The organism is Bradyrhizobium sp. USDA 4538 (assembly GCF_024171045.1).
In the GTDB taxonomy this organism is placed as follows: domain Bacteria; phylum Pseudomonadota; class Alphaproteobacteria; order Rhizobiales; family Xanthobacteraceae; genus Bradyrhizobium; species Bradyrhizobium australafricanum.
In genome coordinates this window covers 7395162-7450930 of record NZ_JALJZE010000001.1, presented here as the reverse complement: position 1 = coordinate 7450930, position 55769 = coordinate 7395162, and the positions used below count along the sequence as shown (strand labels likewise).

At 65.0% G+C, this 55769-nt stretch carries 55 protein-coding genes (2 of these 55 cut by a window edge); 26 read left to right on the top strand and 29 right to left on the bottom strand.

Features of this window, described 5'->3' with window-relative positions; all coding sequences use genetic code 11:
* From J2R78_RS34090 to J2R78_RS34055, 8 genes are all read left to right on the top strand, one after another.
* Positions 1–814 carry the 3' portion of an IS4 family transposase gene (locus J2R78_RS34090; RefSeq protein WP_253604643.1) on the top strand. It extends 272 nt beyond the left edge of the window, so 814 of the gene's 1086 nt are visible here — the last part of the coding sequence; its start codon lies beyond the left edge, outside the window; the stop codon is at positions 812–814.
* Between the two features lie 802 nt (positions 815–1616).
* Complete coding sequence (gene topA / locus J2R78_RS34085; protein ID WP_253608357.1) at positions 1617–4391, top strand: type I DNA topoisomerase; 2775 nt, start codon at positions 1617–1619, stop codon at positions 4389–4391.
* Positions 4392–6749: a ribonuclease R gene (gene rnr / locus J2R78_RS34080; protein ID WP_253608356.1), complete on the top strand. Its 2358-nt coding sequence runs from the start codon at positions 4392–4394 to the stop codon at positions 6747–6749.
* Positions 6740–7177, top strand: coding sequence for a DUF983 domain-containing protein (locus J2R78_RS34075; protein WP_253608355.1), 438 nt, complete (start codon positions 6740–6742; stop codon positions 7175–7177). Before rnr ends, J2R78_RS34075 begins: the two co-directional genes overlap by 10 nt.
* Positions 7178–7213: 36 nt before the next feature.
* Complete coding sequence (locus J2R78_RS34070) at positions 7214–7963, top strand: NUDIX domain-containing protein (protein ID WP_253608354.1); 750 nt, start codon at positions 7214–7216, stop codon at positions 7961–7963.
* Positions 7964–8168: 205 nt separating this feature from the next.
* Positions 8169–9494, top strand: a complete 1326-nt coding sequence (locus J2R78_RS34065) for an LLM class flavin-dependent oxidoreductase (RefSeq protein ID WP_076834480.1) — start codon at positions 8169–8171, stop codon at positions 9492–9494.
* Between the two features lie 128 nt (positions 9495–9622).
* Complete coding sequence (gene rpmG, locus J2R78_RS34060; protein ID WP_018271988.1) at positions 9623–9790, top strand: 50S ribosomal protein L33; 168 nt, start codon at positions 9623–9625, stop codon at positions 9788–9790.
* 109 nt (positions 9791–9899) lie between these two features.
* Positions 9900–10430: a hypothetical protein gene (locus tag J2R78_RS34055; protein WP_076834482.1), complete on the top strand. Its 531-nt coding sequence runs from the start codon at positions 9900–9902 to the stop codon at positions 10428–10430.
* Here the strand turns inward: J2R78_RS34055 and J2R78_RS44850 are convergent.
* The 3 genes from J2R78_RS44850 to J2R78_RS34045 all read right to left on the bottom strand — a co-directional run bounded on the left by J2R78_RS44850 (position 10427) and on the right by J2R78_RS34045 (position 13758).
* Positions 10427–10555, bottom strand: a complete 129-nt coding sequence (locus tag J2R78_RS44850) for a hypothetical protein (protein WP_256527872.1) — start codon at positions 10553–10555, stop codon at positions 10427–10429. The two genes, J2R78_RS34055 and J2R78_RS44850, sit on opposite strands and share 4 nt — an antisense overlap.
* Positions 10556–10627: 72 nt before the next feature.
* Complete coding sequence (locus tag J2R78_RS34050) at positions 10628–12022, bottom strand: ammonium transporter (protein WP_253608353.1); 1395 nt, start codon at positions 12020–12022, stop codon at positions 10628–10630.
* A 503-nt stretch (positions 12023–12525) separates the two neighbouring features.
* A complete protein-coding gene (locus J2R78_RS34045) occupies positions 12526–13758 on the bottom strand; it encodes an MFS transporter (RefSeq protein ID WP_253608352.1) in 1233 nt (410 codons plus the stop codon).
* A 133-nt stretch (positions 13759–13891) separates the two neighbouring features.
* On the opposite strand from J2R78_RS34045, the gene J2R78_RS34040 reads away from it, so the two are divergent.
* Both J2R78_RS34040 and J2R78_RS34035 read left to right on the top strand, forming a co-directional pair.
* Positions 13892–14494, top strand: a complete 603-nt coding sequence (locus tag J2R78_RS34040) for a TetR/AcrR family transcriptional regulator (RefSeq protein WP_057020800.1) — start codon at positions 13892–13894, stop codon at positions 14492–14494.
* A gap of 149 nt (positions 14495–14643) precedes the next feature.
* A complete protein-coding gene (locus tag J2R78_RS34035; protein WP_253608351.1) occupies positions 14644–15849 on the top strand; it encodes a serine hydrolase in 1206 nt (401 codons plus the stop codon).
* A gap of 104 nt (positions 15850–15953) precedes the next feature.
* On the opposite strand, the gene J2R78_RS34030 is transcribed toward J2R78_RS34035, so the two are convergent.
* Positions 15954–17327, bottom strand: a complete 1374-nt coding sequence (locus J2R78_RS34030; RefSeq protein ID WP_028336389.1) for a PleD family two-component system response regulator — start codon at positions 17325–17327, stop codon at positions 15954–15956.
* A 15-nt stretch (positions 17328–17342) separates the two neighbouring features.
* Positions 17343–17708 (bottom strand): response regulator, encoded by a 366-nt coding sequence (locus J2R78_RS34025; RefSeq protein ID WP_028336390.1) that lies wholly within the window; start codon positions 17706–17708, stop codon positions 17343–17345.
* 228 nt (positions 17709–17936) lie between these two features.
* Between J2R78_RS34025 and J2R78_RS34020 the strand changes: the two genes are divergently transcribed.
* Positions 17937–18236, top strand: a complete 300-nt coding sequence (locus tag J2R78_RS34020; protein WP_253608350.1) for a DUF3572 domain-containing protein — start codon at positions 17937–17939, stop codon at positions 18234–18236.
* Entirely contained in the window at positions 18215–19531 is a 1317-nt protein-coding gene (locus tag J2R78_RS34015) for a DNA polymerase IV (RefSeq protein WP_253608349.1), read from the top strand. The genes J2R78_RS34020 and J2R78_RS34015 overlap by 22 nt, the downstream gene beginning before the upstream one ends.
* Before the next feature lie 103 nt (positions 19532–19634).
* On the opposite strand, the gene J2R78_RS34010 is transcribed toward J2R78_RS34015, so the two are convergent.
* Positions 19635–20036, bottom strand: coding sequence for a RidA family protein (locus tag J2R78_RS34010; RefSeq protein ID WP_253608348.1), 402 nt, complete (start codon positions 20034–20036; stop codon positions 19635–19637).
* A 249-nt stretch (positions 20037–20285) separates the two neighbouring features.
* Positions 20286–21152: a cell envelope integrity EipB family protein gene (locus J2R78_RS34005; RefSeq protein ID WP_253608347.1), complete on the bottom strand. Its 867-nt coding sequence runs from the start codon at positions 21150–21152 to the stop codon at positions 20286–20288.
* Positions 21153–21416: 264 nt separating this feature from the next.
* Here J2R78_RS34005 and J2R78_RS34000 point away from each other — a divergent pair, with 264 nt between their 5' ends.
* The 4 genes from J2R78_RS34000 to J2R78_RS33985 all read left to right on the top strand — a co-directional run bounded on the left by J2R78_RS34000 (position 21417) and on the right by J2R78_RS33985 (position 24535).
* Positions 21417–21884, top strand: a complete 468-nt coding sequence (locus tag J2R78_RS34000; RefSeq protein ID WP_016845428.1) for a RidA family protein — start codon at positions 21417–21419, stop codon at positions 21882–21884.
* Positions 21885–21887: 3 nt separating this feature from the next.
* A complete protein-coding gene (locus tag J2R78_RS33995) occupies positions 21888–22640 on the top strand; it encodes a glycerophosphodiester phosphodiesterase (protein ID WP_253608346.1) in 753 nt (250 codons plus the stop codon).
* A gap of 165 nt (positions 22641–22805) precedes the next feature.
* Positions 22806–24056, top strand: coding sequence for a GNAT family N-acetyltransferase (locus J2R78_RS33990; RefSeq protein WP_253608345.1), 1251 nt, complete (start codon positions 22806–22808; stop codon positions 24054–24056).
* Positions 24057–24109: 53 nt separating this feature from the next.
* Positions 24110–24535: an HIT family protein gene (locus J2R78_RS33985; RefSeq protein WP_168857445.1), complete on the top strand. Its 426-nt coding sequence runs from the start codon at positions 24110–24112 to the stop codon at positions 24533–24535.
* Between the two features lie 100 nt (positions 24536–24635).
* On the opposite strand, the gene tsaA is transcribed toward J2R78_RS33985, so the two are convergent.
* From tsaA to J2R78_RS33960, 5 genes are all read right to left on the bottom strand, one after another.
* Positions 24636–25127, bottom strand: a complete 492-nt coding sequence (tsaA, locus tag J2R78_RS33980; protein ID WP_253608344.1) for a tRNA (N6-threonylcarbamoyladenosine(37)-N6)-methyltransferase TrmO — start codon at positions 25125–25127, stop codon at positions 24636–24638.
* A gap of 3 nt (positions 25128–25130) precedes the next feature.
* Positions 25131–26111, bottom strand: a complete 981-nt coding sequence (locus tag J2R78_RS33975; protein WP_253608343.1) for a tripartite tricarboxylate transporter substrate binding protein — start codon at positions 26109–26111, stop codon at positions 25131–25133.
* A 61-nt stretch (positions 26112–26172) separates the two neighbouring features.
* The gene (locus J2R78_RS33970) at positions 26173–26517 is read right to left on the bottom strand and encodes an AzlD domain-containing protein (protein WP_092078229.1); all 345 of its coding nucleotides are present in this window, start codon (positions 26515–26517) and stop codon (positions 26173–26175) included.
* Positions 26514–27266, bottom strand: coding sequence for an AzlC family ABC transporter permease (locus J2R78_RS33965; RefSeq protein ID WP_253608342.1), 753 nt, complete (start codon positions 27264–27266; stop codon positions 26514–26516). Before J2R78_RS33965 ends, J2R78_RS33970 begins: the two co-directional genes overlap by 4 nt.
* A 193-nt stretch (positions 27267–27459) precedes the next feature.
* On the bottom strand, positions 27460–28548 hold the full coding sequence (locus J2R78_RS33960; RefSeq protein WP_253608341.1) for a lytic transglycosylase domain-containing protein: 1089 nt from the start codon (positions 28546–28548) through the stop codon (positions 27460–27462).
* 92 nt (positions 28549–28640) lie between these two features.
* On the opposite strand from J2R78_RS33960, the gene J2R78_RS33955 reads away from it, so the two are divergent.
* Positions 28641–29576, top strand: a complete 936-nt coding sequence (locus J2R78_RS33955; RefSeq protein ID WP_253608340.1) for a glycine/sarcosine/betaine reductase selenoprotein B family protein — start codon at positions 28641–28643, stop codon at positions 29574–29576.
* Positions 29577–29608: 32 nt separating this feature from the next.
* Here J2R78_RS33955 and J2R78_RS33950 read toward each other — a convergent pair whose 3' ends face one another.
* The gene (locus tag J2R78_RS33950; RefSeq protein ID WP_253608339.1) at positions 29609–30661 is read right to left on the bottom strand and encodes a phenylacetaldoxime dehydratase family protein; all 1053 of its coding nucleotides are present in this window, start codon (positions 30659–30661) and stop codon (positions 29609–29611) included.
* Positions 30662–30748: 87 nt separating this feature from the next.
* The gene (locus J2R78_RS33945; RefSeq protein ID WP_253608338.1) at positions 30749–31759 is read right to left on the bottom strand and encodes a carbon-nitrogen hydrolase family protein; all 1011 of its coding nucleotides are present in this window, start codon (positions 31757–31759) and stop codon (positions 30749–30751) included.
* A gap of 207 nt (positions 31760–31966) precedes the next feature.
* Here J2R78_RS33945 and J2R78_RS33940 point away from each other — a divergent pair, with 207 nt between their 5' ends.
* From J2R78_RS33940 to J2R78_RS33930, 3 genes are all read left to right on the top strand, one after another.
* On the top strand, positions 31967–32923 hold the full coding sequence (locus tag J2R78_RS33940) for a helix-turn-helix domain-containing protein (RefSeq protein WP_253608337.1): 957 nt from the start codon (positions 31967–31969) through the stop codon (positions 32921–32923).
* A gap of 161 nt (positions 32924–33084) precedes the next feature.
* Positions 33085–33438, top strand: coding sequence for a PilZ domain-containing protein (locus J2R78_RS33935; protein ID WP_229160680.1), 354 nt, complete (start codon positions 33085–33087; stop codon positions 33436–33438).
* A 124-nt stretch (positions 33439–33562) separates the two neighbouring features.
* Positions 33563–34984, top strand: coding sequence for an MFS transporter (locus tag J2R78_RS33930; RefSeq protein ID WP_253608336.1), 1422 nt, complete (start codon positions 33563–33565; stop codon positions 34982–34984).
* Positions 34985–35068: 84 nt separating this feature from the next.
* Here J2R78_RS33930 and clpA read toward each other — a convergent pair whose 3' ends face one another.
* Together clpA and clpS are read right to left on the bottom strand one after the other, a co-directional pair.
* Positions 35069–37474, bottom strand: coding sequence for an ATP-dependent Clp protease ATP-binding subunit ClpA (gene clpA, locus J2R78_RS33925; RefSeq protein ID WP_253608335.1), 2406 nt, complete (start codon positions 37472–37474; stop codon positions 35069–35071).
* A gap of 259 nt (positions 37475–37733) precedes the next feature.
* Positions 37734–38066 carry an ATP-dependent Clp protease adapter ClpS gene (clpS, locus tag J2R78_RS33920; protein WP_028336409.1) on the bottom strand — a complete coding sequence of 111 codons (333 nt, stop codon included), beginning with the start codon at positions 38064–38066 and terminating at the stop codon, positions 37734–37736.
* Between clpS and J2R78_RS33915 the strand changes: the two genes are divergently transcribed.
* Entirely contained in the window at positions 38059–38235 is a 177-nt protein-coding gene (locus J2R78_RS33915; RefSeq protein WP_176936713.1) for a hypothetical protein, read from the top strand. The genes clpS and J2R78_RS33915 overlap by 8 nt on opposite strands.
* A gap of 344 nt (positions 38236–38579) precedes the next feature.
* A complete protein-coding gene (locus J2R78_RS33910) occupies positions 38580–40274 on the top strand; it encodes a TadE/TadG family type IV pilus assembly protein (RefSeq protein ID WP_253608334.1) in 1695 nt (564 codons plus the stop codon).
* Positions 40275–40346: 72 nt separating this feature from the next.
* Here J2R78_RS33910 and J2R78_RS33905 read toward each other — a convergent pair whose 3' ends face one another.
* The gene (locus J2R78_RS33905; protein WP_016844841.1) at positions 40347–40685 is read right to left on the bottom strand and encodes a phasin family protein; all 339 of its coding nucleotides are present in this window, start codon (positions 40683–40685) and stop codon (positions 40347–40349) included.
* A gap of 423 nt (positions 40686–41108) precedes the next feature.
* Here J2R78_RS33905 and J2R78_RS33900 point away from each other — a divergent pair, with 423 nt between their 5' ends.
* Positions 41109–42902, top strand: a complete 1794-nt coding sequence (locus J2R78_RS33900; RefSeq protein ID WP_253608333.1) for a serine hydrolase — start codon at positions 41109–41111, stop codon at positions 42900–42902.
* 238 nt (positions 42903–43140) lie between these two features.
* Here J2R78_RS33900 and J2R78_RS33895 read toward each other — a convergent pair whose 3' ends face one another.
* From J2R78_RS33895 to J2R78_RS33880, 4 genes are all read right to left on the bottom strand, one after another.
* Positions 43141–43860 carry a DnaJ domain-containing protein gene (locus J2R78_RS33895; protein WP_076834525.1) on the bottom strand — a complete coding sequence of 240 codons (720 nt, stop codon included), beginning with the start codon at positions 43858–43860 and terminating at the stop codon, positions 43141–43143.
* A gap of 84 nt (positions 43861–43944) precedes the next feature.
* Entirely contained in the window at positions 43945–44685 is a 741-nt protein-coding gene (locus J2R78_RS33890) for a VWA domain-containing protein (protein WP_253608332.1), read from the bottom strand.
* An 89-nt stretch (positions 44686–44774) separates the two neighbouring features.
* On the bottom strand, positions 44775–45716 hold the full coding sequence (locus tag J2R78_RS33885; RefSeq protein WP_050999547.1) for an alpha/beta hydrolase: 942 nt from the start codon (positions 45714–45716) through the stop codon (positions 44775–44777).
* A 390-nt stretch (positions 45717–46106) separates the two neighbouring features.
* A complete protein-coding gene (locus tag J2R78_RS33880) occupies positions 46107–47030 on the bottom strand; it encodes a division plane positioning ATPase MipZ (RefSeq protein WP_057020819.1) in 924 nt (307 codons plus the stop codon).
* Between the two features lie 280 nt (positions 47031–47310).
* Between J2R78_RS33880 and panC the strand changes: the two genes are divergently transcribed.
* Positions 47311–48162 carry a pantoate--beta-alanine ligase gene (gene panC / locus J2R78_RS33875; RefSeq protein WP_028336416.1) on the top strand — a complete coding sequence of 284 codons (852 nt, stop codon included), beginning with the start codon at positions 47311–47313 and terminating at the stop codon, positions 48160–48162.
* 141 nt (positions 48163–48303) lie between these two features.
* Positions 48304–49050 carry a hypothetical protein gene (locus J2R78_RS33870; protein ID WP_253608331.1) on the top strand — a complete coding sequence of 249 codons (747 nt, stop codon included), beginning with the start codon at positions 48304–48306 and terminating at the stop codon, positions 49048–49050.
* A gap of 43 nt (positions 49051–49093) precedes the next feature.
* On the opposite strand, the gene J2R78_RS33865 is transcribed toward J2R78_RS33870, so the two are convergent.
* The 5 genes from J2R78_RS33865 to J2R78_RS33845 form a co-directional block, all read right to left on the bottom strand.
* Positions 49094–49534 (bottom strand): DUF1489 family protein, encoded by a 441-nt coding sequence (locus J2R78_RS33865; protein ID WP_028336418.1) that lies wholly within the window; start codon positions 49532–49534, stop codon positions 49094–49096.
* Between the two features lie 138 nt (positions 49535–49672).
* Positions 49673–50620, bottom strand: coding sequence for a hypothetical protein (locus J2R78_RS33860; protein WP_253608330.1), 948 nt, complete (start codon positions 50618–50620; stop codon positions 49673–49675).
* A 153-nt stretch (positions 50621–50773) separates the two neighbouring features.
* Positions 50774–50977 carry a hypothetical protein gene (locus J2R78_RS33855; protein WP_018272021.1) on the bottom strand — a complete coding sequence of 68 codons (204 nt, stop codon included), beginning with the start codon at positions 50975–50977 and terminating at the stop codon, positions 50774–50776.
* A 217-nt stretch (positions 50978–51194) separates the two neighbouring features.
* Positions 51195–51563, bottom strand: coding sequence for a YidB family protein (locus J2R78_RS33850; RefSeq protein ID WP_253608329.1), 369 nt, complete (start codon positions 51561–51563; stop codon positions 51195–51197).
* A gap of 117 nt (positions 51564–51680) precedes the next feature.
* The gene (locus tag J2R78_RS33845; protein ID WP_253608328.1) at positions 51681–52334 is read right to left on the bottom strand and encodes a glutathione S-transferase family protein; all 654 of its coding nucleotides are present in this window, start codon (positions 52332–52334) and stop codon (positions 51681–51683) included.
* 119 nt (positions 52335–52453) lie between these two features.
* Here J2R78_RS33845 and J2R78_RS33840 point away from each other — a divergent pair, with 119 nt between their 5' ends.
* Entirely contained in the window at positions 52454–53131 is a 678-nt protein-coding gene (locus J2R78_RS33840) for a DUF599 domain-containing protein (RefSeq protein WP_076834541.1), read from the top strand.
* Between the two features lie 193 nt (positions 53132–53324).
* Here the strand turns inward: J2R78_RS33840 and J2R78_RS33835 are convergent, their stop codons facing one another.
* The 3 genes from J2R78_RS33835 to J2R78_RS33825 form a co-directional block, all read right to left on the bottom strand.
* Positions 53325–54233, bottom strand: a complete 909-nt coding sequence (locus J2R78_RS33835) for a hypothetical protein (RefSeq protein ID WP_253608327.1) — start codon at positions 54231–54233, stop codon at positions 53325–53327.
* Between the two features lie 205 nt (positions 54234–54438).
* Positions 54439–55224, bottom strand: a complete 786-nt coding sequence (locus J2R78_RS33830) for an aldo/keto reductase (RefSeq protein WP_253608326.1) — start codon at positions 55222–55224, stop codon at positions 54439–54441.
* Positions 55225–55287: 63 nt separating this feature from the next.
* On the bottom strand, positions 55288–55769 hold the final stretch of the coding sequence (locus J2R78_RS33825; RefSeq protein WP_253608325.1) for a cytochrome-c peroxidase. It continues 850 nt past the right edge of the window; only the last 482 of its 1332 coding nucleotides appear in the window; its start codon lies beyond the right edge, outside the window — the gene reads right to left on this strand; it ends in the stop codon at positions 55288–55290.

Below are 55769 nucleotides of genomic sequence, written 5' to 3'. Positions count from 1 at the left end.
GGCGCTTGCCGCCGCGGCGCCGAAGGCGAGCCGCGGTCGTCTGATCCGTATTGTTGACGCCACGACGGTCCCCAAGGCTGGGACGAGCGGCAGGAACAAGAACGCAGTGTGGCGTATCCATAGCGCGTTCGATCTTCCGCAGGAGCGCTTTGGTCACTTCGAACTGACCGATCAGCGAGCGGGCGAGACGCTGGATCGGATACCGGCGGTTGCCGGTGAGATCCGTCTTGCCGATCGCGCCTATCTGCAACCGGAGCGCATGGCGCATCTCGTCGATGCCGATGCGGACTTCGTGATCCGGGCCGGCTGGAAGAGCGCGCGCTGGCTCGATGCCGAAGGTAATCTTGTTGACCTCACTGCCGAACTGCGCAACGCCTCGGCGCGTGGCCTGATCGATCGGCCGATTTGGATAAAGCGCAAGTCAGGTGCGCCGCCGCTCGCAGTGCGTCTGGTTGCCGCGAAGAAGCCGGCGCAAGCTGCTGCGGCTGCGCGACGCAAGGCGCGCCGGACTGCACAAAAGGGAGGTCATCAGCTCTCCAGGCAAACACTTGACGCCGCAGATTGGGTGATCCTGGTGACCTCACTCAGGCCAGAGGACTTCACGACTGCAGATATCCTCGCCCTCTATCGGCTGCGATGGCGCATTGAGCTCGGCTTCAAGCGGCTGAAAAGCCTGATTGGCCTGAAGGGACCTCCCGGAACCGACGAGCGGTCCGCCAGACCCCATATCCTCGCTCATCTGCTGATCATTCTATTGCTCGAGCCGCTCGTCGACGAACTCGAAGACTCTCCCCGCTTGGCCGACGCCGCCTGACCCACCCAGTGACGTGGCGTCTGCTGCGCCAGCTCGTAGCTTCGCTACGGCAAGCGATCATTCCACAGCCCGCAATCGCTCTACTCTGCAGAGCCAGTCACGCTCTCCGGCGACATCTACGCGAGCCACCCAGACATAAGCGCCACTATCAGACTATGATCAAACTATCTTAGCGCCTATGGGCGAAAGCCAGGACCCATTACCCCAAATCTCAATTGATGCGCGACGTTGGGGCCACAATCTCGTTCATGGTGGTTATGGGTTCTGGCTTTCGCCAGGACGACGAATGGAGAGAGCTCCGCTCATAGGCGCCCTGCTTCCCGTAACGCCCCTCACGACAGCTTCCTCCGGCTGCGCGAGCGCAACTGCTCGTCGGCCTCCAGACGGGCCATCGCGAATAGGCGCTCGAGGACTTCGAATTTGTGGCGCTGGGCGAGTTTGGCGAGTTCGGTCGCCGCCGCTGCGATCAGGACCAGGGCGTCGTTCGGGCCGCCCTCCCCAGTCGTCTCGTCGCCCGCCGGTCGCCGCCGCCGGACGCCTTGCGCTTCCGGCCGCCCCCTGTGCTGCTCAAAAGGCCTAATCCGATTCCTACCCTATATATATAAAGAGATACGCCCTTTCCGGCCGCAACTCTAGGACGCATTTTGCAACCCCTGGGATAGAAACTCCACAGCTTGGCGCCTCCCTTCAATATCTGGCGATTTGACAGGGACCGCCCCAGCACCCATGTTCGCCCCGACACGGCGGGCCGCGAGTCTAGCGGAATCCGTCTTCAAGTTTTCCCGTAAGCTATTGGAATGACATGAATATCGTCATTGTGGAGTCGCCGGCCAAGGCCAAGACGATCAACAAATATCTGGGGTCCTCCTATGAGGTCCTGGCGTCGTTCGGCCATGTTCGCGACCTCCCGGCCAAGAATGGTTCCGTCGATCCCGACGCCAATTTCCAGATGATCTGGGAGGTCGATGCCAAGGCCGCGAGCCGGCTCAACGATATCGCCAAGGCGCTCAAGGGGGCCGACCGTCTGATCCTCGCAACCGACCCTGATCGCGAGGGCGAGGCGATCTCCTGGCACGTGCTGGAGGTGATGAAGGAGAAGCGCGCGCTGAAGGACCAGAAGGTCGAGCGCGTGGTGTTCAACGCCATCACCAAGCAGGCCGTCTCCGAGGCGATGAAGGCGCCGCGCCAGATCGATGGCGCGCTGGTCGACGCCTATATGGCGCGTCGTGCGCTGGACTATCTGGTCGGCTTCACCCTCTCCCCGGTGCTGTGGCGCAAGCTACCCGGCGCCCGCTCCGCCGGCCGTGTGCAGTCGGTCGCGCTGCGGCTGGTCTGCGACCGCGAGCTCGAGATCGAGAAGTTCGTGCCTAAGGAGTACTGGTCGCTGGTCGCGACGCTGCTGACGCCGCGCGGCGACGCTTTCGAGGCGCGGCTGGTCGGCGCCGACGGCAAGAAGATCGCACGGCTCGACATCGGCTCCGGCGCGGAAGCCGAGGATTTCAAGAAGGCGATCGAGGCCGCGCTGTTCAAGGTCGCGACCGTCGAGGCCAAGCCGGCGCGGCGCAATCCGCAGGCACCCTTCACCACCTCGACCCTGCAGCAGGAAGCGAGCCGCAAGCTCGGCTTCGCGCCGGCACACACCATGCGCATCGCGCAGCGGCTCTATGAGGGCATCGACATCGGCGGCGAGACCACCGGCCTCATCACCTATATGCGAACCGACGGCGTGCAGATCGCCCCCGAAGCGATCACGCAGGCGCGCAAGGTGATCGGCGAGGACTATGGCAACGCCTACGTGCCGGACGCCCCACGCCAGTACCAGGCCAAGGCCAAGAACGCGCAGGAAGCCCACGAAGCGATCCGCCCGACCGATCTGTCGCGTCGCCCGGCCACCATCGGCCGAAGACTCGATGCCGATCAGGCGCGGCTTTATGAATTGATCTGGAAGCGCACCATTGCGAGCCAGATGGAGTCGGCCGAACTCGAGCGCACCACCGTCGACATCGAGGCCAAGGCCGGCTCCCGCGTGCTGGAATTGCGCGCCTCCGGCCAGGTCATCAAGTTCGACGGCTTCCTCGCGCTCTATCAGGAAAGCCGCGACGACGAGGAGGACGAGGATTCGCGCCGCCTGCCCGCGATGAGCGAGGGCGAGGCGGTGAAGCGCCAGAGCCTCGCCGTCACCCAGCATTTCACCGAGCCGCCGCCGCGCTTCTCGGAAGCCTCGCTGGTGAAGCGGATGGAGGAGCTCGGCATCGGCCGCCCCTCGACCTACGCCTCGATCCTGCAGGTCCTGAAGGACCGCGGCTATGTCAAGCTCGAGAAGAAGCGGCTGCACGGCGAAGACAAGGGCCGCGTCGTGGTCGCGTTCCTGGAGAACTTCTTCTCGCGCTACGTCGAATATGACTTCACTGCCGATCTCGAGGAGCAGCTCGACCGCATCTCCAACAACGAGATCGCCTGGCAGCAGGTGCTGCAGGACTTCTGGCGCGGCTTCATCGGCGCGGTCAACGACATCAAGGACCTCCGGGTCGCCGAGGTGCTCGACGCGCTCGACGAGATGCTCGGCCCGCACATCTATCCGCCGCGCGCGGATGGCGGCGACGTCAGGCAATGCCCGACCTGCGGCACCGGCCGGCTCAACCTCAAGGCCGGCAAGTTCGGCGCCTTCGTCGGCTGCTCGAACTATCCGGAATGCCGCTACACCCGTCCGCTCGCGGCCGACAGCGCCGAGAGCGCCGACCGCGTGCTCGGCACCGATCCCGACACTGGCTTCGATGTCACGGTGAAGGCCGGCCGCTTCGGCCCCTACATCCAGCTCGGCGAGCAGAAGGATTACGCCGAGGGCGAGAAGCCGAAGCGCGCGGGCATTCCGAAGGGCACCTCGCCCGCCGATGTCGATCTCGAACTGGCGCTGAAGCTGTTGTCGCTGCCGCGCGAGATCGGGAAGCATCCGGAAACCGGACAGCCGATCACCGCCGGCCTCGGCCGGTTCGGGCCGTTCGTCAAGCACGAGAAGACCTATGCCAGCCTCGAGGCCGGCGACGAGGTCTTCGACATCGGGTTGAACCGCGCCGTCACGCTGATCGCGGAGAAGATCGCGAAGGGCCCGAGCGGCCGCCGTTTCGGCGCCGATCCCGGCAAGCCGCTCGGCGATCACCCGACGCTCGGCGCGGTCGCGCTGAAGAACGGCCGCTACGGTGCCTATGTCGCGGCCGGCGGCGTCAACGCGACGATCCCGAGCGACCGCGCGCCCGACCAGATCACGCTCGCCGAGGCGATCGCGCTGATCGACGAGCGCGCGGCCAAGGGCGGCGGCAAGAAGGCCAAGAAGGCGAAGGCGGAAAAGCCCGCCAAGGCCACGAAGGCCAAGGCAGCAAAGGCTGAAGATGCCGACGGTGACGCCGACGCCAAGCCCGCCAAGAAGGCTGCGTCGAAAAAAGCCGCGGCGAAGCCGAAGACGGATGCGACCAGCAAGGCGCGCGCGCCGGTCGCCTCCGGTGCCAAGACGTCGCCTGCAAAATCATCGGCACCAGCGAAAGCGCCCGCGAAGAAGAGCGCCGGCAAGGCACGAGGATAAGTGAAACGAAAACCCGACCATGGCTTTCCGGGCCGGGATGCCATCGTCGCCTTCATCCGCGCCAATCCAGGCAAGGTCGGCACCCGCGAGATCGCGCGCGAGTTCGGCCTGAAGAACGCCGACCGCGTCGAGCTGAAGCGGATCCTCCGCGAGCTCGCCGACGATGGCACGATTGCCAAGCGCGGCCGCAAGATCCACGAGCCGGCGGCGCTGCCGCCGACCCTGCTCGCCGACATCACCGGCCGCGACAGCGACGGCGAGCTGATCGCCACGCCCGCCGAGTGGGACTCGGACGAGAACGGCACCGCCCCGAAAATCCGTATCGAGACGCCGCGGCCGCCGAAGCCCGGCACCACCGCCGGCGTCGGCGACCGCGCGCTGCTGCGCGTCGAAGTCACGGACGAGCAAGACGGCACACCCTATCGCGGCCGCGTCATCAAGGTGATCGATCACGGGCGCACCCGGATCCTCGGCATCTTCCGTCGCAATCCCGATGGCGGCGGGCGCCTGATCCCGGTCGACAAGAAGCAGGCCGGCCGCGAGCTCAACATCGCCAAGGCCGACAGCGGCGGCGCCGAAGACGGCGATCTCATCAGCGTCGACCTGATCCGCACCCGCGGCTACGGCCTCGCCTCCGCCCGCGTCAAGGAGCGGCTCGGTTCGATCGCCAGTGAGAAGGCGATCAGCCTGATCGCGATCAACACCCACGATATCCCGCAGGTGTTCTCCACTTCTGCGCTGCGCGAAGCTGAAGACGCCAAGCCCGCAACCTTGCAGGGCCGCGAGGACTGGCGTGACGTGCCGCTCGTCACCATCGATCCGCCGGATGCCAAGGATCACGACGACGCGGTGCATGCGGAAGTCGATCCCGATCCGAACAACAAGGGCGGCTTCATCGTCCATGTCGCGATCGCCGACGTCGCCTTCTATGTGCGGCCCGGCTCGGCGCTCGACCGCGACGCGCTGCAGCGCGGCAACTCGGTGTATTTCCCTGATCGCGTCGTGCCGATGCTGCCCGAGCGCATCTCCAACGATCTCTGTTCGCTGGTGCCGGGCGAGCCGCGCGGCGCGCTCGCGGTGCGCATGGTGATCGGCGCCGACGGCCGCAAGCGCTCGCATACCTTCCACCGCGTGCTGATGCGCTCGGCCGCAAAGCTCCATTACGCGCAGGCACAGGCTGCGATCGACGGCAGGCCCGATGACACCACCGGCCCCATCCTCGATCCGATCCTGAAGCCGCTGTGGTCGGCCTACGAGCTGGTCAAGCTTGCACGCAACGAGCGCGACCCGCTCGATCTCGATCTGCCCGAGCGCAAGATCCTGCTGAAAGCCGACGGCACCGTCGATCGCGTGATCGTGCCGCAGCGGCTCGACGCGCACCGGCTGATCGAGGAGTTCATGATCCTCGCCAACGTCGCCGCGGCCGAGATGCTGGAGAAGAAGGCGCTGCCGCTGATCTACCGCGTGCACGACGAGCCAAGCCAGGAGAAGGTGCACAACCTGCAGGAATTCCTCAAGACGCTCGACCTGCCCTTCACCAAGCAGGGCGCGCTGCGTCCCACGCAATTCAACCGCGTGCTGGCGCAGGTTGCCGGCGAGGACTACGAGCCGCTGGTCAACGAGGTGGTGCTGCGTTCGCAGGCGCAGGCCGAATACTCCGCCGAGAACTACGGCCATTTCGGCTTGAACCTGCGTCGCTACGCGCACTTCACCTCGCCGATCCGCCGCTATGCCGATCTGATCGTGCATCGCGCGCTGATCCGCGCGCTCGGGCTTGGCGAAGGCGCGTTGCCGACCGATGAGACCGTGGAGACGCTCGCCGAGATCGCCGCGCAGATTTCCGTCACCGAGCGCCGCGCGATGAAGGCGGAGCGTGAGACCACCGACCGCCTGATCGCGCATTTCCTTGCCGATAAGGTCGGCGCCTCGTTCCAGGGCCGCATTTCCGGCGTGACGCGATCCGGCCTGTTCGTGAAGCTCGACGACACCGGCGCCGACGGTCTGATCCCGATCCGCACCATCGGCAGCGAATATTTCAATTACGACGAAACCCGCCACGCGCTGATCGGCACGCGCAGCAACACCATGTATCGGCTCGGCGACGTCGTCGATGTGCGTCTGGTGGAGGCCGCGCCGATAGCGGGCGCGCTGCGGTTTGAGTTATTATCCGATGGTCAGGCAATTCCGCGCGGCAGAAAACGCGACAGCGTAACGGCCGAGCGCCGTGCCGCCGGATTTGGCAATGGACCGAAAGGATCAGGCAAGAAGGCGCACAAGGAGCGGAAATCGCGCAAGAAGGATCGCAAGCCGGCGCAGCAGAAGTCCGGCAAATCGAAGCGAGGCAAGTCATGGATGTGACACCGCCGACGGTGGTCTGGACTCGCGAGGCGGCCGAGCCCGAGAAGCGCGACGTGTGGAGCGCGATGAAGCGCGGGTTCCGCAGCCGTTGTCCGCGCTGCGGAAAAGGCAGACTGTTCCGCAAGTTTCTCAAATGCGACGGCCATTGCCCGGTCTGCGACCTCGACTTCACGCCGCATCGCGCCGACGATCTGCCTGCCTATCTCGTCATCGTTATCGTCGGCCATATCGTGGTACCGATGGCGCTGTGGATCGAGACTAATTATTCGCCGCCGGTGTGGCTGCAACTTGCGATCTATCTGCCGTTCACGCTGTTCGCATCGCTGGCGCTGTTGCAGCCGGTGAAGGGAGCCGTGATCGGCTTGCAATGGGCCCTGCGCATGCATGGCTTTGACGAGAATCCCCCTAGCGACATCCCGCCGGTCTAGCTAAACCGGGCCGCAAGAAGAAATGAAAGGGATGAAATGACTGAAGCTGCCGCGCCCGCCGCTGTCGTCCACCAGGGCGAAAAAGAAGCCGACCATCATGCGTATTTCCGGCCGAAGGATGCGGCGACGCTGATCCTGATCGATCGCTCCGGCGCCAAGCCGAAGGTGCTGGTCGGCAAGCGTCACGACAAGGTCGTGTTCATGCCCGGCAAATTCGTTTTCCCCGGCGGCCGCGTCGACAAGGCCGACAACCGCGTGCCGGTCGCAGCGCCGATCACGCCGGAGCTCGAAGCCAATCTGTTGAAGGGCAGCCCGAAGATCACGCCCGGCCGCGCGCGTGCGCTTGCCAACGCCGCGATCCGCGAGGCCTGCGAAGAGACCGGGCTCTGCCTCGGCCGCAAGGTCGAGAAGCGGCACAAGCTCGACGGGCCCTGGGCACCGTTCGCCGACGCTGGTCTCTTGCCCGATCCATCCGGCCTGTTCCTGATCGCGCGCGCGATCACCCCGCCCGGCCGCGTCCGCCGCTTCGACACGCGCTTCTTCACTGCCGACGCGTCGACCATCGCGCATCGTGTCGAGGGCGTGGTGCATGCCGATGCCGAGCTGGTCGAGCTGGTCTGGGTCGAGATCGGCTCCGAGCCGCTCGCCGACGCGCATGCCATGACCAAGAACGTGCTCGCCGAGCTCGACCGCCGTCTCGCCACCGGCCCGCTCCGCCACGACGCGCCGGTGCCGTTCTTCCATTTCTACGGCGGCAAGATGCAGAAGGACGTGCTGGGGGTGTAGTATGATCCTCGTCATTCCGAGGCGATGCGCAGCATCGAACCCGGAATCCCGAGATTGCGGCGCGAGATTCCGGGTTCATCGCTGCGCGATGCCCCGGAATGACACTGTCGAGAGAGCGGCCAAAAACAAAATAATCTTCCCGATGGCGCGCCGCGAAACGCCTCCCTATCTGTTCCGCTAACGACATCAAGGACGGAACGGGGCAATGGCGAAGCGTCAACTCAAGCTCGGCGCGTTCATGCGGCCGATCAGCATTCACACCGGTGCCTGGCGCTATCCCGGGGCCTGGCCCGACGCCAATTTCAACTTCGACCACATCAAGACGCTGATCCGCAAGCTCGAGGCCGGCAAGTTCGACGCCTTCTTCATGGCCGACCATCTGGCCGTGCTGAACATGCCGATCAACGCGCTGAAGCGCAGCCACACCGTGACCTCGTTCGAGCCATTCACCCTGCTGTCGGCACTCGCCGCCGTCACCGAGAATATCGGCCTGATCGCGACCGGCTCGACCACTTTCGACGAGCCCTATCACGTCGCGCGGCGCTTCGCCTCGCTCGACCACATCTCCGGCGGCCGCGCCGGCTGGAATATCGTCACCACGTCCAATCCGGACGCGGCGCTGAATTTCGGGCTCGACGACCATATGGAGCACGCCGAGCGCTACAGGCGCGCCCGCGAGTTCTACGATGTCGTCACCGGCCTGTGGGATTCCTTCGCCGATGACGCGTTCGTGCGCGACGTCGAGTCCGGACTGTTCGTCGATCCCGACAAGATGCATGTGCTCAATCACAAGGGCAAATATCTCTCGGTCCGCGGTCCGCTGAACATCGCCCGCCCCGTGCAGGGCTGGCCTGTCATCGTGCAGGCCGGTGCTTCCGATGACGGCAGGCAGCTTGCGGCCGAGACCGCGGAAGCCGTGTTCACCGGCGGCGGCAGCCTGGCCGACGGACAGAAGCTCTATGCCGACATCAAGGGCCGCATGGAGAAGATCGGCCGCGATCCCGAGCATCTGAAGATCCTGCCCGGCGCCTTCGTCGTGGTCGGTGACAGCGTCGAGGAAGCAAAAGAGAAGCGCGCGCTGCTCGACAGCCGCGTGCATTACGACAGCGCGATCGCCTCGCTGTCGGTGATCCTCGGCACCGATGCATCCGGCTTCGATCCCGACGGACAGTTGCCGCCGATCCCCGAAACCAATGCAAGCAAAAGCGGCCGGCAGCGCCTCGTCGATGTCGCGGCGCGCGACAAGCTCACCGTGCGCCAGCTCGCGCAGCGCGTCGGCGGCTATGGCGGGCTCGCCTTCGTCGGCACGCCGCAGACCATCGCCGACCAGATGGAGGAATGGCTGACCGGCCGGGGCAGCGACGGCTTCAACATCATGTTCCCCTATCTGCCGCAGGGCCTGTTCGAGTTCGTCGACAAGGTGGTGCCGGAACTGCAAAAGCGCGGGATTTTCCGCACTGAGTACGAAGGTCGGACCCTGCGCGAGAATTTGGGCCTGCCGCGGCCGAAAAATCAGTTCTTCGAGGGGTAATAGGCCCGGAATCGGGGTGATCTTGGCTCAGAAATCCTTGACTTTGGGCTGTTTCTGGCTAGTTTCCGGGCCAAACGCGGGCCGATTTGGCCGGCTCCCGAATTCCCCCGATTTTCGAGGTTTTGCACATGGCCAAGGCGGTCACCATCAAGGTCAAGCTCGTGTCGACGGCCGACACCGGCTTCTATTACGTTGCCAAGAAGAATTCGCGCACCATGACCGACAAGCTGGTCAAGAAGAAGTACGACCCGGTCGCGCGCAAGCACGTCGAGTTCAAGGAAGCCAAGATCAAGTAAGATCGGCTGCTTCCGACGTTTCAAACGGGGCCCTCGCGGCCCCGTTTTTGCTTTCTAGGCTTGCGTCATCCCTCATGATTCCCGGAGCAGTCCCGGGCGCAGGGCTCAGATGATCGCAACCTTGGACGAGGGAAACGTCGGCGGTTACTCGGTCGCTTACGGCCGCGAGGACATCTACTTTCCGGTCTATGTCACGGCAGCCCTCGCCGCGATCTTCCTGACCGCGACCTGGATCACGGGCGCGATCTATTGGCTGGCGCCGGCAGCGGCAGCGGGCGGCTTCACCTATTACAACATCCCCCTGCTGGAGGCTGGTCGTCCGACGATCGGGGCCAACCAGTACGGCATCTTCATCCAGGCCTTCGGGCTGATCCGCTGGCGCGCCATCACGCGCATCGACCTCGTCGAGATCGCCGAGCGCGCGATGACGGTTCACGAGTTGCAGATCGCGCTTAACGGACCGCTCGGCAGCGCGCTGGTGGCCGATTGGCGCAAGCGGCCGGCCTACCGGCTGTTGATGCGCCTGCCGTGGCGCATGGACCATCGTGGCGTAGTCCGCGTCAATCTGGAGCCATTCGACCGGACGCCCGACGAGATCCACCGGACGTTCCTCAGGATGTGGCGTTACTACCGGAGCTAACCCTTGAACGCCTCGTCACGCAGATGCGCGTCTGCGATCTCTGCATCCGGATTGTGTGTGATCGTCATGAACCAAATGAGGCTGAAGAACAGCGACCACGCTGTGTTCCAATAGAACCAGTTCATCGGATCACCTCGAACAGCTTAGATCCGCGCCAGCGGGCGAAGATCGCCAGCTGCGCGGAATGCCGCCAAAGTCTACTGCACGACCTCGCCGTGCAGTGCCAAATCCAACCCTTCGCGCTCGATGTCCCGCGTCACGCGAAGCCCGACGAAGAGATTGATCACGAACAGGATGATCAGGCTCACCACGGCATCATACACGAAAACCGTCGCAACGCCGATGCATTGATTGAGGAACTGCCCGGGATTTCCTTCCAGAACACCTGCCGTTCCGCCATACTGCTCGACCGCGAACACCCCGGTCAGCAGCGCCCCGACGATGCCGCCAAGGGCATGGACACCGAAGCAGTCCAGCGCATCATCGTAGCTGAACATGCGCTTCAAGCCGGTGCATCCCCAGTAGCAGCAGACGCCGGCGGCGATGCCGATCGCGAAAGCGCCGACCGGCCCGACGAAGCCGGAGGCCGGCGTGATCGCGACGAGGCCCGCCACGGCACCCGAGCAGATGCCGACCACGGTCGGCTTGCCCTTCAACGCCCATTCCACCAGCATCCAGGTGAAGCCTGCCACAGCCGTTGCGATCTGGGTCACCAGCATGGCCATACCCGCCTGCATTCCGGCCGTGACGGCGGAGCCGGCATTGAAGCCGAACCAGCCGACCCACAGCAGCGAGGCGCCGATGAAGGTCAGCACCATGTTGTGCGCCGGTCCGGTCTCGCTACGCTTTCCGAGCATGATCGCGCACATCAGGCCGGCTACGCCGGCATTGATGTGCACAACGGTGCCGCCGGCGAAATCGAGAACCTTGACATACGCAGCGTCGTTACCCGCCGAGAAGATTCCGTCAGGGCCCCAGACCCAGTGCGCGATCGGCGCATAGACGAAGATCGCCCACAGCCCGATGAACCAGAGCATCGCGGAGAACTTCATCCGCTCGGCAAAAGCGCCGGCGATCAGCGCCGGCGTGATGATGGCGAACGTCATCTGGAAGCAGATGTAAACGGACTCGGGGATCGTCGCGGCGAGTGGATTGGGATTGCCGATGCCCCCCTTGCCGATGTCGCTCAGGATGTCCTCGAGGAACAGGCGATCGAGGCCGCCGATGAACGGCGTGCCGGCACGAAACGCCAGGCTGTAGGTGAGGACGGCAAACAGGATCGTGACCAGGCAGGTGACCGCGAAACTGGTCATCACGGTGTCGCCGACATTCTTCTTGCGCACCATGCCGCCATAGAACAGTCCGAGCCCCGGGATCGTCATCATCAGGACGAGCGCGACTGACGTGAGCATCCAGGCGGTGTCGCCGGAATTCGGCGTGCACTTCTCGAGAATCTTGCCGCCACAGGCCGGCGGCGCCGCCGCATCCTCGGCCAGCGCGAGCTCGCTGAACAGCAGGCAAAGGAACGCCACGCCCAACAAGGCAACCACGATTCTCACGAGCTTCTGGCGCGTATGTGTCGCAGACTCCATATCGACCTCCCATCACAAGAGAAATGCTGGCGTTCGGAATGGGCGCAGCGCGTTCGCAGCGTGAGCGCCGAAGGACAGCGCGCGTCCGGCTATCGGGATGTCTCGAAGTGCCGCGGTGCGGGTGGCCGGATGCAGCGAAGTCGCAGCGGCATCAGGCCCGACGCAGGGCACAAGGGCCTCCTGCTCGGCGGCGCGGCAAAGGCCGTGGTGCGCGGATGGCTGGAGAATGACGGCGACTAGCCCCATCGCGGCCAGCCCTTCCCAAAGTCCCCAGGCCGGAACCCTCAGCGAGGGTTTCCGGCACGATTTCTAGCCAAATTGAAACAAGATTCGTGCCACCACTGCGCGCCGCGTAACACTTTGAAAACGCTATCGCTTCGATCCGCGACCGGAACAGCATCGCGCTCCATTGCACGCTCTTGCGGCAAGTGGCCGGTCAAAAACTAGGCAGCATCTGGCGACTGCCCTCGCAAGGAGCAGCCGCCAGCTTCGCAGGGATTCTGCTAAGCGGCCTTCAGCAGCGGCGGCTGCGCCGGCCGGATCAGCGCGAAGGCGAGCTGGATGATGCCGCCGGCAAGGCCCAGCGCGACGCCGATGCGCCAGGCCATGGTGTAGGAGCCGAGCGAGTCGTAGATCAGCCCTCCTCCGTAAGCGCCGAGGAAGCTGCCGACCTGGTGGCTCATGAAGGCGAGGCCCTGGATCATCGCCTGCCAGCGCAAGCCGAACATCTCGGCCACCGCGCCCGCGACCAGCGGACCGACGCCCATCCAGAGGAAGCCCATGATGGCGCCGAACAGCAGCGTCGAGCCCGGCGTTGCCGGCAGCATGAAGTACCAGGCAAGCGCCAGCGAGCGCAGAATATAGATCGCGCCGAGCAGCGCCAGCTTGTTCCAGCGCTGGCCGGCCCAGCCGAAGAACAGCGAGCCGAGCACATTGAAGCCGCCGATCATGCCGAGCGTCTGCGCGCTCAGCATCGGATCGAGCCCGCAGATCGCGAGATACGACGGCAGATGCGTGGTGAGGAAGACGAGCTGCATGCCGCAGACCATGTAGGCGCAGGTCATCACCACGAAGGGTGCGTTGCCGAACGCGGTCTTCGCCGCCGTCGCCGCGGTGGCGTTGCCGATGTCGTCGCCAGCAGGCTTCGGCAGCGGAATCTTGTCGACGCGCCCGGCGTACAACGCCGCCGGGATCATGAAGATCGAGAGAATGACAAAGCCGGCAAGTCCGACGCGCCAACCGAAACCCTCATTGAGCATCTGGCCGATCGGCGCCGACAGCAGCGCGCCGAGCGAGCCCGCGGCGGAGACCATGCCGAGCACTGTCGAGCGTACCGTCTCCGGCACCGCGCGCGCCGAGACCGACATTGCGATCGCATTCGCGGTGCAGGCGAGCGAAAGGCCGATCAGGACACCGGCGCCGATCATGATGGCAACGAGCCCATGCGCCGTCGTCATCAGCACGAGGCCCGCGATGTAGGCCAGCGCGCCGACCAGCATGATCGGGCGGAAGCCGTAACGCACCGTCATCGCGCCGGCGACCGGCTGCAGAAAACCCCAGGCGAGGTTCTGCACCGCGAGCGCCAGCGTGAAGTGGGATATCGAGATGCCGATGTCGTGCGTCAGCGGCTGCATGAAGATGCCGAGGCTCTGCCGCAGCCCCATGCTCAGCGTGAGCATGATGGAGGCGCCGATCAGGATGGGAAGGGTGGGACGCAGGACCTGCAACAGGGGCATTGTTCTTGTTCTCCCATAACGGCACGGCACGCGTGCCATGGCCTGCGATTCATGCATGTTTTGGTTACACAGACCTGTGTACTTAGGCTATACAGGGGGCTGACTGTCAAGCGAAGAGGATCACGGCTGGCGCATGGCTTCCCCGCCTCCCAAACAGACCATGAAGGAGCGGATCCTCGAGACCGCCGACAAGCTCTTCTACCTGCAGGGCATTCGCGCCATCGGCGTCGACACCATCGCGGCCGAGATCGGCATCAGCAAGCGCACGCTCTACAACCACTTCCCGTCGAAGGACGCGCTGATAGAAGCCTATCTGCAACGCCGCTTCGTGCAGCCGCGTCCCTCCGACAAGCCGCCGGCCGAGCAGATTCTCGCAACCTTCGATTCGCTGGAGCGGCGCTTCTCGGCGAAGGACTTTCGCGGCTGCCCGTTCGTGAACGCGGTGGCCGAGCTCGGGCCGGAGGACGAGGATCGCACCTTCAGGAACATCGCAATCGCCTTCAAGGAAAGCCGCCGGCTCTGGTTTCGCGATCTGCTGCGGCGGCTCGGCGTCGCCGATGCCGAGGGACTTGCGACCCAGCTCACGCTGCTGGTCGATGGCTCGATCGCGCAGGATCTGGTGCGCGACGATCCGGCGATGGCGCGCGCGGCCAAGGAAGCCGCGCGCGTGTTGCTGGCAAATGCAGGCGTCAAGGTCGGCAGCCCCGCCCCCGCCGGCAAGAAACGCGCCGGATAAATCCGGTTGCGTGCGGAAGTCAGGTTTGGTTGTTAACACCGACCGCAGGCCACGGCATTCCCGGCTGGATATTCCGTCCGGCGAGATTGGCAGCGACCGCGCGAAGACCTGCTACTTAGAAGACTTGCGGCACAACAGGGGAAACGACCATGGAAGATCTGAAGGTGACGGCCACCGGCTATGATTTCGCGCCGGCGCGCGCGGCCATGCAGCGCTACATCGACAACGATCTCCTGTCCGGCATCTCCTGGACGGTTCTGGTCGGGCGCGACATCGCTGACACGGGCTGCGTCGGATGGGCCGACAAGGAAGCGCAGATTCCGCTGCGCACCGATCACATCTTCCGCGTCTTCTCCAACACCAAGCTGATCACCTCCTGCGCGGTGCTGCTGCTAGTCGAGGAAGGCCGCTTCCGGCTCGACGATCCGATCGAGACCTTCATCCCGCAACTCAGAAACCGCAAGGTGCTGCGGCCGGGCGCGACGTCGGTCGACGACACCGAGCCGGCGCAGCGGTCGATCACCATTCGCCATCTGCTGAGCCACTCAGCCGGCCTCAGCTACGGCCTGTTCGATCCGGGCACACCGATTTTCAAGGCCTACAACGAGCGCAAGATCCTCAATCCGATGACGACGCTCGCTGACATGGTCGACGGTCTGTCCGATCTGCCGCTGGTGTTCCATCCCGGCTCGTCATGGGAATATTCCGTTGCCATCGACGTGGTCGCACGGCTGGTCGAGGTGGTGAGCGGCCAGCCGTTCGACAAGTTCATCAAGGCCCGCATCCTCGATCCGCTCGGCATGGTCGACACCGGCTTCCATGTTCCGGAGAAGGATCACAACCGGCTCGTCGCCTATTACGCCGGCGCCGATCTGATGGACCCGATGAAGCCCGGGCTGACGCGCACCGACAACGCGCCCTATCCTGGCGCCTATCTGCGCCCGGTGCCGCGCTTCAATGGCGGTGGCGGCCTCGTCTCGACGCTGCATGACATGGTCGCGCTGATCCGCAGCCTGCTGCCCGGCGGACCGACGCTGCTGAAGCCGGAGACGATCGCGCAGGCGATGACCAACCAGCTCACACCGGGCCAATGGATCCGCTTCGCGATGATGGGCGAGCAACCCGGCAAGACCTATGGTCTTACCGGCGGACTGATCCTCAACCCCTCCCCGATCGATCATCCCGACGCCGCCGGCGAGCTCTATTGGGGCGGCGTCGCAGGCACGCAGTGGTGGATTTCGCCCAAAACGGGCATCGCCGGCGTGATGATGGCGCAGCGCCAGATGGCGTTCGTCCATCCGTTCTCGTTCGAGTTCAAGCGGATGGCCTATGACGCGGTGAAGCGCGGCCGCTAAGGGCACTTCGTAGCCCGGATGGAGCGCAGCGAAATCCGGGAAGCTGGTGCAAGCGGCGCGATACCCCGGATTGCGCTTCGCTGCATCCGGGCTACGAGATCGCGCTACGCTGCCGCAGACACCACGCGGTTACGGCCGTCGTGCTTGGCGCGATAGAGCGCGGTGTCGGCGCGCTTGAGCACATCGGTGACCTGCTCGCCCTTGCGCTCCAGCGTGGTGAGACCGATCGAGATCGTGACTGTGATCCGCTTGCCGCCCTTGTCGACGGTGAAGGGCTCGCCCGCGATCGAGCGGCGCAGCCGCTCGGCGACCATGCCGGCGACGTGCAGGTCGGTCTCGGGCATCACGATGACGAACTCCTCGCCGCCATAGCGGCAGGCGAGATCAATGCCGCGGATCGACTTGCGGATACGGACCGCGAATTCGCGCAGCACGTCGTCGCCGGCATCGTGGCCATAGGTGTCGTTGATCGCCTTGAAGTAGTCGATGTCGAGGATCATCAGCGCCAGCGGCTTGCCGCGGATCGAGGCCTGCTCCGCCAGCGTCGCGAGGTGGCTCTCCATGTAGCGCCGGTTGTTGAGACCGGTCAGCGCATCCGTGATCGCCATCTCGATCGAGTTCTGGACATTGTCGCGCAGATGATCGGTGTAGCGGCGGCGGCGGATCTGGGTGCGCGCGCGTGCCAGCAGTTCGTTCTTGTCGACCGGACGCAGCAGATAGTCGTTGACGCCGATCTCGAGCCCGCGCATCAGCCGCGTGTTGTTGTCGGCATCCGAGATGGCGAGGATCGGGACCTGGCGCGTGCGCTCCAGCGAGCGGGCCTGGCTGCACAGCCGCAGGCCGTCGTAATTGTCGAGGCTGAGCGACACGATCAGCAAGTCGTAATTGCCCTCGGCGGCGTGGAACAAGGCTTCCGACGGATTGATCTCGACGTCGACGGTATGCTCGGCCGAGAGGATCGGCGCCAGCTTCTCGTAGGACGACGGCCGGTCGTCGACCAGAAGAATGCGGCCGCCGGTTCCCTTGTCGGCGATCGCGCTGCGCTCGGGCGCCTGCATGCCGATCTCGAGCGAGGTGATGGCGCGCATGCGCAGCTCATCGGTCATCATCTTCAGCCGCGTCAGCGAGCGCACGCGCGCGATCAGCACGACGTCGGACACCGGCTTGGTCAGGAAGTCATCGGCGCCGGCTTCAAGGCCGCGCACGCGATCGGCCGGGCTGTCGAGCGCAGTGACGATGACGACCGGAATGAAATGGGTCGCCGGATTCGACTTCAGCCGGCGGCAGACCTCGAAGCCGTCCATGTCGGGCATCATGACGTCGAGCAGGATGATGTCGCATTCGGCGCGTGCGCAGATTTCCAGTGCCTCGGTCCCGTTGGAGGCAGTCAACACATCGAAATATTCGGCTGACAGACGGGCTTCCAACAACTTGACGTTCGCCGGAACGTCATCGACCACGAGGATACGCGCGGACATTGCACCACAACTCCCCTATCCGATAAAGCGTCGGACAGTCTCAATAAATTTGCCGACCGAGATCGGCTTGGACAAATAGGCTTCGCAGCCGCCCTCGCGGATGCGTTCTTCGTCGCCCTTCATGGCGAAGGCGGTGACCGCGACCACCGGAATTGCGCGCAGATCGGGATCGTCCTTGATCCAGCGCGTGACCTCCAGGCCGGAAACCTGGGGTAGCTGGATGTCCATCAGGATGAGGTCGGGGCGCAGCTTGCGGACAAGATCGAGCGCTTCGAAGCCATTGCTGGTGCCCGAAGTCTGATAGCCGTGCGCTTCCAACAGATCGCGAAAGAGCTTCATGTTGAGCTCATTGTCCTCCACGATCAGGACGGTTTTGGCCATCCCGTCCCTCCCAAACCCAGGAGACGGGCCCGGCTGCGGTACCTCACGCACCGCGCTCGGGGCGCGTCGAAAATGTGAATTCAAACTAGCGCCAGAATCGCTCTAACCCGTTAACCCGAAGTCCAACTTCCGCAGCGTGGTTTCCGTTGCTTGAACACATGCGGAAGACTCGGGCATGATGGGCCTCTCAATAGAGACCATAAGTTAACGGAAAGGCAAACCGGCGCGTTGAAAAAGCCTGTTCACAACCCCCGGGAAGTTGCTGAAATCGTTGCGATTCAGGCGCTCGGTTTCATTGCCGGCGATCCCGAGCGGCTGGGCCTGTTCCTGGCCGAAACCGGAATCGGTCCAGAGACGCTGCGGAACGCCGCGTCCGATCCTCAATTTCTTGCGAGCGTGCTCGATTTCGTGATGCGCGACGACGCCACCGTGAAGGCGTTTGCCAGGGCCTCGGAACTGCACCCGACCAATATCGCCGCCGCCCATCAGGCGCTGGGCGACCCGAAATGGGAGCGCGACGTGCCGTGACGACGGCAGCGGCAGCTTCCGACGGCCCCCTCCGTTTCTGCCGAGACTGCCTCGGCGACCTCGATATCAAGGTGAAGCGATGCAGCCATTGCGGCTCGCCGCGGCTGGTGCGTCATCGCGCCCTGCCCGCGCTGGCGCTGGCGCACATCGACTGCGACGCGTTCTATGCCACCGTCGAGAAGCGCGACAATCCCGAGATCGCCGACCGCCCGGTCATCATCGGCGGCGGCAAGCGCGGCGTCGTGTCGGCCGCCTGTTACATCGCCCGCACCTATGGCGTCCGCTCGGCGATGCCGATGTTCAAGGCGCTGGAACTCTGCCCGGATGCGACCGTAATTCCGCCGGACATGGCGAAGTATGTCCGGGTCGGGCGCGAGGTGCGGCAGGCGATGCAGGCGCTGACGCCGCTGGTCGAGCCGCTGTCGATCGACGAAGCCTTCCTCGATCTCGCCGGCACGCAGCGCGTCCACGGCATGATTCCGGCCAAGGTGCTCGCCAAATTCGCCCGCGATGTCGAGCGCGACATCGGCATCACGGTGTCGGTCGGCCTGTCCTGCAACAAGTTCCTCGCCAAGATCGCCTCCGACCTCGACAAGCCGAGGGGCTTTGCCGCGCTGGACCAGGACGAGGCGCGCGAGATGCTGGCCAGCAAACCGGTCGGGTTCATCTACGGCGTCGGTCCCGCGACGCAGGAGAAGTTGGTGCAGCGCGGCTTCCGCCTCGTTGCCGACCTGCAGCGCGCCGACGAGAACGAATTGATGAAGCAGTTCGCGAGCGAAGGCCGCCGGCTGTGGCGGCTCGCGCGCGGCATCGACGACCGGAGCGTGGTGGCCGATCGCGGCGCCAAGACGATCTCGAGCGAGACCACCTTCGAGACCGACATCCGCGACTTCGCAACGCTGGAAAGACTGCTCTGGAAACTGTCGGAGAAAGTCTCGGCGCGGCTGAAGACCAGCGAGCTCTCGGGGTGCACCATCACGCTGAAGCTGAAGACCGCGGACTTCCGCCAGCGTACCCGTTCGCAATCGATCCAGACCCCGACCCAGCTTGCCGCCAAGATCTTTGCGGTGTCGCGCGAGATGCTCGCGAAGGAAATTGACGGCACCGCCTTCCGCCTGATGGGCGCCGGCGTCAGCGCGCTGCGCCCGGGCGCACAGGCCAACGATTCCGACATGCTCGACCGCCGCTCGGCGCACGCCGAACGCGCGATGGACAATCTGCGCAAGAAATTCGGCAATGCCGCCGTGATCAGGGGCATTGCCTATGAGGGGCCGCAGAAGAGCGCGGAGGAGTAACCGGTCGTCATGGCCGGGCTTGACCCGGCCATCCATCAACGAGGACTCTTTGAAAAGCGATGGATGCGCGGGTCGAGCCCGCGCATGACGACTGCGCAGCCCTTCAATCCGTGACCGCAACCGCCTCGATCTCGATCAGCCATTCCGGCGCCGCGAGCGCGGTGACGCCGACCAGCGTAGAGGCCGGCGGCTGCATGCCCTCAAAGAACGCCGAACGTGCCTTGCCGATGATGGGACGGAGCTCCGGCTTGTAGCCGACGACGAAGGTCGTGATCTTGACGATATTGGAATAGCTGGCCCCGGCGGCCTTCAGCGCCATGCCGAGGTTCTGCATCACCTGCGTCGTCTGCGCGGCAAGATCGCCAGCGCCGACCACGCGGCCCTCCTCGTCGACCGACACCTGTCCCGAAATGTAGATCGTGCGCGCGCCGGAGGCGACGACGACGTGGGAGTAAGCCGGATTGTGATGCAGGCCGCTGGGGCGAAGATGGTCGAGCTTGCTCATGATGTGCCTCCCTGACACGCGTGTTTAGGGAAGCGTACTCGTGTCGGACGGCTACGGCCAGTGCGGTCTCGCGGGGGGCGCTTGCTCCGCTGTCGTCCCGGCGAAAGCCGGGACCCATAACCACCGAAGGTGATTGTTGTGCGACGCTGGGGCCACAGCCCCCTTCAACAACTCACCCCTGTGGTGATGGGTCCCGGGTCGCGCTTCGCTTGCCCGGGACGCCGCTGAGTGGGTGGCGATAGCCAGCCCTCACTTGCAGGGCTTGGAATCCCTGACGTCGAATTTGTCCAGCGCGCCCGAGATCACGAAATCGTTGTAGTCCAGTACCAGCGCGCGGGAGACGCCGTTCTCGTACAGCTCGAACGACATCGCGTAGACCGGCGTCTGCTCGCCGTCCTTCGCGCGCGCGTCGCTGTCGTAATAGCTCACCGTCACCGGCCAGCGCGTCATGGTCTTCATCGCATTGCTCGCCGTCGACGGATCGGGCGATGACGGCGCGCGGTCGCCTGCGATCGGCCGGCCGATCACGGTCAGCGTGTTGTAGATCTTCTCGCCGTTGTCGGAGCCGTCATAGACGGTCTGCTCGAGCACCGACTTGCCGTCGCGGGCGGCAGCGATGATGTGCTGGATCTGCTCGGTCGGGAACACGATCTTGCCGTCGATATTGAACGTCTTCTTCACCGGCTGGGTCAGCTTCACGGTGATATGATCGCCGACCCGCTCGGCGATGCCGTCGACCGGCGACGATTCGCTGTCGTTCATCCGCGTGTCGATCTTGAAGCGGTAGCTTTTGCCCGACGCGTCCTCCCAGGACGTGGAGCGAAGATCGGACAGCGTCACCTTGCCCTCGCCGCTGTCGAGCTCGGACACCTGGCGGAATTCGGAGGTATAGCCTTCGCAGGAGTTGCCGGAGAAATTGTAGAGGATGCGCCCGCGCGCATCGCTGACCGAGTTGGAGCCGCGCGACTTCACCAGGCTGAGGTCGTAGAGCGCCTGATGCGCGAGAAACGGCCCGCTTGCCGCAGCGACTGCGGACCCCTGAACCAGGCCGGATCCTGCGGCAACGGCGATCGCAAACACCAGGGCACGCGACGGAGTCCGGAACGGCAGGGTCATATGGTTTCCTCAAGGAGGCAGGGATTCGCCACAATAGTGACGGTGGTATTGCGCCGCAACTGGGGCAAGTCTGACAAAATGGCAATGTACGCAGCGAAAATGCCGTCATTTTCGGCAGCTTTCCGTGCGATTCGGCACCTCATGGCCGCGTTGTCCTCACCTTACCGTCGCTTGCAACCGGCGGCACGATGCGCGAAACAATCGAAACAAACTTGGCCCTGACCGCGTTTCAGGCTTCGTGCAATCCAATTGGGGGACCAAAAGATGGCGGGTACCGTCGAACAAAAACTGGCGTCACAGGGCATCACACTTCCGGAGCCGACCTCCCCGGTCGCAAACTATGTCCCCTTCGTCCGCAGCGGAAACCTGCTGTTCGTGTCGGGCCAGGTCTGCTTCAACGCCGAGGGCAAGCTGATCGCCAAGGGCAAGCTCGGCGCCGGCGTCACGCTCGAACAGGGCGCCGCTGCCGCGCGCGGCTGCGCAATCAACCTGCTGGCCCAGATCAAGGCCGCGCTCGGCGACCTCGATAAGGTCGTGCGCGTGGTGCGGCTCGGCGGCTTCATCAATTCGGCGCCCGACTTCTTCGACGGGCCGAAGGTACTGAACGGCGCTTCCGACCTGATGGTCGAAGCATTCGGCGACAAGGGCCGCCATGCCCGCACCACCGTCGGCGTCGCCTCGCTGCCCGCGGACGCCGCGGTCGAAGTCGAAGGCGTGTTCGAAGTCGCCTGATCGATGCGCGCTCCTGATTGGCTGACGAAACGGCCGGTCGCCCATCGCGGCCTGCATGATGCCGCGCGCGGTATCATCGAGAACATGCCGGCCGCGGCCACCGCCGCGGTCGCCGGCAACTTCGCCATCGAGTGCGATATCCAGCTCACCGCCGACGGCGAGGCCATGGTGCACCACGACGATGCGCTCGGCCGCCTCACCGAGGAGGCGGGCCTGCTGGCAACCAGGACCGCGGCCGAGCTGAAGGCCGTCAAGTTCAAGGACACCGCCGAGCAGATGATGACGCTCGGCGATCTCTGCGCGCTGGTCGCCGGCCGCGTGCCGCTGGTGGTCGAGGTGAAGAGCCATTTCGACGGCGACCGCAAGCTGGTGCGGCGGATGGCCGAGGTGCTGGCGTCGTATTCCGGCCCGGTGGTCGGCATGTCGTTCGATCCCGACCAGGTGCTGGCGCTGCGCGAGATCATGCCGAACCTGCCGCGCGGCATCACCGCCCAGCGCACCTATGACGACGGCCATTGGGACAAGCTGACGCCGGCGCAACGCGACAGCATGCTGTACCTGCGGCACGGCTTTACGACCGAGCCGCATTTCGTCGCCTATTGGGTCAACCAGCTGCCGGCGCCGGAGCCGTGGATCGCCCGCAACTTGTTCGGCTGTCCGCTGCTGGCCTGGACCGTGCGGACGGTGGAACAGCGCGAGCGCGCGGCGCGCTACGCCGACCAGATGATTTTCGAGGGGTTTGTGCCGGGAACCTGACATGTCCGAGACATGCCCTTGCAGTCTTGAACTCGTCGCTGCGACGCACGATGTTGGCGAGGGTTGGTCGTCATCGGCGATGGCGCAATGCGGGGCATGATCCGGAAGTGGAGCCAGCTGTTCCGGAAAGATCACGCTCAAACGAGGCACCGGTCTTCATTCTCGATGGCGTCTTCTGAAATCACCCTAGAGGCTGTAGCCGACATCGGCGGCATTCCGGCCGCCGAATGGGACGCCTGCGCCAATCCCAAGGCGGATGCGGACAGCATCCATCACCTCGACACGCTGGCCTCGCCCGGTTCCGCAAAGGATTGCCAGACCACCGCAAGTTCGAGCTATAACCCATTCGTTTCCCACGCCTTTTTTGCCGCCGCCGAAGCCTCCAAGTCGGCCTGCCCGCGGACCGGCTGGGGCCCGCGGCATCTGATCGCGAAGCTCGATGGCCGGATCGTCGGCGTCGTGCCCTGCTATCTGAAATCGCACTCGCAGGGCGAATACGTGTTCGATCGCGGCTGGGCCGAGGCCTACCACCGCGCCGGCGGCAGCTATTACCCGAAGCTTCAGGTGTCGGTCCCCTTCACGCCCGCGACCGGGCCGCGGCTGTTGATCCGCGACGGCGTCGACCGCGAGGTGATCGGCTCGGCGCTGGCGCGGGGCCTGCGGGCGCTCTGCAACGCCACCGAGGCGTCCTCCGTGCATGTGACGTTCGCCCGCGAGGACGAGGCCAGGTTCCTCGGCGCCCACGGTTTCCTGCAGCGGACCGACCAGCAGTTCCACTGGCACAATCAGGGCTACAAGACCTTCGACGACTTTCTCAGTTCGCTGAACTCCCGCCATCGCAAGGGCATCAAGCGCGAGCGCCGCGAGGCGGTCGCCGCCGGGATCACCATCCACTGGCTGACCGGCTCGGACATCACCGAGGACGCCTGGGATGCGTTCTTCGAGTTCTACATGGAGACCGGCTCGCGCAAATGGGGCCGGCCGTATCTGACCCGAGAATTCTTCTCGCTGATCGGCGAGACGATGAGCCGGGACGTGCTGCTGGTGATGGCCAAGCGCAACGGCCGCTGGATCGCCGGTGCGATCAACTTCATCGGCTCCGACGCGCTGTTCGGCCGCAACTGGGGCGCGATCGAGCACCACCCGTTCCTGCATTTCGAGGTCTGCTACTACCAGGCGATCGATTTCGCGGTTCAGCGCGGCCTCAAGGTGGTCGAGGCCGGCGCGCAGGGCGAGCACAAGCTGGCGCGCGGCTACCTGCCGCAGACCACCTATTCGGCGCATTTCATCGCCGACCCCGGACTGCGCCGGGCGATCGCCGATTACCTCAAGCGCGAGCGCGACTATGTCGCCGAGGTCGGCCGTGAGCTCGCCGAGGCCGGCCCGTTCCGCAAGACGGTCGACGACGACGCTTGACGTCTCCGCCGCCACCTAGGCAATAAAAGCAGCATCATCGAGGAGCCGCCACCATGCCCGCCGCCTACGACAGCAACAACATCTTCGCAAAGATCCTGCGCGGCGAGCTGCCCTGCTACAAGGTCTATGAAGACGAGCACGTGTTCGCCTTCCTCGACATCATGCCGCGCTCGCCGGGGCATACGCTCGTCATTCCGAAGGCCCCTGCCCGTAACATCCTCGACATCAAGCCCGACGACTACGCCCATGTCGCGCGCGCCTCGCACAAGATCGCCGCCGCCGCGATGAAGGCGTTCGAAGCCGACGGCATCACGGTGCAGCAATTCAACGAGCCCGCCGGTGGCCAGGTCGTATTCCATCTGCACATGCACGTCATGCCACGCAAGGACGGTGTCGCACTGCTGCCGCCTGCGAGCCACAAGGAAGATGGCAAGGTGCTGGAGGCGAGCGCGGCAAAGCTGAGCGCAGCGTTGAAGTAATCCCACCGCTGTCATTCCGGGGCGTGCGGAGCGCGAACCCGGAATCTCGAGATTCCGGGTTCGATGCTTCGCATCGCCCCGGAATGACGGTTGAGAGATTCTACTCCGTATCGAAGTCCCCGGCCTGCGGCGGGGCGAGCGGGGTGAACTCGCAACGGTCGGGCTTGACGTCGATCAGCGGCGTCTCGTCGAGGCAGTCGAGGCCGCGCACCAAAATGACGTTGCCCTCGACGCCGACCAGCTTGACGACCGAGGTGCCGATCGGATTGGGGCGCACCGGCGAGCGCAGCGAGAAAGTGCCGCGGGTGTTGCCGTTGTTCTTCGGGCTTTGCAGCACGATGTCGCGGCGCGACTGATGCAGCCAGTACAGCACCTCGAGATTTGAATAGAAATCGACGCCCTTGATCGCGGCGACCCAGGGCTCGAAAATCTCGAGCCGGCACACCGGGCCGTCATGCCGCCCCTGCCGCGGCGTCGCCAGCCGCGAGGTCCAGGGCGTGCGGATGCGGCCGATGAAGACGAGCCCGGCATCGCGCGCCGTCGGCATGTCGACGGCCACCTCGCCCTGGCGCAGTTCCATTTCACGTACCATGTGTCAATCCAGCGATATGTTCAGCGCCTTGACCACGCCCGCCCATCGCGCGCGATCGGTATTCACAAACTTGTCGATCTCGGCCTGGCTCTTCGCGCGCAGCGGCGGGAAACCGATCTTGAGCAGCGAAGCGCGGAACGCTTCGTCGTTCAAGGCCCGGTCGAGGCTCGCCTTGATCTTGTCGGCGATGTCGTCAGGCACCCTCGACGGCGCTGCGATACCATACCAGACGCTGACCGCATAATCGGGATAGCCGCTCTCGGCGATCGTCGGCAGATCGGGCAAATCGGGGATGCGCTCCGTCGAGCTGACGCCGAGCGGCCGCAGCAGGCCCGATTTGACCGGCGGCAGCGCGGTGCCGAGCGTGTCGAACATCAGCTGGATGTTGCCGGACAGCAGATCGGTCAGCGCGGGTCCTGCGCCCTTGTACGGCACGTGGGTCATCTCGACGCCGGCCATCTGCTTGAACATCTCGCCGGCGAGATGAACCGTGCCGCCGGTGCCCGCCGATCCGAAATTGAGTTTTCCGGGATTCTTCTTCGCGTAAGCGACGAACTCCGCGATCGTCCTCGCCGGCACCGACGGGTGCACCTCCATGATCATCGGCGCGTCCGTGATGACGGACAGCAGGTGAAAATCCCTGGCCGGATCGTAGGGCAGCTTCTTGTAGAGCATCGGATTGAGCACGAAGATCGAGGCGGCCGTCACGAACAGCGTGTAGCCGTCGGGATCGGAGCGCGCCACGGCCTCGGCGCCGATCGCGCCCTGCGCACCGGCCTTGTTCTCGACCACGACCACCTGCTTGAGATCGCGCCCGAGATATTCGCCGACGATGCGGCCGAGCACGTCGGTCGGCCCGCCCGCGGCATACGGCACCACGAGCTTGATCGGCCGCGTTGGATAATCCGCGGCACGCGCCGGCAGCGTCGCCGCCAGCAACGCCGTCAGAGCAACAATGATTAGCGATGATGCGCGCCGCTGCATGCCGTTTCCCCGTTGTCTTGTTCTTGGGGAGCGAGAGTAGCGGATAATGCGGACGCCGCAATCAGCCGAGCCAGTATTTGCCCGCGATCATGACGACTTCGCCTGCGATCACGCCGGCGAAGATCGATTTCCTCGCCAGCATGAACACGACAAAGCCGGCGGCGACGGCGCCGTAGCGCAGCCAGTCCGGCACGCTGGCGAGCGCGCCCGGCGGCTGCACCACGATCTGCGCGATGATACCGGCGAGGATCGCGGTGGCGACCGCCCTCACCCAGACCAAGAGCTCGGAGTTCTCGTCGATGCCGCCGCCGAACCACAGGCCGAGCATGCGCCAGATCTGGTTGGGGATGACGCCCGCGACGAACAGGATCGCGAGCGCGTGCCAGTCGCCGATGAAGGTACTCATGCGCGCGCCCCGACGATGCCCGCCCTCGCCCGGTGCACGGCATAGGCAATGGTGCCCGCGACGACCCCGCTGACCAGGATATCAACGCCGCTGTTCAGCATCGCCGCCAGCGGAAACAGCAATAGGCCGAGCGCCAGCGCGATGACGTCGGCGAGCTCGCGGCAGTTGCGCGCCGTGGAGAACAGGAAGGCGAGCGGCGTCAGCATCAGCATGCCGGCGGCCAGGAGCGGCGTGAGATTGGCCGCGAGCATGTACCCGATCGTGTTGGCGATCAGGCAGACGGTGACCAGCCCGCAGCCGAGCCCGTGGATGAAGGCGATCCGCCGGTTGCGCGGCACCTGCGGCAGGAAGCGGAAGCATTCGACCCACAGCGTGACGGCGGTGAGATGCGCCACCAGGATCAGATGCCGCCGCTTGGTCTGTTCGGTCCGCATCATCGGCAACACCGAGACCACCATCGGGAACAGGCGGATCGCGCTGACGGTGACCGCGATCGCCGATTGCAGCACGGTGGCGCCGGAGCCGAGTGTCGTGATCACGATGATCTGCGCAGGGCCAGCCCAGACGAACGCCGTGCTCGCCAGCGTCCAGCCCAGCGAGAAGCCGGAATCATGCGCCAGCGCGCCGATGCCGAGATAGGTCGCAAACAGCACCAGGGTCAGCACGGTCGCGCCGATCGACCGCGCGCCCCATAGGAAGGCGCGGAACGAGGTGTGCCATTGCGGAGAATCGAGCGGAGGAAGCGCCACGGGGAACCGGATGGTTTTGCAATCGCGGCGGCTTAGGGCGCTGACAACGCAGGGTCAAGCAAGAGACGGCACAGGGCGGGTATGCGCCTTGGTAGCCCGGATGAAGCGCCAGCGAAATCCGGGGCCGCTCTTGCAACCGGCGAGAGCTGTCCCGGATTGCGCTTCGCTTCATCCGGGCTACCGATCCACGCAATCACGCCCTGTTCTTCAGCACGAAGCACGCCCCGCCCGCCTTGCGGATGCGGTTGCACAGGCCGTCGGCCTCGGGGCGCGTGTCGGCGCCGATGCGCACCTGGTAGAAGGTCGCGCTGCCGCGGGTGCGAAGCCGTGAGCTCAGCAAACTCGGATCCTGATCGCCGATCACGTTGGCAAGGCGCTTGATGGCGCGGGCATACATCGCGAGCGCCTTGTCGCGGCTGAAGCCGGCGGCAAGCTGCACGCCCCAGACCTTGGCGGCCGACAGCGTGATGTGCTGCTCGAGCCCAGCGACGAACGGATTCGGCGCGCGCTTGAGCAGCGCCATCAGCTCGCGGCAGCTCGTGGTCGGCGCGCGCTGCGGCATCTTGCCGTTGCGCCCGGCAGCGGCCCAGTCGTCGACGCTGGAGCCGGTGATCGCGGAGACGTAATTGCGCGTCTCCTGCGGCATGTAGCCGGAGCCGGCGAGCCAATCCTGGATCCGGCGCGGGCCGGCATTGTAGGCCGCGGCCGCGAGGCCCAGATTGCCGAACTGGTTGCGCAGCTCACTGAGGAATTCGGCCGACTTCGGCAGCGCCTGCACCGGATTGAATGGATCGAGCAGCCCGCGCTCGTTCGCGGTGCCCGGCATGAATTGCGCGATGCCCTGCGCGCGCTGGCCGTTGCGGGTCATCGGACCAACCGCATCGGCCTGGAAGCGGCTCTCCTGCCAGATCACGCGCGCGAAGAATTCGAGCGGCAGATCGTTGGCCCGCGCCGCCGACTCGATCATCAGGCACATCGCCTCGCGGGTGTCGCTCTCGCGCGCATCGTCCGCGGGTTTGTCGGTCGCCGCCGCGGGCGTATCCGCCGGGGGCGCGGCAGGTTTCTCGGCCGATGGTGCGGCCTGCTCTCCCAGCGGTGGCGCAGGCGGCTCCGCCGGCGCGGCCGCGGGCTGCTCAGCGGGCTTGTCCGGGGGCGGCGCTGCCGGCTGCTCGGCGCCAGGCGGCGGCGCCGGGGCCGCGGCCGGAGCGTCCTCCGCGCCGACCCGGGCCGGCGGCACCAGCAGCACAAGCATGACCAATGCGGCGCAACGACCGGTTCGCATGGCAATTCTGTTCCCGTGCGGGCGCGGCTTGACACCGCAAGCTCGTGGTCTAGCTATGGACTGAAATGATGGCGCGCAAAAGGGAGCGCAAAATGGCCGCAGCATCCGACGATCAACTCGGCTTTGCCCCCGATGACGACGCCCCGATCGGCTATATGAAGCGAACCCGCGATTATTACGCGGCGATCGGCTACACCACCCCCTACCGCTGGGCGCATTACACCTCCGCCCCGTTCCAGCCCCTGAAGAAGCCGCTGAACCAGTCCCGGGTCGCCATCATCACGACCGCGGCGCCGTTCGATCCGGCACGGGGCGACCAGGGTCCCGGCGCGAAATACAACGGCGGGGCCAAGTTCTATGCGGTCTATGACGGCGACACGTCAAAGCAGCACGATCTGCGGATTTCGCACATCGCCTATGACCGCACCCACACCACGGCGACCGACAACGGCACCTGGTTCCCGCTGGCACAGCTGAAGCGCCTCGCCGCGGCCGGCACGATCGGCGACGTCGCGCCGCGCTTCTTCGGCGCCCCGACCAACCGCAGCCACCGCGTCACCATCGAGACCGACGCGCCCGAAATCCTCAAGCGTTGCCGTGACGACAAGGTCGACGCCGCGGTGCTGGTGCCGAACTGCCCGGTCTGCCACCAGACCGTCAGCCTGGTGGCGCGGCATCTCGAGGCCAACGGGATTTCCACGGTCGTGATGGGCTGCGCCAAGGATATCGTCGAGCATGCCGCGGTGCCGCGCTTCCTGTTCTCCGATTTCCCGCTCGGCAATTCCGCAGGCAAGCCGCAGGACGTCGCCTCGCAGGCGTTCACGCTGGAGCTGGCGCTGCGCGTGCTTGAGCAGGCGCCCGGTCCGCAGACCACCGTGCAGTCACCGCTGCGCTGGAGCGAGGATGCTTCCTGGAAGCGCGACTACAGCAACGCCGATGCGCTCAGCGCCGAGGAGCTGGCCCACCTGCGCCGCGAGTTCGACGCGCAGAAGGAAGTCGCCAAGGGCCTGCGCGAGCGCGTTGCGTAAGGTTCGGCGCTAGATACGAGCACTTTGCCAACTCAAGGTGTCGTCGCTCGGGCGACCTGTACGGCGGTGAGCATGCCGGTCCGTTCATGGCAGCCGAGATACTCGAAGAACTGCTCGTCGGCGCCTGCCACCGTGACCTCGTGATACAGCCTGAGCTTGGCGTTCGGCCCCAAGGTCGAGAGATACTTCATCGCCGCGCCAAAAATCCTGACATGGGTCGGGTGCGATTCCGCCCACCGCTCCAGCGCCGCGAGGCTCTTCCACCAGCTCTGGCCGTAGGATTTTTCGGTTGGCCTGCCCTCCGCATCGACAACGCGCATGTAGCGGTTGGCATAGCAGCCGATCGGCACGCCGTCGTCGCGCAGGAAATCCATGCCCTCACGCAACACCGGCTCGACATCGTCGAGATACATCTTGCGCTCCGATGCCTCGGTGTCGCTCCAGTCCTGTCCGGAGCGGATCAGGCAGAGATTGTCATGCGCGACCACACGGATGCGTGCGCCGTCGCGGATCACGCGCGGCTCGCCGCCCGGCGTCATCGCGTCGGTCTGCGACAGCGGGATACGGTCGCGCATACCGCCCCAATAGGCGTGCTCCTGCACCTCGCCGCTCATGCCGTCGGCAAGCACCGCGACGCCCTCCGGACGGCCGAGCGACGAGAACAGCGTCTCGTAGCGCGCAACATGCGGCCGCAGCACCTCGATGAAGCGGCCGACGCCCTCAGTGGCGCCGCCGCCGGTCCAGGCCTCGCGCGCGCCGTCGAACCAGGCGTCGAAGCGCCCGGCATCGTCCCAATAGGCGACCGAGACGACGTTGGTGAAGCCGGCCTGGTCGACATATTGCGCGCGGTCCCAATGCGTCGGGCCGTTCTCGCCGGCAAAGCGTTTTGCGATCGATGCCAGCGCCTCGTTCGCCGCCGCGCTCCGCTCACCGCGATATTGCACGCCGAAATAGGCCATGATCACGCGCGTGATCGCGGGCTTGTGGCGCGCAACGAAGGACGGATAAGGCGGCGCGTAATCGTCGGGCACACGCCGATGACGCGACCGGGCTGTCTGCAGATGAGAAGGAATGGCGGATTCCATGGCAGTCGCCTCCGGTTGGATGTCGCCCAAGGCATGATCCGGAAAAGTGCGAAGCGGTTTTCCGAAAAGATCATGCCCGTAGTCTGTTCAGCTCGCGGCCGCGTCGATCTCCTCAAGGCTGTCGAGCGGCAGCGCGAAATGCTCGACGCGCTTCGAAGGCTTCTTGTTCAGCAGCAGACGCGTGACATCGGGGCGCGAATAGTGCCCGGCCGGATCGGCGGCGTTCTTGGCGATCCCGATCGCGCCGAGATCGATATCGGCGAGCAGCAGGCCCTCCTGCTCGGGCGGCAGCTTCTCGGCGATCGCGCTGCCGTCCGGCCCGTAGATCGCGGCGTGTCCGCCGCCGACATGCAGCAGCGCGTGCTTGTCGTCGCGGTCGCACATCTCGTCGACCATCGCCTGCGAGACCGTGGCGCAGGGCGCCAGCACGAAGCATGAGCCCTCGACCGCATAGACCCGCGAGGCCGCGTTGTTGACCTCCCAGCCGAGCGCCGGCGCGAACGGATCGTACAGCGAGAAGCTCGGCCAGGCCGCGACATGGACCTGCTCGTTCTGGGCGTACATCGCGTATTTCGACAGCGGCTGCAGATGCTCCCAGCAGCACAGCGCGCCGAGCCGGCCGATGCCGGGACGGTCATGCACGGCAAGGTCGCTGCCGTCGCCCTCGCCATAGACGGTGCGCTCGGCATGGGTCGGCCGCAGCTTGCGCCGCTTCGCAATGGTCTCGCCGTCGGGCCCGATCAGCCATTGCGCGAGATAGAGGCTGCCGCCGTCGCGCTCGGACAGGCCGAGCACCGCGGTCATGCCGGCCTTCTTGACCGCGAGCCGAAGCTTCTCGGCCTGCGGGCTGTCGTAGCTCAGCGAGTTGTCGAAATAGCGCTGCACGAAACCGCGCCCGATCGCCCAGGCCGGCGAGTCCAGCCAGATGTACCAGGGATAGCCGGGGATGAACGCCTCGGGGAACGCGATCAGCTTCGCCCCTTTGGCGGCGGCCTCCTCGATCAGCGCGATGGACTTGGCGATGGAGGCGTCGAGGTCGAGCCAGGCTGGTGCGGCCTGCACCACCGCAACGCGGTATTTCGGATGTTCGATGCCCATGATGTCCTCCTCGCGGCCGACGCTTCCGGCCGGTTCGTGCTTGATCGGCCATGGCGGCCTCTGACATCATGCTGCCCCGGGACCGGGCACGCCGTTCGACCAGGACGGAAGGAAAATTCGACTGCGGAGGAGATTCCCCGGCCGTCCCCGGTATGAAGCTTGCTTTGTTTGCGTGGCCAGCGTTTGCACTCGTGAAGGGAGGAAATCATGCCGGCCCTGTTCACCACGGAAGACGCGCCCACCCATCGGCGCCTTGCGCTCTGGCAGGACATCGTCTGCGACGTGTTCGTGCAGCTCGACTGCAAGTCCGACCTCGGCACCGCCTTCCACGGCGCCATCACCAGCGCGCAGCTGGGCGCGGTGAAATGCTCGGTCGTCTCGTCGAGCCGGCAACGGGTGCTGCGTACCCCGTCGCGGATCGCTCGCGCCAGTGAGGATTTTGTTCTGTTCGCCCTCGGCCGGAGTGGCGCGGGCGCCGTGCTGCAGGACGGCCGCGAGACCGTGATCCAACCGGGCGAGTTCGCGTTCTACGACACCACCCGGCCCTATGAATTGCGCTTCAACGCCGACTTCACGCAAACCATCTTCCAGGTGCCGCGCGCCATGCTGCACCGGCGCTTCGCCGGCACCCAGGGCTTAACTGCGACCACGTTCACATCGGATCGTCCCGTGCAGCGGCTCGCCTGGCAGTTCATCGCGGGGCTCTCCGAGATCGCCGACAAGCTCGATCCTGACAACGCGATCCGCCTCGCCGACCAGGCCGCCGACCTGCTCGCGATGGCGATGAGCGAGCGGCTCGGCGGCGCCGCGCTGCCCGCCTCGACCCACCGCTCCGCGCTGCTCTACCGCCTGAAGGCGCATGTGCTCGCGCATCTGCCGAACGCCGAGCTCAACCTCACCGAGACCGCCGCAGCGCTCGGCATCTCGCCGCGCTACGTCAACAGCCTGCTGGCCGACGAGGACACCTCGTTCCAGCGCTTCGTGCTGGCGCAGCGGCTGGAGCGCTGCAAGCGCGACCTCGCCTCGCCGGCGCACGCGCATCGCCACATCGGCGAGATCGCATTCGCCTGGGGCTTTAACGATCTTTCGCATTTCGGCCGCGTGTTCCGCGACCATTACGGCCTGTCGCCGCGCGATTGGCGGCAAAGCCGGCTGCCGAACTAAAGCTTTTGAGGGAAGCCATAGGTCTCTTGCGGCGCAAAATAGCCGGGAATCCACGCCCTCACGGATGCAAATATTTACACTAACTGCAACGGGTTCCCCGGCGCCCTTCTTTTCGCTGGGGCGGACCGGTACAGTCGTGCCGTTCATTTGGAGGATTTCCCATGCAGGACCGGCGCCAGAACGTACGCGAGAAGGTGTTCTATGGTGCGGTTGCGGAGATCAATGGACGCGGCTCGACGATGGATTGCGTCGTCCGCAATATCAGCGAAGGCGGTGCCTGCGTTGAATTTAGCGATGCCGCGCACTTGCCCGAAGAGATGAATCTCAGCGTCGCACGCAAGGGCCGCTCGTTCCTGGCCCGCCTGATCTGGCGCCAGGCTAACAAGGTCGGCCTCGCCTTCCGGATCATGACCTCCGACACGCCGGTCAGCGATCTCGACGAGCGGGTCCGCCGCAGCGAGATCAAGAAGCGGCAGCTTCAGCGGCGCATCAATGAATTGCTCGGCCAGGGCTGAGCCGCCTCGGCTCGGAGCCCTCGTTCCAGTCGCGGCCGGCATCCGGCATTCGGGGTTGCAAAGGCCGGGCTAATCCAGCATGCGGTAACCCCCGCAACGCCGGAACCGAGAGCCACTCCACGACATGTCGTCCGCGATCATTGAGCATCCCGACGGGCTGCCGCAGCCGCAGCGCAATTGGGCCATTCTCACGATCGCGCTCGGCCTCGTGATGGCCGTCGTCGACGGCTCGATCGCCAACGTTGCGTTGCCGACCATTGCCCGGGATCTGAACGCTAGCCCCGCGTTCTCGATCTGGATCGTCAACGGCTATCAATTGGCGATCACGATCTCGCTGCTGCCGCTGGCCTCTCTCGGCGAAATCATCGGCTACCGCCGCGTCTATCTGGCGGGGCTGTTGCTGTTCACGCTGGCCTCGCTGTTCTGCGCGCTGTCGCACACCCTGCCGCTGCTGACGGTCGCCCGCATCCTGCAGGGGTTTGGCGCTGCAGGCATCCTCAGCGTCAACACCGCGCTGGTCCGCTTCATCTATCCGCATTCGCTGCTCGGCCGCGGCATCGGCGTCAACGCGCTGGTGGTCGCGATCTCGGCCGCGGTCGGCCCGACCATCGCCTCGTTCATCCTGGCGGTCGGGACCTGGCCGTATCTGTTCGCCATCAATGTCCCGCTCGGTATCGTCACGCTGGCGCTGGGCTGGCGCTTCCTGCCGCACACCAGGCCGGCGGTTCACGCCTTCGACTGGCAGAGCGCCGCGCTGAGCGCCATCGCGTTCGGGTTCGGCATCAGCGCGATCGACAGCGCCGGCCATGGCGGGTCGCTGTATCTCTGCGCATTGGAGTTCGCTGTCGCCGCGGTCGCCTCGCATTTGCTGTACCGGCGGCAGCAGCATCTGCCCTCGCCACTGCTGCCCGTCGACCTGCTGCGGATTCCGATCTTCGCACTCTCGATCGGCACCTCGATCGCCTCGTTCTGCGGCCAGATGCTGGCCTTTGTCGCGATGCCGTTCTATCTGGAAAACCATTTCGGATATTCGGCGGTTCAGATCGGCCTGTTGATCACGCCGTGGCCGATCGCGGTCGCGTTCGCGGCCCCGCTCGCGGGCTGGCTGGTGGAACGCTATCCGGCCGGCCTGCTCGGCGGCATCGGCCTGCTGCTGTTCGCGACGGGATTGGGCACGCTGGCCTTGATGCCGGCCAACGCGACGCCGATCGACGTGATCTGGCGCATGGCGCTCGCCGGCGCCGGCTTCGGCCTGTTCCAGACCCCGAATAACCGCACCATGATCGCCGCCGCTCCGCGCGAGCGCTCGGGCGGCGCCAGCGGCATGTTAGGGACCGCGCGCCTGCTCGGACAGACCATCGGCGCCGCTCTGGTGGCGCTGCTGCTGGCGCGCTATCCGGCTGACGGCACCCGGATCTCGCTGATGGTCGGCGTCGGCTTTGCCGTCGTGGGAGCTGCGCTCAGCACGCTCCGGCTGTCCTCCGCCGGCAGCCGCGGCGCCGACCGGGTGCGGGTCCAGGAGGGTCAGCGGCTGAAGGGCGAGTGAAGGCGCGGAGACGCGCCTCCCACCGCCAGAAACAAAAAGGCCGGCTGTTCAGCCGGCCTTTTCGTTTGGTTGTTCGCTCGCGCCTCAGACCTTGACCATCGGCCCCTTTGAGGCCGGCCCCTTGGTGCCGCCTCCGCCGCCGTTGGGACCGCCCTTCGGCGGCTTGCGCTTGCGCGGCGGCAGGTTCTCGGGCTTCGGCGTGACCGGGCCCTCGACATATTCGAAGCCGATCTTGTCCTTGGCAGTCGCCTCGTCCTTGACCAGGATGACGCGGACGTGTCCGCCGCCCTTGAGCTGACCGAACAGCACCTCATCCGCGAGCGGCTTCTTGATGTGTTCCTGGATGATGCGCGCCATCGGACGTGCGCCCATCTGCTCGTCATAGCCGTGCTCGATCAGCCAGGCCTTTGCAGGCTCGGACAGCTCGATCGTGACGTCGCGGTCGGCGAGTTGCGCCTCGAGTTGCAGCACGAACTTCTCGACCACCATGCCGATCACCTCGGCATTGAGGTGCGCGAAGGAGACGATCGCATCCAGCCGGTTGCGGAACTCCGGCGCGAACTGGCGATTGATCGCCTCGTGATCGTCGCCTTCCCGCTTCGAGCGGGTGAAGCCGAAGGCCTGCCGCGCAAGATCGGCCGCGCCGGCATTCGTGGTCATGATCAGGATCACGTTGCGGAAGTTGACCTGCTTGCCGTTGTGGTCGGTGAGCCGGCCATGATCCATGATCTGCAGCAGCACGTTGTAGAGATCCGGGTGCGCCTTCTCGATTTCGTCGAGCAGCACGACGCAATGCGGATGCTGGTCCACGCCATCGGTGAGCAGGCCGCCCTGGTCGAAACCGACATAGCCGGGAGGTGCGCCGATCAGGCGCGACACGGTGTGCCGCTCCATGTATTCGGACATGTCGAAGCGCAGCAGCTCGACACCGAGCGACGCCGCCAGTTGCTTCGCCACCTCGGTCTTGCCGACGCCGGTCGGACCCGAGAACAAATAGCTGCCGATCGGCTTCTCCGGCTCGCGCAGGCCGGCTCGCGCCAGCTTGATCGACGCCGCCAGCGACTCGATCGCCTTGTCCTGACCGAACACCGTGCGCTTCAAGGTCTGCTCGAGATGCTTCAGCACCTCGGCATCGTCCTTCGACACGCTCTTCGGCGGGATCCGCGCCATGGTCGCGATCGTGGTCTCGATCTCCTTGATGCCGATCGTCTTCTTGCGCTTGCTCTCGGCGACCAGCATCTGCGCCGCGCCGGACTCGTCGATCACGTCGATCGCCTTGTCGGGCAGCTTGCGGTCGTGGATGTAGCGCGACGACAGCTGCACCGCCGCCTCGATCGCCTCATTGGTGTATTTCAGCCGATGGTAATCCTCGAAATAGGGCTTCAGGCCCTTGAGGATCGCGATTGCGTCTTCCACCGTCGGCTCGTTGACGTCGATCTTCTGGAAGCGCCGCACCAGCGCGCGGTCCTTCTCGAAGTGCTGACGGTATTCCTTGTAGGTGGTCGAGCCCATGCAGCGGATCGTGCCCGAAGCCAGCGCGGGCTTCAGCAGATTGGACGCATCCATCGCGCCGCCGGAGGTGGCGCCGGCGCCGATCACGGTGTGGATCTCGTCGATGAACAGGATGGCGTTCGGATGCGCCTCCAGCTCCTTCAGGACCTGCTTGAGCCGCTCCTCGAAATCGCCACGGTAGCGGGTGCCCGCAAGCAGCGTGCCCATGTCGAGCGAGAACACGGTCGCGGCCGCCAGCACTTCCGGCACATCGCTGTCGACGATGCGCTTGGCGAGGCCTTCGGCAATCGCGGTCTTGCCGACGCCGGCTTCGCCGACGAACAGCGGGTTGTTCTTCTGGCGGCGGCACAGCACCTGGATCGCACGGTTGATCTCGGCATTGCGGCCGATCACCGGATCGATCTTGCCGTCGCGCGCCTTCTTGTTGAGGTTGACGCAGTAGGTCTCGAGCGCCTCGCCCTTCTTCTTGGCGTCCTCGTTGCCCTTGGCCTCGGTTTCCTCGTCGACGCCGCGCACCGGCCGCGCCTCGGACACGCCGGGCCGCTTGGCGATGCCGTGGCTGATGTAGTTGACGGCGTCGTAGCGCGTCATGTCCTGCTCCTGCAGGAAGTACGCGGCATGGCTCTCGCGCTCGGCGAAGATCGCGATCAGGACGTTGGCGCCGGTCACTTCCTCGCGACCGGACGACTGGACATGAATCACTGCGCGCTGGATCACGCGCTGGAACCCGGCGGTCGGCTTCGCGTCATCGGCGCCGTCAGTCACCAGGTTTTCGAATTCGGTCTCGAGATAATTAACGAGGCTGGTCCTGAGCTTGTCGAGATCGACGCTGCAGGCCCGCATCACAGCCGCCGCATCCGAGTCATCGATCAGCGACAGCAGCAGATGTTCGAGCGTCGCGTATTGATGGTGGCGCTCGTTTGCGATCGCCAACGCACGGTGCAGCGATTGTTCAAGGCTTTGGGAAAAAGTTGGCATTCGCGTCCTCTATGGCCCCCTGCCATCATGATCGCCATTACCGGGTCAGGCAATAACAACCTTCGTGATCGCCTTTGATATAGTTACGACGGATCGTGGCGAAAGACCGGTCCCGCGATGATGGTTTTCTTCTAAATTCGGGGCATCGGGGCGTCGCGCGGCGACGCCCGTGATCGTACGGGAACGCCGTTCACCACCATCAAAAACCGCGATGCAAGACCCGTTCCGCGCCTCGCGGCAGGTCAGTCGTTCCAGCGACCTATTTCTTTTCCATCACGCACTGCAGTGGATGCTGGTGCTTGCGCGCGAAGTCCATGACTTGCGTCACCTTGGTCTCGGCGATCTCGTAGGTAAAAACGCCGCACTCGCCGATCCCGTGGTGATGAACGTGCAGCATGATCTTGGTCGCCGCCTCGGCGTCCTTGTTGAAGAATCGTTCCAGCACATGAACGACGAACTCCATCGGCGTGTAGTCGTCGTTCAGGATCAGGACGCGGTACAGGTTCGGCCGCTTGGTCTTCGGCTTGACCTTGGTGATGACCGAGGTCGACGGGCCGCTGCCCGCCCCATTGCGGTTGTCGTCATTGTTCATTTTCGGCGCCGGCGCGGCGGCCACCGCCGGCATCGACGAAACCGGCTCGGAAATCGGGACTGTCAACGTGGATCGCAACATGGCTCAGGCGTTCGAATTCCCCAAGGGAAGCCGGATGGCGGGAAACCGGATGGCAATTGGATGGTGGTCGCGATTGCCGCAAGACTGATCGCGGAACCCCCAGCAATGCTTTCCAGATTGCCGCTCCCGGTCCGATCCGGCGGCCGGATCGACTTCCCGAATATGGGCCTCGCGAGGCCCTGCCGCAAGCGCAGACCCGGCGCGGCCCACCGGTCCGATTCCCGGCGCGGCAACCCTCGAAGGTTAATCATTTCTGCCCGATTTGACAAAGGAGCCGGGCCGCCAATTTAGACGTCATTGAGGATAGCGAGCGCTTTTGCCCGGCTTTTGAGCCTCCCCCGCGCCACCCTGCCGGGTTTCCCGCGCCCGATTCACCATCTGTTTAGCGGCGCCGGTCGAGATGCCACCGCAATCCATTTCGACGAGAGTGCCATGCTTGGTTCAGCCATTTCCGATCGCGTCTGTGCGGTTGCTCGCCGGTTCTCCAGGGCAAATAACGGCAATGTCGCGGTGATCTTCACCTTCGCAATGCTGCCGCTCCTCGCTTTCGTGGGAGCCGCGATCGACTATACCCGCGCCAACAACGCCCGCTCCGCGATGCAGGCGGCGCTCGATTCGACCGCGCTGATGCTGTCCAAGGATCTGACCATGGGCAACATCACGGCCGCGGACATCCCGAGCAAGGCGCAGACCTATTTCACGGCGCTTTACACCAACAAGGACGGCCAGGGCATTTCCGTCACGGCCAACTATACCACCCCGACCTCTGGCGCGGCGGCCAACATTCTGCTGGGCGGATCCGGCCACATCAAATCCGATTTCATGCAGCTGGCCGGTTTTCCGACGCTGGGTTTCAAAAGCTCGACGACCACCACATGGGGCAACACCCGTATGCGTGTCGCGATGGTGCTCGATAACACCGGATCAATGGCCCAGAACGGCAAGATGGCAGCACTCCAATCCGCTGCCAAAAGCATGATCGATACGCTGTCGACGTACAACAAGCAGACCGGCGATGTTTATATTTCGATCATTCCGTTCTCGAAGGATGTGAATGTTGATCCGTCGAATCTGAACCAGTCTTGGTTGAATTGGACGGAGTGGGAGGGTGAGCCGCCGATTCTCAAGAACAACTATCCGAGCGGCTGGAACACGATCCAAGCAGGATCGGATTGCCCGTTCACGAACAAGACGCACGGCTTTACGTGCACGGACCGGCCAGCGACCGTGAGCGGTGCCCGAAGCACGAGCACAATCCCCTCGAGCGGCACGTATGCAGGTTACATCTGCCCCAGCATGGACAGCGGCAGAAAGCTACCCGGCAAGACCAGCATCTACTACAACGGGTGCTACACGACTGTTACCGTGCCGGGCACGACCGTGGCTTCCGGCTCCGGCGCAAGCTGCGGCTCGACCAGCAATTGCACCTGCTCCGGGAGCGGCAGCAGCAGAGTCTGCAGCACGCCGACGACGTATTCTCACCTCTGGCGCGGCGACGGTACCACCGCGACCGCGGCAGCCGCACCCAGCCACAGCACGTGGACCGGCTGCGTGAACGATCGCGATCAGGACTACGATACGAAGAATACGGGCCCCTCCTCCGGCAGCGGGACGCCGTCCACGCAGTTCTATGCCGAGCAGTTCGCGGATTGTCTTCCCGGCACGGTGACGCCAATGAGCAACCAGTGGAGCACGCTCAAAACCCAGATCGACAATATGTATCCAAGCGGCAACACCAATCAGGCGGTGGGGCTGGCGTGGGGATGGCTGTCGCTGAACACCGCAAACCCGCCGATCACGGCACCGCCGAAAGAGAGCAACTACGCATACAAGGACTATATCGTCCTGCTGTCCGACGGACTGAACACCCAAAACCGGTGGAGCACGACCCAGTCGGACATTGACACTCGGCAAGAGTTGCTGTGTTCGAACGTCAAGGCCGATCCGACCAGCAGCATCACAATCTTCACGATTCAGGTGAACATCAACAACGCGGACCCGAAATCGCAGGTGCTGCAGGATTGCGCGACCGACGGCAACTTCCAGATGATCACGTCAGCCGGTCAGACGGCTGACGCCTTTCAGAATATTCTCACGCAGATCTCGAAGCTGCGGCTGGCCAAATAGTCGCCCACCTCAGGCACAACAAAAAAGCCCGGCCAAACGGCCGGGCTTTTCGCTTGTCTTGGTCCGCTGCGCTTACTGAGCGGCGGGCGCGAACTTGGAGACCAGGCCCTCATAGGGCTTGAAGGTCTGCTTGGCGCAGTCGCTGTACAGCCCGGCGATCTTCTGCGATTCCGCAACGAAGGTCTCGTAGGACGAGCGCAGGTACTCGGTCTGCGCCTCGAGCGCCTTGTCCAGCGACTTCACGCCCGACAGCTTCTCGACGAACGACTTGGTGTCCTCAAAGGACTTCTTGGCATAGTCGCCATAGGCGGTAGCGATGGCCTGAACGCCGCTCTGCAGGTTGTTCGCCGACGCGGTGACCGACTCGAAATGCTCTTTGCCGTAGTTCTGAATGTCTTCGATCTTGACCATGGATGGAATTCCTTTTCCCAGACTTGAAGGCGCAAATTCCCATTGCCGGGAAGCTCCCGGCCCCCTGACGCCGATAGCCATATCGCATCGCACAATAGAGTCAATGAATATTGTGCATCGCACAATCACACAGCCCCGAATCTCCGGCATTCGCGATAAACCCCGGGGGACTACGCAACGGTTGCTTAATCTTTTGGAAACTCGGTCCGCCTAACCTGATTCCCGGACTTTGTTCGCCTTCCGACAGACAGCCTCGAAAGCTGTTTGTGAACAACACCTTAGCTAGAAGAGCGACCTGAGCCGCCACGTGGGCCGATGGTTCTGCCCGAAGTGGTTTGTTGCGCAGGCAAGGATCGATGGCCGCTGGGCACAATTTCGCCTCACGAGCCAGTGATCTAGATAGAAATTGGGACGGGGAAGTAGATGCTTCGAACAACCTTGGCCTCCTCGCGGGCGCTGCGAGTTGGCGTTCTTGGGCTCGTGACCGTCACGACGGCGATCCTGATCACGAGTGATAGCGCCGAGGCGCGCCGTCACCGGCGCCACTACGCCCGTCACCACCACAGCCAGGAAGCGCGCGAGAGCTACAGCCCGCAATTCGCGTCGATCATCGTCGACGGCAACACCGGTTCGGTGCTGACCGCCACCAGTCCCGACGGCCTGCGCCACCCCGCCTCGCTGACCAAGATCATGACGCTCTATCTGCTGTTCGAGCGCCTCGATTCCGGAAAGATGAAGCTCGACACCGAAATGCCGGTGTCCGAGCACGCCTCCGAACAGGACCCGACCAAGCTCGGCCTGCGGCCCGGCTCGACCATCAAGGTCGAAGACGCCATCAAGGGCCTGGTCACCCGCTCCGCCAATGACGCCGCGGTCGTGATCGCCGAGGCGATCGGCGGCAGCGAAGACGATTTCGCCCGGATGATGACCCGCAAGGCCCGCGCGCTCGGCATGAGCCGGACCGTTTATCGCAACGCCTCCGGCCTGCCCAACGATGAGCAGGTGACGACGGCGCGCGATCAATCGACCCTCGGCCGCGCGATCCAGGACCGCTTCCCGCGCTATTACCGCTACTTCTCGACCTCGGTGTTTAACTTCCGCGGCCAATCGATCCGCAACCACAACCATCTGCTCGGCAACGTCGAGGGCGTTGACGGTATCAAGACCGGCTACACCCGCGCGTCCGGCTTCAACCTCGTGACCTCGATGCGCCGCGGCAATCGCTTCCTGGTCGGCGTGGTGCTTGGCGGCCGCAGCGGCGGCTCGCGTGACGCCATCATGCGCAACCTGCTCGCCGAGAACGTCGCGAAGGCCGCGACCACCCGCACTGCCGCAGCGATCACCGAACGCAATCCGGCCGACGCCAATGTCGAGGTCGCCGACGCGGATAATGCGCGTGCGCCGGACACTTCGCCGGTCGCGGCATCGGAGCCCGCCTCTGCAGCTGCCGCGATCCAGGCGCCGCGCCCGGCCAGCAAGCCCTCGCTGATGGCGGCGGCCGCTGCCGCGCTGCCGCCGCTTCCGGCCAAGCCGGAGCCGCAGGCCAAGCCCGAGCCGGCGCCGCTGACCTCAGGCGTGATCCAGACCCAGCCGATCGCCGCGATCCCCGGCTCGGCTGAACCGATGAAGCCGGTCAAGGTGAAGACGGTGCAGGTCAAGGCCGGCCAGATCAAGCTCGCCGCGGCCGGCCCCGCGCAGTCCGCGCCTCCGATCACCAACACGATCCCCTCGCGCGGCGAGGTCCCCGAGACCTCCAATGCGATGATGGCGCGGGCCGCCGAGACCTCGAGGCCGGAAATGCCGCCGCAGCCGGCCAATTTCGGCACCGGCAACGGCATCCTCGGCGTGCTGCCGGCCTCGGCCGTCCATGCGCCCGCTACCCCGGCGCCGCAGGCCGTGGCGTCGATCGAACCTGCAACCCGCAGCGTGCAGGCCGCCCCGCCGACCAGCGCGGCCAAGCCGAGCGCCGCGCATACCGGCTGGATCATCCAGGTTGGCGCGCTGGAGTCCGAGGGCGAGGCCAACAAGCGCATCGACCTGGCGCGCAGCTCCGCTCGCGGCCTGCTCAGCAAGGCGGATCCGTTCACCGAGGTGGTCGCCAAGGATAATCGCAAGCTCTATCGCGCCCGCTTTGCCGGCCTCGAGCGCGATCAGGCCGAGGCGGCTTGCAAGACGCTGAAGCGCGCCGAGATCTCCTGCATCACCGTTCGCAACTGATCGTCAGCGTCGGCTGATTTCAAACGGCCGGCGCCGCGAGCGCCGGCCGTTTTGTTTTTGCCGCCGCGAAAACAGCCGGCCGGCCGCGCGCGGCGCAACCATGAAACTTCTCGTCAAGATTTTACGGTTAAGTTTTCCCGAAAGAGCGATCGGCCACGCCGGACAGCGGCGGGCCAACGGGGCATCAATCAGAAACGGAAGGCAGCTCTCGGCTGTGGCGTTGGTAGCGTAGCCGGAGTTAGAGATGCGTGCGAAGCAGAGTGTCCTTGGCCTCGTTCACACGGGCCGCGAGGTACGTCGAGCCCCCCTGGTCGGGATGGAGTTTCTTCATCAGGGTACGGTGAGCCCGGCTGATGTCGTCGCGCGTCGCTCCCGGCTGCAGGCCAAGGATCTGATAGGCCTCCTCGTTCGTCATTTTGCCGCCCGACGCCGCACGGCCCTGCCCCCGTGCCCGGTCGCCCTGTGCGTCCTGACGCCAGGCGGGAAAGCGGCGGTCCAGATAGCTTTCAAGTAGCGCGACGCTCTCGGCGTCGAAGCTCGGGACCATCGCCAATAGCTGCGACAGGTCGAACTCATCGAGCATGCGGCCGGCCTGCGGTCCGGCCACGATCTGGCCCCTGAGCACGCCGCTGCCGTGATCGAGGGTCATATCGAGATATTGCGAGCGCACCCGCGAGCTTTGTCCCTGGCTGCGCGAACCGCCGAACATACCGCCGAGATTGGGAAATCCGGTGCTTCCGAACGGCGACCAGCCGAGCAGTCCGGCGCCGAAAATGCCGAGCGGAATTGCCACCGCCAGTTCGCCCCGCACGCCGGTAAAGGCCGCGACCGCCAGCGCGAGCACCCCGCCGCCGATCTTGATCGCGCGCGCAAGCACGGCGGGATTGGCCGCACGGAACATCTGCAGCGCGGAATAAAGGACGACAACGGCGATGACGCCGGCGATCAGCGTTGGCATGTCGGGAATATAGGCGGCCCGGCGGCAAAAAGCATGCGAAGCTTCGTCTCACCGGCATCAGGCGGAGCCTGACGCGACGCGGCGCTATTTCATCTGGCCGATCAGCTTCGCCGCGCCGCTCGTCGTCTTCGCCAGTTGCAGCAGCGCCTCGCGGCCGCCGGCGGCATAGGCTGCGGCGGCACGCAGCAATTCGCGGAGCTGGGCGGCCGCGCCGGGATCGAACCTGCACCAGGCGCCGCCGGTCAGTCGCGCGATCTCGCGAAACGTTTGCTCGGCGGTCGCATCCCTGCCCTCCTGGAACATGAAGACCGGCACCTTGAGCAGGCCGAGCTCACCGGCTTTGGCGCAGAGATCGTCGGCGCTCTCCTCCATCGCGTCGCCGACGAACACCAAGGCGCGCACCCCTGCCTCGACCGCTTCGCGACGCGTCTCGGACAGCACCTTGCCGATCTGGGTGTTGCCGCCCTGGCAATCGATCTTGCTCATCAGCCGCGCGAGCTGCGCGCTGTCGGAGATCCAGCCCGACGCACGGCATTCATTGAAGCCGCGATAATAGACGAGGCGGATATCGAGACTGCCGAGCGCGCCGGCCTCGCGGAACATGTCCGCCTGCAGCGCGCACGCCATGTCCCATGTCGGCTGCCGGCTCATCGTGGCGTCGAGCGCGAACACCAGCCTGCCGTGGGCGCCGGCGCGATGCGGCGACATCGCCCGCGCCTTGGCGACGAATGCCGCGATGTCGTTCGCGCTGGATGCCGGCACGCCAGGCGCATGGGCCGGGCGTACATCGCTTCCGGATGTCGGTTTGATCGTCTTGCCGGCCATCAGCGCTTGCCTCGTACAGCAAACACTATGTGGGCCGCGGCAGTGGATTGGTCAACTTGACCGGCGAGCCTCGATCGCGGGCCGCCCGGTCAATTCGTGACCGACGGATCCTTCTTCGTCTCGGTCTTGGTCAGCGAGAGCGACTTCTTGAGCTTATCGGTCAAGGTCTGAGGTTTCTCGACCGGCACGTAGAGCGAGACGGGACCGGGCTCCAGAATCTTCGGCGGCGCATTCCTGGTGTCGACCGGCGCGACAGCGCTGTCGGTGTCGGCGAGGAATTTATCGAGCATGGCCTGGATCGAGTCCTTGGCCTTCTCGGGCCCGGTGTCACGCATGTCGTTGTGCTGGAAGTTGGTGTTCACCACGGTGATGCCGGCCTTCTCGCATTCGTCGGCATCGGGAACGACACCCGGATCCGGCTTGAACTGCGAGTCATGCGAACGGAATGACAGGATCTTGAACTTGCCGTCGGTCATGAACGGCACGCGCAGATTGTCCAGCGTCACCACCTTCTTGATCTCGTCCGGATACTGCTTGGCGAAATACATCGCGATGTCGCCGCCATTGGAATGGCCGACCATCGTCAGCTTGCTGTAGTCCGCGTTCGGCTGGCGCTTCTTCATCTCCTCGATCGCGAACTTGATGTTGGTGATGCCGCGCTGGTACTGCGGCAGGCGGCCGACATAGAGCTCACCGACCTTGGTCACCATCGGTCCGTCCGACGGCAGGTCGTTCTGAATGCTGATGGTCAGATAGCCGCGCGCCGCGAACACGTTCGCGAGGAAGGAATATTCGGTGAATTTGACGGTATTGCCATGATTGAGGATCGCAACCGGCAGCGTGATCATGCCAGCGTCGGCCTGCATCTCCTTGTCGAAGCGCACGGCAACGTCGACCGCGACCGGCCGCTCATCGCGCGTCGGGTCCTTGAACATGAGAGTTTCGTGACGGATCGCCCACTTGCTCGCGGTGAAATAGGCCGCCGTGATCACCACGGAGAGAGAAAGCAGAACGAGAATTCCACGCTTCATGACGTCCTCGAGGTGCCCGCCTTTTCAGGGCTATTCTTGGCCGGAGACTCTTCGGCCTCCTTTTGAGAATATATGTCACAGCGCTGTGACAGGAAGTCTAAAAGTTGGGACTTCGCAGCACGTTCATTGTGCGGTGCACACAACCTTTGTGCATTCGCTTCTGGCGCCATGGCTCTGCGGCACGATAATACCTCAAGACCAACCGACGGGGAGCGGAAACGCGGCTGGCTTGGGAAAACCGGATCTGGCCAGCTTTGTTCCGGCATATTGGCGACGGAGTGGCCGAAAACCCCGCAAGACTACCGTACTTCTGGACGGGCCAGGAAGTGACGATAGTCACTTCCTGGACGCCCGACGCCCTGGAACCTGCCAGAAGGAGTGCCCGGCGGTCTAGCTGCCGATGATGTCGTCGACTTCCAGCGGCTTGTCGACCTGGCTGAACCATTCGGCCCGGTTGGCGGCCCTGCGGCGGCCGCGCTCGTCGAGCGGCAGCTTGAGCTGGCGCAGCAGGCTCATCACCTCCTCGCGGGCGGTGACGTGACCGAGGCTCGGGCGGGTGCCGAGCGTCGCCTCGTCGATGTCGTCGAGCGCCGTCAGCCCGCGCGGGAAGAATTCGCGATAGACCACCCGCTCGGCAAAGCCGTCGACCGCACGGAACCCGAGCCGCAGCGAGAGCTGTTTCAAGCCGTCGGCCACCAGCTGCTTGTTGCGCGAGCCGAGCATCGAGAGCCGGTTGCGCACCACGATCCAGTCGGTCGAGGCGCCATCGAGCTGGCGGCGCTTGCGTCTGGTGTCGCGCACCATCTCCGCATAATGGCTCTCGCCGGTCACCGCATAGGTCGCGGGATCGACGGTGCCGAGCACGTCGAAATCGAGGAAGCTGTCGTTGATCGGGGTCACCAAAGTGTCGGCCATCGAATGCGCGAGCCGCATCAGGTAGCTGTCCGCGCCCGGGGTATCGATGACGATGAAATCGCAGGCGCGTTCCACCGCGCTCACAGCGGCCATGAACTGCTGGAATTCCGCGTTCTCGTTCTCCTCGATCTGCATCGTCTCGCCGTACTTGATGCAGTGGTGTGCCGGGAGCTCGAGGTCGAGCCCGGTGCGTCGCGCCCAGGCCTGGCGATTGCTGATGTAGCGGGTGAAGCTCTGCTGGCGGCAGTCGAGATCGATGCTGGCGACGCGTTGCCCGGCCTTCAGCAGCGCGACGGCGATATGCAGGGCGGTGGTCGACTTTCCCGATCCACCCTTCTCGTTGCCCAGCACGATGACATGTGCGGAGCCGGATTGACCCTGACGAGCCTGCACCAACATGATTCAAATCCCCGCAATGATCTTCAAAGCGAGCGCCGCTGCGGTCAAGTGAAATGCATCGCTGCGACAGGAAATCGATTGCGGCCGTGCTGATGAATCGATCAAGCAAGACTGCTGCGTCGATCGGCGGCTTTGATCCGCGCACGTTCGAGATCGTGTAAGGCTTATCGGCCGGTTTGCCGATCGTGGTTCGGACTTGGTAAGCTGCGTGACCTGCCGAACGCCAACCCGTCCCGCCCAGATTCGTTCCCACCCGGATTGCCCCACGAGCCGAGACCAGATGCCGAGAAATCCCACCGTCGTCCGTACCGTCCCCGCCCTTCGTCGCGCCGTCGACACGCTGCGCGCCAAGAAGGCAACCGTCGCGCTGGTCCCAACCATGGGAGCGCTCCATGACGGCCATGTGTCGCTGGTGCGGCTCGCCAAGCGCCGCGCCAAGCGGGTCGTCGTCTCGATCTTCGTCAACCCGACCCAGTTCGCGCCGACCGAAGATTTCGGCTCCTATCCGCGCACCTGGAAAGCCGACGTCGCCAAGCTCGCCGCCGAGGGCGTCGACCTGATCTGGCATCCCGAGGTGAAGGCGATGTACCCGGACGGCTTCGCCACCAGGATCGTGCCGGAGGGGCCGGCCACCGCCGGGCTCGAGGATCGCTTCCGGCCGCATTTCTTCGGCGGCGTCGCCACCGTGGTCGGCAAGCTGTTCACCCAGGTCCGGCCCGACGTCGCGATCTTTGGCGAGAAGGACTTTCAGCAGCTCCGGGTCGTCACTCAGATGGCCGCGGACCTCGACCTCGGGGTCAAGGTGATCGGATCCAAAACGGTGCGCGAGCGCGACGGTCTCGCGATGTCGTCACGCAACGTCTACCTCTCGCCGGAGGAACGGCGCGCCGCCCCTGAGCTTCACCGGGTGATGAAGCAAACGGCCGGCCGCCTGCGCGCCGGCGAGGATACCGCGACCGCAATGGCTGACGGCGCCGCGGCGATCACCAGGGCCGGCTTCGTGCTCGATTATCTCGAAGTGCGCCACGCCGCCTCCCTGGCGCCGATCGGCTCGCTGAAGGACGGCCCGATGCGGATGCTGGTGGCGGCAAAGCTCGGCAGCACGCGCCTGATCGACAATATCGCGGTCTGAGACCGGACCGGAAAAGTGTGAAACGGTTCATGCGCAGAGAGGATGCGAGCCTGTAATGAGGGCTCGGCCTCATCTGTGCGGCCGGGTGCTTGCGCCACGCTCGCGACGCATGGATGATCGCGCCTTTCAAGGGCGATCGGAATGAACCATTACTTCAGGCAAGGCATTGTTCTTGGCATCGCGCTGCTGGCCGCGGCTGGGGCGCAGGCACAGACCCGGCCGCCGGTCGGCGGCGTCAATTCGGCGCCCGGCGCCATGATCTTCTACGTCGCGCATGGTGCGCCTGATGCCTGCGGCCCCGGCTGCTCGGACTGGATCGCGGCCGAAGGCGCGGTGCAATGGGACACCTACAAGCGCCTGCTAGCGATCCTCGACCGGCAGAACGGACGCAAGCTGCCGGTGGTGATCAATGTCAAACCGGGCTCCGACCTCACCGTCGCTGCCAGCCTCGGTCGCATCCTGCGCGGTCGCGGCATCGATGCGGCGGTGGCGGCAACCGAGGTCGAGGCATGCAACGGAAAACCCGAGGAGGAATGCTTTGCACTGAAGCGGCCTGGCGGCCCGCTGGATGCGAAGGAAAAGCTCTCCGGTGTGCCCTGCGAGCTTGCATGTGTATTGATGCTTGCGGGCGGCGTGCATCGTAACCTGCCGCCCGGCAACCGCGTCATCCTGACCGCAAGGATGCAGATCTACGACCGGCTTGCACCCAACGTCTCTGCCGAGCACCGCGAAGGCCTTACCACAATCTTCACCGATCAGTTCCGGAGATATCTCAGCGAGATGGGGATCGGCCATGAACTGTTCGACGTCACCGCCGACAGGGCGGGTGGCCGTTATGTCGAGGTCCCGGCCTCAGAATGGGCTCGGCTGCATCTCGTGACCCAGTGATCCCGGATCACTGCCGTTCGATTGCTCAGAGCAACCCGATTGCTTACAGCAAGCCGAGGTCGCGCAACTCGCGGCGCATCGGCTCGGGCATCGATGCCACGCTGGCGGCGCTCGACTTGGTGAGATCGGCCGGCGCGGAGTCTGCGGTCAGGTAGCGCCAGCCCTGGAACGGCCGCATCGGCCGCGGCGAGACCGCGATCACCTTGGGCTGCATCACCAGCCGGCAGCGTCCGATGCCGTCCTTGTCGCGGAACGGCTCGATGGCGATGATCTTCTCGCGCGCGGCGATCTCGCCGCGGATCACCCAATAGAGCGAGCCGCCGGCAAGGATCTCCTCCTCGCGCTTCGGCGTCATCCGCGTGATGTGGACGTGACGGAGCGGCAGGCCCTTTTTCTTCGCGGTCGCCATCCGTTCGGCAACCCAGCCCTTGAGTTCCTTGACGGAGTCGCAACCGACGGCGAGCTTGATGAGATGAAGCGGCATGCGCCGGATGTAGCGGCCGGCGAGCGCTTTGAAAAGGGAGCGCTCTCCGCGGCGGTGGATATCGGGACTAGAGCGCTTTTCGAGCCAAACGAAGCCGGAACAGCGCAACGACGGCGGCTCAAGCCGCCGTCATCACGCTCATTGCTCGTTCGCAGCCGCCGGTGCGCTGGCGGCGGCAGGAGGCGACGCCGGCGCGGCCGGGGCCGGCGCGATCTGGACCGGGCGCTTCGCCGCCGGCGGACGCTTCGGGGCTGCGGCGGGCGGCGCGGCGGCGCGCGCGGCCGGCGCTGGTGCGGCGGCGGCCGGCTTTGCCGGCTCGGGCGTCATGATGCTGACCGGCGGCGTGTTCGCTGAGCTCGGAAACTCCGCATTGGTCGGCTTGCCGGTGGGCAACGACTGCGGCAGCGCCGCGACCAGGCCGGAGGCAGCCGATGCCTGGGCGCCGGCCGGCGCGTTCCACGACCCTGCGTAGCGCGTGATCAGGTTCTCGTAGGTCCGCTCGTTCATGTTGGCGATGATCTGATGGTTGTCGCCGAGCGAGCGGAACGCGGGGCACGCGGTCGGCGTGCAGTGGTCGCGCGCCATCAGCGCATAGGCGACCAGGCCGTAGCGGTCATGCTCGATGGCGCGGCGCAGCGCCTGCAACTCGGTGGTCGAATTGCGCTCGGCGGTCGCGAGGTCGCCCAGCGCGGTCAGGCGCGAGACCTGCGCCGCCGCGTAGCTGACCGCCGCCGCGGCCGTATCCGATGAACCGAACAGCACCTTCTCGCAGGCGTTGAGAACGGCGTCTCCGGCGAGGTCGTCGACGCAGGCCAGCGCCGGCACCGTCTGGCTGGCCAGTTGCGCCGTCCGTGTCTCGGCCGGCGCCGCCTGCCCGCCCGGGCCGAAGCCACGGATCGTCGCGGCGACCGCAACCGCGATCGACAGCAGCGTGATCACGGTCAGCGCGCCGTTGGCGACGGATTTTTCCGCACGCAGCAGCGTGACCAGAACGACGATCCCAAAGAACCCCGCAGCGGCCAGCGTCAGCCACATCGGGAAGGTCGGTGAGCGCCAGATCTGATCCAGCGAGGAAGCCCAGTTCATGCGCGATGTCCCTCAACGCAGCGTAAGCACAATCGGCGACGGCGAACGCCGCCACCCCGACGTCCAACCTTCAGCACAATGGTTCTGCGAACAGGGCCTTTTGACGGCGGCGGCGCGGAACCCGCTCCAGCCTCCGGCTTGCGCACAACTCCTTCAGGACAGCGCGAGCTGACTCTCCTTGGCCACCCGTTCGAAAGCTTCGGTCGAGCTCTTGATGCGATATTGGCAATCATCACCGTCGGTCGGCAGCAGACGGATCACTTGATAGGTGCCGCTCGCGGCGGGGCGCGCCACGTTGCTGGCCGTGAAATAGACGGTCTCGCCAATCGAGTACTTATGCTTCAACGCCCTCTCCATTTTCTTAGAGATTGCTGGCTGAGCTGACAGTCCCGATAGCTCAGGCCGGCATTTTGAGAACCCTGCGGCAAGCTAGCACATCGCACCTCCCCAAATCCAGCAAGATTGGGGCATAGCGAAGGTGCGATTTTGCAGGTTTTTCAGGGCGATAGGCAGCAATTTGCGTGCCAGCCGGAAATTGCCCACCGAGCCCGGTTGGAACCCTGATTCCACCGGCTCAAGCGGTCTGCGGCAGCTTGCCGCCCGGGCTCGCGCCGTCGACCGCAGCCGGAAGTTGTTGGGCGAGCACCTTGGACAGCTGGTCCACCGGAATGTTGAACCTGGCGGCGAGCTGCTTGACCGTGTCGCTGCCGAGCACCTGCTGGAGCTGCTCAGCGGTGATCGGCAGGTTCTTACCGGTACCGATCCAGGATTTGACCTGCTCGCCGAGCCCGGCCTGCTCGAGCTTGGCGACGATCGCGGACAAGCCGCCCTGCCCGCCATTGCCCAGGACCTCGCCGAGCACGACGGGGATCACCGCCGCGCCAAGCTGGCCAAGCATGCCTTTCAGCTCCGGCGAATTCTCCAGGGAATCGAGAATGCCCATGGTCTAAGTCCTTTCACGACTTGCAAAACCAGCCTTCCGGGATTCGACGCCTTCGGCCCCGCGGCGTCAAGCCGCGATCTTTGCGACCGCTGTCACAATTCGGAAGCGCAGCAACCGTCAGACATCCTCGAATCGGGCGATCCGCAGCGTCTCGGCAACGCCGTCGCGGGTCCATTCCTGGAACGCCGGAAGCTGCATCATGGCATCGACATAGTGCTGCACTTCGGCCTTCACCGGGATCGCGTAGGTGCGGAAGCGATGCACCACGGGCGCGTACATCGCATCGGCCGCGGAGAATGCGCCGAACAGGAACGGACCCCGCTTGCCGTAGCGCGCATGGCACTCGGCCCAGATCTCCTGGATCCGCGCCACGTTGGCGCGCGCATCATCGGAGAGCGCAACGGCGCGGATCGGCCGGTGCAGGTTCATGCCGCATTCGTTGCGCAGCGGCATGAAGCCGGAATGCATCTCCGCCGAGATCGCGCGGGCATGCGCGCGCGCGGCGCGATCCGCAGGCCAGAGCTTCGCCTCGGGAAATCTCTCGGCGAGATATTCGATGATCGCCAGCGAATCCCACACCGTGACGTCGCCATCGATCAGCGTCGGCACCTTGCCGGCCTTGCTGAAAGATAGGATGCGGTCCTTGTCGACCTGGTCCGTGTAGAGCGGAATGAAGACCTCTTCGAACGGGATGTTGTTGGCGCGCAACGCCAGCCAGGGCCGCATCGACCATGACGAATAGTTCTTGTTGCCGATGACGAGCTTGAGCATGTCCGGGAATCCTGTTGCCTCGGTAGTTTGCCATAGTGCATTGCACGCGTTCAACCTGTACATGACGCGGATGCGGCCCGGCGCGGACAGTCAGCCGCGCGCTCACGAAGGAAGGCAACATGACCGGCTATTGGACCGACATCCTGGCCGTCGGCTTCTTTGCGCTGGAATGGCTGGTCTACGCCATCACGCTGGAGCACACCGCGTATGGACGCGACAGCCTGTCGGCGCGGATGCACGTCTATCGCGAGATCTGGGTGCGGAATCTGCTCAACCGCGACGCACGGATGGTCGACATGCAGATCATGGCGAGCCTGCAGAACGGCACCGCGTTCTTTGCCTCCACCAGCCTGATCGCCATCGGCGGCGGGCTGGCGCTCTTGCGTGCCACCAATGACGCGCTCGCCGTGCTCGGCGCGCTGCCGGTCAACCTCACGCCCTCGCCCGCTTTGTGGGAGGTCAAGTGCATCGGGCTGATCCTGATCTTCATCTACACCTTCTTCAAATTCGCCTGGGCCTATCGCCTGTTCAACTATGTGGCGATCCTGTTCGGCGCGATGCCGCCGGCCGACCAGCGCGATACGCCGGAGGCCGAGGCCCATGTGATCCGCACCACGCGGCTGTTCGAGACGGCGGGCCGGCACTTCAACCGCGGCCAGCGCGCGTTTTTCTTCGCCCTCGGTTATCTCGGCTGGTTCGTCAGCCCCTGGGTGCTGTTCGTCACGACAGCCGCCGTCGTGATCGTGATCTGGCGCCGGCAGTTCGCCTCGAATGCCTGGCAGGCGATGGGAAGCTGACGCGACGGTCGAGGCCGTGCTGCGCTCCCTCTCCCCGTTCTTACGGGGAGAGGGTTGGGGTGAGGGGCTGTTTCCGCATCGACGGAGAGAGACGCGTTCGCGGAGACTCCCCCTCACCCGGATTGCATCTGGCGATGCAATCCGGCCTCTCCCCGCACGCGGGGCGAGGCCGAGTGCGCCGCTCGTCCCTGGTCTACGACGCGAAATCGCGCGGGCTGAAATCGAGGTCGAGCACCTTCCATTCGCCATAGCGATCCCGCGGCAGCATCGCATAGGGCTGGCAGGCCTGCAGCGCATCGGTCGCGCTCTTCAGCAACAGCGGCCCCTTTTCCGAGGCGGTGGCTTCGATCAGCAAGGGTGACGCGGCGAGCTTGCCGTCAGGCTTCATGAACACCCTGAGCTTGATCTTCACGTCGTCGCCCGCGCTCAGCGTCGGCGGGAGCTTCAGGCAGGTCTTCAGGTGACGGCGGAATTCGGCAACCACGCTCGAGCCGACATCGGCCTGCTCGGTGGCGGCCGCGTCGAAATTGTCCTTGCCGGGTCCGGGGCCGGACGGCGCGCTGGCTGGCGGTTTCACGGAGATATCGGGCGGCAGGCCGAGCATGACGTTGTATTTGACCGAAAGATCAGGCTCGGGCTGCGCATAGGCAGGCGGCGACGCTGCCGCCTGTTGCTGCGCCGCTGGCTGGGGCATCGGTGGCGTTTGCTGTGCCGGCGTGGGCGGCGGCTCGGCCGCGGCACGTTGCGGTGCCGGGCTGGGCTTGGGCGCCGGCGGCGTCGCCTGCTTCTCCGGCGGCTGCGGCGCGGCCTGCTGCTTCTGCGGCGCGGGCGCCTGCGCCGATGGTTCGGGCTTGGCCGAATCCACCGGCTTATCGAGCGACGGCAACTGCAACTCGGGCGTCGGCGACGGGCTCGGTGCCGGTTCGGGCTTGGTCTCGACCTCGGACTTGGCGACCTCCTGCGGCGTCACGATCTCGACCGGCACCGTGTCAGCGGCAACGGGATCGAATTGATGGACCTCCGAATAAAGGAAAATCAGCGCGAGCAGCATCAGGTGCACGAACACCGACGCCATCAGATCCGCGTTTGGCCGAAACTTCATCCCACTCGATCACATCAGTGACGTCTCTCCCCGCCGGGCTACAATACCGGCCGGAACCCGCCTGCCTCAATCCCCATTCGGTCCAAAGCCGCAATCGGCCAGCGGGGCATTAGCATGATCCGGATCAGGACCCAGCCATTTTTCCAAAACTTGATGCTTTCCAAGACTTGATGCTCAGGCAAAGACCCATGCATCGCGGGGCTCATCATCGCGCGTCAGCGCTCCCGATCGCCGAGATCTCGCGCATGTCGTCAACCGACAGTTCGAAATCGAAGATGTCGATGTTCTCCTGAAGACGTTCGAGCTTCGAGGTACGCGGGATCGCGGAGACATTCTGCTGCACCAGCCAGCGCAGGCTGACCTGGGCAGCGGTCTTGCGATAGCGGTCGCCGATCCGCGCCAGCGCGCGGTCGCCCTTGACCCGTCCCTTCGCGATCGGGCTGTAGGCAACGAACGCCATGCCGTGGCGTCGACAGGCCTCGATCACATTGGCCTGGTCGAGATAGGGATGGTACTCGACCTGGTCGCACGCCAGCGGCTCGGGACATGCCGCCACCGCCTCCTCGATCAGCGCCACGTTGAAATTCGAGACACCGATATGCCGCGCCAGGCCCGCCTGCCTGACCCGCGCCAGCGCGCCGAGCGTCTCGGCAAGCGGCACCTGTGCATTGGGCCAGTGCAGCAACAACAGATCGACCTCGGTTAGGCGCAGCCGCGCCAGGCTCTCCTTCGCCGACCGTTCGAGATCCTTCGCCATGAAATGCGTGGTCCAGACCTTGGTGGTGACGAACACGTCGTCGCGCTTGATGCCGGAGGCACGCAGCCCCTCGCCGACTTCGCGCTCATTGTCATAGATCTGGGCGGTGTCGATGCGGCGATAGCCGAGCCGCAACGCCTGCTCGACGATGCGGGCGCAGGTCCGCCCGCGCAGCTCCCATGTGCCGAGCCCGATTGCCGGGATCCTGGCACCGTTGCCTTCGACGACATTCATGCGCTCATTATGCGCGCATGACGAGGCCCTGCCAACTCGCAGTTCGGTTCCGCGATGGAACGTTCACCGCTCCGGCTGGTAGCCGTCGGTCAACGTCTTCAGGAAGGCGACAATGTCGGCCTCGTCCTGCGCCGTCATCGCGGGCGTGTCGCCGAGATGGCGCTCGAACGGCGGATCGCTGACGTCGACATTGCCGTGATATTTCTCCGGCAGGTCATCGTACTTGCGCACCGTGCCGTCGGCGCTGCGCGGAAAGACCTTCTCCGGATTGGTATCGCGGAAGTTATAGAAGTCGAGCACCTGCTCGAGGCTCGTGAAGACACCGTTGTGGAAGAACACGCGACGCGTTGCCGTGTTGCGCAAGGTCGGCGTCAGAAACATCCCGCAATATTGCGTCTGCTCGGCAATGTCGGTGCGGTACGGACCGCAGACCCCGAGATCGAAATGATCGGGATCGCGGTTGCCGGCGAGCGCGGCGTTGCGCGGCGCACCGAGCGCCTCATATTGGTGATCGGTGAACAGCGGCGGCAGATCGTCCCGGGTCG

What these genes read in the sequence shown, in the direction of transcription:
- topA (WP_253608357.1), top strand. Translation starts at nt 1,617, where the DNA reads ATGAATATCGTCATTGTGGAGTCGCCGGCCAAGGCCAAGACGATCAAC.
- J2R78_RS34075 (WP_253608355.1), top strand. Translation starts at nt 6,740, where the DNA reads ATGGATGTGACACCGCCGACGGTGGTCTGGACTCGCGAGGCGGCCGAG.
- J2R78_RS34070 (WP_253608354.1), top strand. Translation starts at nt 7,214, where the DNA reads ATGACTGAAGCTGCCGCGCCCGCCGCTGTCGTCCACCAGGGCGAAAAA.
- J2R78_RS34065 (WP_076834480.1), top strand. Translation starts at nt 8,169, where the DNA reads ATGGCGAAGCGTCAACTCAAGCTCGGCGCGTTCATGCGGCCGATCAGC.
- rpmG (WP_018271988.1), top strand. Translation starts at nt 9,623, where the DNA reads ATGGCCAAGGCGGTCACCATCAAGGTCAAGCTCGTGTCGACGGCCGAC.
- J2R78_RS34055 (WP_076834482.1), top strand. Translation starts at nt 9,900, where the DNA reads ATGATCGCAACCTTGGACGAGGGAAACGTCGGCGGTTACTCGGTCGCT.
- J2R78_RS44850 (WP_256527872.1), bottom strand. Translation starts at nt 10,555, where the DNA reads ATGAACTGGTTCTATTGGAACACAGCGTGGTCGCTGTTCTTCAGCCTC.
- J2R78_RS34050 (WP_253608353.1), bottom strand. Translation starts at nt 12,022, where the DNA reads ATGGAGTCTGCGACACATACGCGCCAGAAGCTCGTGAGAATCGTGGTT.
- J2R78_RS34045 (WP_253608352.1), bottom strand. Translation starts at nt 13,758, where the DNA reads ATGCCCCTGTTGCAGGTCCTGCGTCCCACCCTTCCCATCCTGATCGGC.
- J2R78_RS34040 (WP_057020800.1), top strand. Translation starts at nt 13,892, where the DNA reads ATGGCTTCCCCGCCTCCCAAACAGACCATGAAGGAGCGGATCCTCGAG.
- J2R78_RS34035 (WP_253608351.1), top strand. Translation starts at nt 14,644, where the DNA reads ATGGAAGATCTGAAGGTGACGGCCACCGGCTATGATTTCGCGCCGGCG.
- J2R78_RS34030 (WP_028336389.1), bottom strand. Translation starts at nt 17,327, where the DNA reads ATGTCCGCGCGTATCCTCGTGGTCGATGACGTTCCGGCGAACGTCAAG.
- J2R78_RS34025 (WP_028336390.1), bottom strand. Translation starts at nt 17,708, where the DNA reads ATGGCCAAAACCGTCCTGATCGTGGAGGACAATGAGCTCAACATGAAG.
- J2R78_RS34015 (WP_253608349.1), top strand. Translation starts at nt 18,215, where the DNA reads ATGGGAGCGCGACGTGCCGTGACGACGGCAGCGGCAGCTTCCGACGGC.
- J2R78_RS34010 (WP_253608348.1), bottom strand. Translation starts at nt 20,036, where the DNA reads ATGAGCAAGCTCGACCATCTTCGCCCCAGCGGCCTGCATCACAATCCG.
- J2R78_RS34005 (WP_253608347.1), bottom strand. Translation starts at nt 21,152, where the DNA reads ATGACCCTGCCGTTCCGGACTCCGTCGCGTGCCCTGGTGTTTGCGATC.
- J2R78_RS34000 (WP_016845428.1), top strand. Translation starts at nt 21,417, where the DNA reads ATGGCGGGTACCGTCGAACAAAAACTGGCGTCACAGGGCATCACACTT.
- J2R78_RS33995 (WP_253608346.1), top strand. Translation starts at nt 21,888, where the DNA reads ATGCGCGCTCCTGATTGGCTGACGAAACGGCCGGTCGCCCATCGCGGC.
- J2R78_RS33990 (WP_253608345.1), top strand. Translation starts at nt 22,806, where the DNA reads ATGGCGTCTTCTGAAATCACCCTAGAGGCTGTAGCCGACATCGGCGGC.
- J2R78_RS33985 (WP_168857445.1), top strand. Translation starts at nt 24,110, where the DNA reads ATGCCCGCCGCCTACGACAGCAACAACATCTTCGCAAAGATCCTGCGC.
- tsaA (WP_253608344.1), bottom strand. Translation starts at nt 25,127, where the DNA reads ATGGTACGTGAAATGGAACTGCGCCAGGGCGAGGTGGCCGTCGACATG.
- J2R78_RS33975 (WP_253608343.1), bottom strand. Translation starts at nt 26,111, where the DNA reads ATGCAGCGGCGCGCATCATCGCTAATCATTGTTGCTCTGACGGCGTTG.
- J2R78_RS33970 (WP_092078229.1), bottom strand. Translation starts at nt 26,517, where the DNA reads ATGAGTACCTTCATCGGCGACTGGCACGCGCTCGCGATCCTGTTCGTC.
- J2R78_RS33960 (WP_253608341.1), bottom strand. Translation starts at nt 28,548, where the DNA reads ATGCGAACCGGTCGTTGCGCCGCATTGGTCATGCTTGTGCTGCTGGTG.
- J2R78_RS33955 (WP_253608340.1), top strand. Translation starts at nt 28,641, where the DNA reads ATGGCCGCAGCATCCGACGATCAACTCGGCTTTGCCCCCGATGACGAC.
- J2R78_RS33950 (WP_253608339.1), bottom strand. Translation starts at nt 30,661, where the DNA reads ATGGAATCCGCCATTCCTTCTCATCTGCAGACAGCCCGGTCGCGTCAT.
- J2R78_RS33945 (WP_253608338.1), bottom strand. Translation starts at nt 31,759, where the DNA reads ATGGGCATCGAACATCCGAAATACCGCGTTGCGGTGGTGCAGGCCGCA.
- J2R78_RS33940 (WP_253608337.1), top strand. Translation starts at nt 31,967, where the DNA reads ATGCCGGCCCTGTTCACCACGGAAGACGCGCCCACCCATCGGCGCCTT.
- J2R78_RS33935 (WP_229160680.1), top strand. Translation starts at nt 33,085, where the DNA reads ATGCAGGACCGGCGCCAGAACGTACGCGAGAAGGTGTTCTATGGTGCG.
- J2R78_RS33930 (WP_253608336.1), top strand. Translation starts at nt 33,563, where the DNA reads ATGTCGTCCGCGATCATTGAGCATCCCGACGGGCTGCCGCAGCCGCAG.
- clpA (WP_253608335.1), bottom strand. Translation starts at nt 37,474, where the DNA reads ATGCCAACTTTTTCCCAAAGCCTTGAACAATCGCTGCACCGTGCGTTG.
- clpS (WP_028336409.1), bottom strand. Translation starts at nt 38,066, where the DNA reads ATGAACAATGACGACAACCGCAATGGGGCGGGCAGCGGCCCGTCGACC.
- J2R78_RS33910 (WP_253608334.1), top strand. Translation starts at nt 38,580, where the DNA reads ATGCTTGGTTCAGCCATTTCCGATCGCGTCTGTGCGGTTGCTCGCCGG.
- J2R78_RS33905 (WP_016844841.1), bottom strand. Translation starts at nt 40,685, where the DNA reads ATGGTCAAGATCGAAGACATTCAGAACTACGGCAAAGAGCATTTCGAG.
- J2R78_RS33900 (WP_253608333.1), top strand. Translation starts at nt 41,109, where the DNA reads ATGCTTCGAACAACCTTGGCCTCCTCGCGGGCGCTGCGAGTTGGCGTT.
- J2R78_RS33895 (WP_076834525.1), bottom strand. Translation starts at nt 43,860, where the DNA reads ATGCCAACGCTGATCGCCGGCGTCATCGCCGTTGTCGTCCTTTATTCC.
- J2R78_RS33890 (WP_253608332.1), bottom strand. Translation starts at nt 44,685, where the DNA reads ATGGCCGGCAAGACGATCAAACCGACATCCGGAAGCGATGTACGCCCG.
- J2R78_RS33885 (WP_050999547.1), bottom strand. Translation starts at nt 45,716, where the DNA reads ATGAAGCGTGGAATTCTCGTTCTGCTTTCTCTCTCCGTGGTGATCACG.
- J2R78_RS33880 (WP_057020819.1), bottom strand. Translation starts at nt 47,030, where the DNA reads ATGTTGGTGCAGGCTCGTCAGGGTCAATCCGGCTCCGCACATGTCATC.
- panC (WP_028336416.1), top strand. Translation starts at nt 47,311, where the DNA reads ATGCCGAGAAATCCCACCGTCGTCCGTACCGTCCCCGCCCTTCGTCGC.
- J2R78_RS33870 (WP_253608331.1), top strand. Translation starts at nt 48,304, where the DNA reads ATGAACCATTACTTCAGGCAAGGCATTGTTCTTGGCATCGCGCTGCTG.
- J2R78_RS33865 (WP_028336418.1), bottom strand. Translation starts at nt 49,534, where the DNA reads ATGCCGCTTCATCTCATCAAGCTCGCCGTCGGTTGCGACTCCGTCAAG.
- J2R78_RS33860 (WP_253608330.1), bottom strand. Translation starts at nt 50,620, where the DNA reads ATGAACTGGGCTTCCTCGCTGGATCAGATCTGGCGCTCACCGACCTTC.
- J2R78_RS33855 (WP_018272021.1), bottom strand. Translation starts at nt 50,977, where the DNA reads ATGGAGAGGGCGTTGAAGCATAAGTACTCGATTGGCGAGACCGTCTAT.
- J2R78_RS33850 (WP_253608329.1), bottom strand. Translation starts at nt 51,563, where the DNA reads ATGGGCATTCTCGATTCCCTGGAGAATTCGCCGGAGCTGAAAGGCATG.
- J2R78_RS33845 (WP_253608328.1), bottom strand. Translation starts at nt 52,334, where the DNA reads ATGCTCAAGCTCGTCATCGGCAACAAGAACTATTCGTCATGGTCGATG.
- J2R78_RS33840 (WP_076834541.1), top strand. Translation starts at nt 52,454, where the DNA reads ATGACCGGCTATTGGACCGACATCCTGGCCGTCGGCTTCTTTGCGCTG.
- J2R78_RS33835 (WP_253608327.1), bottom strand. Translation starts at nt 54,233, where the DNA reads ATGAAGTTTCGGCCAAACGCGGATCTGATGGCGTCGGTGTTCGTGCAC.
- J2R78_RS33830 (WP_253608326.1), bottom strand. Translation starts at nt 55,224, where the DNA reads ATGAATGTCGTCGAAGGCAACGGTGCCAGGATCCCGGCAATCGGGCTC.